Here is a 56,401-nt window from a genome sequence, read left to right on the forward strand (position 1 = left end):
GCTATGACAAAACGGGGTGTTACCTCTTTAAGTGAACAGCATTCGACCGCTCAGGCCCGATAATCCAGGCCAATGTCGAGGATCGGCGCGCTATGGGTGAGCCAGCCGATGGAGATGAGGTCGACGCCCGAGGCCGCGATTGCCGGCGCCGTCGCCGCCGTAACCCGGCCTGAGGCCTCGGTGAGCGCCCGTCCGCCGACCATGGCCACCGCCTCGCGTAATTCATCCGGGCCCATATTGTCGAGCAACACGGCATCGACGCCAACGGCCAGCGCCTCCTCGAGCTGGGCCAGCGTATCGACCTCCAGCTCGATCTTGACCATGTGGCCCGCCGCGGCCTTGGCCCGCTCGAGCGCCGGGCGGATGCCGCCGGCGATGGCGACATGGTTGTCCTTGATCAGGATGGCATCGTCGAGCCCGAAGCGGTGATTGCCGCCGCCGCCGGCCCTCACCGCATATTTCTCCAAAGCGCGCAGGCCAGGCGTGGTCTTGCGGGTGCAGACGATGGTGGCCTTGTGCCCCCTGACCGCCTCCACCACCAAGGCGGTGGCGCTGGCGATGCCGCTGAGACGGCAGAGGATGTTGAGCGCCGTGCGCTCGCCCGTCAGCAAGGCCCGGGCCGAACCGGTGACGGTGGCGATGATCGAGCCAGGCGATACGCTGGCGCCGTCGCCGCGCTCCACCGCGATCGCAGCAGAAGGATCGAGCAGGCGGAAGGCGGCGGCGGCAATATCGAGGCCTGCGACCACGCCGTCCTGGCGTGCGGCCAGCACGGTGGTCGCCCTGAGGCCGACAGGCACGATGGCATCGGTGGTAAGGTCGCCGGCACGGCCGAGATCCTCGACCAGGGCCGCGCGGACGACAGGCTCGAACAGCAGGGGGGACAGGGGAGAAAGGGACATGTCAGGCGCTTTCTGCGAAAGGAAGGGAGAGGGCGACCTCACGGGCCGTCGAGAGGGCCTGGTCGAGCGAGAGGAGAGACGGTGTCGCCTCCGGCAGGCTGCTGGGGAAATCCGTGCGGCAATGCGCGCCCCGGCTTTCCTGCCGGCATAGCGCGGAGACGGCCAGCATCAGGCCGACCAAGGCGGGCCCCGAGCCAGGGCGTGTGCTGGTGGCCAGCGGTAGGAGTTCGGCGATCGCCGCCTCTAGTCCGGCCCGGTCCCTCACCACGCCGAGCGCACGCGATAGAATCGGACGCGTTGACTCGGCATCCCCGGCGCGAAGGTCAGCAGCATTCGCGGCAATGGAAGTTCCCGCGAATCGGCGGCTGGCGGCCGGTGCGCTCCTCACGCTGTCGGCGACCCAGGCGGCGCAGACCGCAGCCTCGGCCAGAGAATTGCTGGCGAGGCGATTGGCGCCGTGCAGACCGGTGCAGGCCACTTCGCCACAAGCCCATAGACCCGGCAGGGAGCTTCGGCCCTGTCCATCCACCGCAATGCCGCCCATGTGATAGTGCTGGGCCGGACGCACCGGCAGAGGCTGCAAGGCGGGATTGAAGCCTGCGTCCCGGCAGAGCCGGTCGATACCCGGGAAGCGGCGTGCGAACCCCGCGCCGGGCCGTTGGCGGGCATCGAGGTAGACTTGGTGCCCGCCCGACAGATGCTGCCAGATGCCGCGGGCGACTTCGTCGCGCGGGGCCAGTTCGGCGCCTGGCAGATGGCGGAGAAAGCGCTCGCCGGTCTCGTCGATCAGCACGGCGCCCTCACCCCGCACGGCTTCGCTGACCAGTCCCATCGGCCGCGCCGCGGTATCGAGCGCGGTTGGATGGAACTGCACGAATTCGAGATTGGAGAGCAGCGCCCCGGCGCGAGCCGCCAGGGCGAGCCCCTGCCCCTGGCTGGTGCGAGGATTGGTGCTATCGCTGAAGAGGCCGCCGATGCCGCCGGTGGCCAGCACCACGCGTGCGGTGGGAATGGTCATCGCCTCGCTGTTCGGGCCGACGCAGACGACACCGGCGATGGTGCCGTCCTCGACGATGAGGCGCCGTGCCTCGACGCCCTCCAGCACGGTGATCGAGGGCGTCTTACGCACTGCGGCGACCAAGGCGCGCACGATCTCTCGTCCCGTGGCGTCGCCATCGGCATGTACGATGCGGCGGCGGCCATGGGCGGCTTCGAGGCCGAGTTGGAAGTCCTCGCCGTTCCTGTCGAAATTGACACCGAGAGCGGCGAGCCGACGCACCGCATCCGGAGCAGCGTCGAGGATGGAGCGAGCCGCCACCGCCGCCACCAGGCCACCGCCGGCCGCCAGCGTATCCTCAAGGTGAAGTGCAGGTGTATCATCATCAGCCAGGCTTGCGGCGAGCCCGCCCTGCGCCCAGCCGGTCGAGGTTTCCGCGCCGAGCGACGCGCGGGAGAGCAGCACCGCCGGTTCGGGGGCGAGTGAGAGCGCCGTCATCAGCCCGGCGAGGCCGGCCCCGACCACCACCGGGCGGTCGCGATAGAGTTGGGGATGATCGCTCATAGCTCGAGCATCCTCTCGACGGCCCGGCGCGCGGCAACCGCAATGGCAGAATCGATGGTGACTTCGTGCCGGTTGGTCTCCAGCGCCTGGCGGATATTGGCGAGCGTGATGCGCTTCATATGCGGACAGAGATTACAGGGGCGCACGAAATCGACGGTGGGGTGCTGCACGGCCACGTTGTCGCTCATCGAGCATTCGGTCAGCAGCACCACGCGGGCAGGCTTGTGCTCGGCGACATAGCCGGACATCAGCGCGGTCGAGCCGGAGAAATCGGCTTCCGCCACCACCTCCGGCGGGCATTCGGGATGTGCGAGGACGATCACGCCGGGATGGTCTTCCCTGAGCTGGCGCACCTCGGCCGGCGAGAAGCGCTCATGCACCTCGCAATGGCCCTTCCAGGCGATGATCTCGACATCGGTCTCGGCCGCGATGTTGCGGGCGAGATATTCGTCGGGAAGCATGATCACCCGGGGCACGCCAAGCTTTTCGACGATCCTCTTGGCATTGCCCGAGGTGCAGCAGACATCGGACTCCGCCTTCACCGCCGCCGAGGTGTTGACATATGTGACGATGGGCACGCCGGGATAGGTCTGGCGCATCAGGCGCACATCCTCCGGCTGGATCGAATCGGCCAGCGAGCAGCCGGCGCGAAGATCGGGGATCAGCACCGTCTTGTCCAGATTGAGCAGCTTGGCGGTCTCGGCCATGAAATGCACGCCCGCCAGCACGATGACATCGGCGTCGGTATCGACAGCCCTGCGGGCCAGGGCCAGGCTGTCGCCGACCACGTCGGCGACGCAGTGGAAGATTTCCGGCGTCTGGTAGTTGTGCGCCAGGATGACGGCGTTGCGCTCGCGCTTGAGCGCCAGGATGGCGTCGACGTCATCGGCGAAGACGGGCCATTCCATGGCGGGAATGACGCGCTTGACCCGCTCATAGAGCGGCGCGGTGCGGGTGAGAACGGCAGCATCGGGGCTCATATTTATACTCCCATTGAGCATATGTTGGGCATATGCTTAATCTGAGTATAAGCAATGTCAAGCGAATTATGTTCACTTGGAGCATAAGAGATTGGAGCAAAACCGAGAGAGCGAACCGCGACTCCCCTTCTCCCCTGGTGGGGATCGTCCACTCCACTTGGAGTGGACTGGGAGCCCCGAAGCGGCGGATGAGGGGTCTAGCCCCCCATCCAGAGATTACACCTTTGAGCGAGCACCAAGGCTGGCAAGGTCGCAAGACCCCTCTTCCGTCATTGCTTCGCAATGCCACCTTCTCCCGCAAGGGGGGAAGGGGACCGCGCTAGACTCAGTGAGGGGACACTCCTACCCCCGCGCCAGCGGCAGCTTGGTGCCGGCGGCTACGCGCTCGGCCAGCACGGCCTGGCGGAAGCGGAACAGCTTGGCCGGGCGGCCGATGGTCTCGGCGGCGATCTCGCCGGTCTCCTCCACCAGTTCCTGCTGCTCGATCAGGCGGCGGAAATTCTGCTTGTGCACCAGGCGCCCAGCCAGGGCCTCGACGCTGCGCTGGAGCTGCAGCAAGGTGAAGGTGGCGGGCAGCAATTCGAACACCACCGGGCGGTATTTGATCTTGGCTCTCAGACGGGCAATGCCGGTGGCGAGGATGCGGCGATGGTCGGCATGCATCGGCCTGCCCGGCACCGCTTGCGAGGCCGGCACCGCTTGCGCGCCCGCAACGCCGTTCGTGGCAGCTTCCGGTACCAGCCCGGCCTCGTAGAGCAGCTCGTAGCGCTGCAGCACGAGCTCCTCGTTCCAGGCAAAACCCTCAAGCCCGAAGGTGATATCGACCCGCTGGGACCTGATCTCGCGCATGGCCGCACTGTCGACCGCCCCGGCCCAGGCACGCAGGGGCGCGACGATTCCCGTCTGGAAGAAGGCCGGCAGGCCGGCGCGATGGTCCTCCCAGGGGAAATACTCATACCAGTCGCGCCAACCGGTTTCCTCGCCTCCACCGGCATTTTCCCGCGTCAGGCCTAGATAGGAGATCGAGATCGCCCGCTGCATGTCCTGCGCCCCGCGATCGTTGTCGGCGAAGGTATAGAGCTGCTCGACATAGCCGAGGGGATGGCCGGTCTGGCGTTCCACCCAGGCACGCAGCCCGGTCTGCAATGAGCGGTGGCCGGCCTCGAAGGGACCGGAGGGCAGGCCCCTGCCCTCGCGCACCGTCATCACCCGCGGCCGCCCTGCGGTCACCGCCACGAGGACGGCGATCAGGTCGGCGGTGACGAGGTTGCCGGTCTCTGGCGGCACGATCGATTTCTCCTGGTGACAAAGCCGATATCTGGTGCGGAGACTCGCAGTTGCACCCGGCCGGGGCAAGCAATCGGCAGCTTTTGACCAAAGGTTTCAACAGGTGAAGCGACGCAGCGCCCTCAAAAAATCACCGCCTCCGTCCCCTCCAGCAGCACGGCGGTCAGAGGGCCGCCGAAACAGGCGCCGGTATCGAGATTGATGCGGTTGGGCCTGAAGGTCGCGATATCGACCGGCGTGTGGCCATGCACAATGCGCTTGCCGAAATCGCCATCCCAGTCGAGGAACTCGTTGCGGATCCAGAGCAGGTCCTCCTCGTCCTGCCGGTCGGGCGGGCGGCCGGGGCGGACGCCGGCATGAACGAAGAAATAATCACCGCAGGCATAGCTGAGCGGCATTTTCGCCAGAAAGGCGAGGTGATGCTCCGGTATCGCGTCGAGAAAGGCGCGGCGCAGGTCGTGAAGCGTCGGGCCTGCGGCCAGGGCCCGCTCCAGATCGACGCCGTAGCTCGCCAGCGTGCGCAGGCCGCCATTGTGCAGCCAGGCCTCGGCATCCTCGCCGCCACGGATGAAGTCGAGCATCATGGCTTCGTGATTGCCCTTGAGCACCACGAGCTCGCAGCCCGGCAGTCCAGCCGCGAGGCGATCGACCACACGGGCCGAATCCGGGCCGCGATCGACGAGATCGCCGACAGAGACGACGATGTGCCGTCGCTCCGGCAAAGACGCCAGGCGCGCCTCGATCTGTTCGAGCAGGATCTCCAGCTTGTCGTAGCAGCCGTGCACGTCGCCGAAGGCGATAACGCTGACATCGTCGGGGATAGCGGGCAGATGGAATGACCCCATGATGCGCTCCCTCCATGCGACACCATAAGGGGCGTGCGGGCCGCGCGGCAAGGGGCGGCAATGCCCCGGGAGCGCGGGCCTCAGGGGCTCAGAATACCACGGCCTCGATGCCCTCGAACCGTACAGCCGTCAGGATGCCCGAGGCATAGGCCTTGGTGTCCAGATTGATGCGGTTGCGGTTGAAGTCCGGCTTGCGCACCGGTGTGTGGCCGTGGACGATCTTCTTCTCGAAGCGTTGCGTGGAATGCAGGAACTCCTCGCGAATCCAGACGAGGTCGCGATCATCCTGCTCGGCCAGCGGCACGCCGGGGCGCACGCCGGCATGGACGAAGAAATAGTCGCCGATACTGTAGGAGGTGGGCAGGCCGCGCAGGAAATCGAGATGCGCCTGCGGTATGGCTGAAAGCATGTCCTGGCGCAGGCGGTCCGGCGTCTTCTCCACCTTGTAATTCTGCCGGCTGGCAATGCCATAGCTCTGCAGGAAGGCGTCGGCGCCGAAGAAGCTGCGCCAGGCATCGCCGATCGGCTTGTCGTCGAGAAAGCCGAGCAGCGCGTCCTCGTGGTTGCCCAGGAGCACCACCAGCTCACAGCCTCGCACGCCGTTCATCAGCCGCTCGATCACGCCGGCGGAATCGGGGCCGCGGTCGATGAGATCGCCGACGCTGACCACGACATGCTTGAGGCCCGGCAGCAGCGACGCCCGCCTTTCGATGCGCGTGAGCAGGGGTTCCAGCAAATCGAGCCGCCCGTGGATATCGCCGATGGCGATGACGGAGGTCTCAGGCGGCATGCTGGGCGGTTCGGGAAAGCGCTCGATCTTCTTCTTGGTTATCGGTTTGGCTATTGGTTTCTTGGGCATGGCGGGCTCCCTCTCCCACACCGGGAGAGGGCTGGGGATTGAGATCCCTTACTTCCGCGTGCCGGCCCCAAACGTCAACAAGAGGGGGCAATTGTGACGTGGAGAACTCGGAGTGGAGATGACCTTCCCAGGATGAGGAGGGTCAGGTTTCCCCTCAGCTTCGCGGCTTGGCGTTTGCGGGGTCGTAGAGCGGCTTATAGCCGACGCCGGCCACCTCGACCGGATAGGTCTCGCCGAAATACTCGACCTGGAACTTGCGACCCTCCTGCGCATAGGCATGCGGCAGATAGGCGAGCGCGATGTTCTTGCCGATGGTCGGGCCATAGGCGATCGAATAGGTGTAGGACCGGCGACCGAGTTCGTCGACCAGCGTCTCGCCGGTCTCAGGGTCCATCACCGGCAGGATGCCGACGGGGTAGCGAGCGACGCCCTTGGCATCGACATTGTCCGTGATCACCAGCGTACACAGCATGGCCGGCTGGTGGGCGCGGGCGCGGTGCTCCAAATGCCTGGCCTTGCCGCAGAAATCGGCCTCCTTGACCTTGGGGCGCTGGAGATCGGTTTCGATCAGGTTGTACTCGGTGTTGAGCTCGGCATTCTGCAAGCGCAGGCTCTTTTCCATGCGGCGGGAATTGGCATAGGTCTCCACGCCGACCGCCATCACCCCGGTGGTGCGCAACGCGTCCCAGACGGCAAGGCCGTCCTCGTAGCGCATGTGCAGTTCCCAGCCCTGCTCGCCGACATAGGAGATGCGGAAGGCGGAGACGTCCTTGCCCCCGATGTGGATCTGCTTGATGGCGGCAAAGGCGAAGTTCTCCGGATCGAGCCCGGTCGGGTCTTCCACTACCTTCTTCAGATTGACGCGGGCATTCGGGCCCCAGATGCCGATGGTGACGTATTTCTCCGAAGTATCGGTGACGGTGACGTCGAAGCCCTTGTCCTGGGCAACGCGGCGCAGATAGTTGAGATCGCGCGGGCCGGCATCGGCGCCGTCGACCACGCGGCAGCGGTCCGCCATGCGGAACACGGTGAGGTCGGCGCGCACCATGCCGTTTTCGTCGAGGAAATGGGTGTAGATGCCCTTGCCGATATTCGCGTCGCCGCCGATCTTGGCGGCGCAGACCCATTCCATCAGCGCGACATGGTCAGGCCCCTCGACATCGATCATGGCGAAGTGCGAGAGGTTGATGATGCCGCAATCCTCGCTCATGGCGAGCTGTTCGGCATTGGAGACGCGCCAGAAATGGCGGTTGTCCCATTCGTTCGCGCGCACCGGCACGCGGTTTCCGTATTTCTCGAGCAAATGCTCGTTGGCGGCGTAGCCATGGGCGCGTTCCCAGCCGCCGAGCTCCATGAAATAGCCGCCGAGCTCCTTCTCGCGCTCATAAAAGGGCGAGCGCCTGATATTGCGGCCGGTGTCATAGGGCTCACGCGGATGCACGGCCGGATTGTAGATCTTGCGGGCCGCCTCGCCGCAACGCCCCTCGATGAAGCCTTCCTCCAGCATGTGCGGGGAGAAGCGGGCATAGTCGATCTTGTTGTGGTCGATCGGCGTGCGCCCGTCTGTCATCCAGTCGGCGATGAGCTTGCCCATGCCGGGGCCATCCTTGACCCAGATGGCGACCGCATACCACAGGCCCCGCACCTTCTGGCTTTCGCCCATGGAGGGGCCGCCATCGGTGGTGACCTGCAGAAGGCCATTGAAGGAATGGCCCTCATTGTAACCCAGCTCGCCGAGAATCGGCGTCAGCTCCATGGCGCGTTCGAGTGGGCCGATGATCTGCTCCATGTCGAGGTCGCGCTGCGAGGGCGACAGGCGCGCCTCGTGCTTTTCGAGAAGGTCACGCGGATGGCACAGGCGCGGATTGGTCTCCTCGTAATAGCCCCACTCGATCTGGCCGCCTTCGGCGGTCGTCGGATCGCCGGTGTCGCGCATATAGGCGGAGTTGCCCTGGTCGCGCATCAGCGGCCAGCCGATCTCCTTGCCGGTGCCGGCGAACTCGTTATAGGGCCCGAAGAAGGTAAGCGGATGATCGACCGGCATCACCGGCAGGTCCTCGCCGGCCATCTCGGCGATCAGGCGGCCCCACAGGCCGGCACAAACAACGACATGATCGGCCTCGATAGTGCCGCGGCTGGTGACCACGCCCTTGATGCGGCCGTTCTCGATGATGAGCGACTGAGCCGCCGTGTTGGCGAAGACCTGGAGCTTGCCGGCGGCCTCGCCCTGGTCGACGAGCTTGCCCGCCACCGTCTGCGAGCGTGGGATGACAAGGCCGGCATCGGGATCCCACAGGCCGCCCTGCACCAGATGCTCCTCGATCAGTGGGAACTTCTCCTTGATCTCGGCCGGCTCGATCAGGCGGGCACGGGTGCCGAAGGCTTTGCCGGAGGCAACCTTGCGCTTGATCTCGTCCATGCGGGCATCGTCGCCCACGCGGGCCACCTCGATGCCGCCGACGCGGGCGTAGTGACCCATCTTCTCGTAGAAATCGATGGAATAGAGCGTGGTCCAGCAGGACAGGAAATCGTGGCTGGTGGCATAGCAGAAATCGGAAGCATGGGCGGTGGAGCCGATATCGGTCGGGATGCCCGACTTGTCGATGCCGACGATGTCGTCCCAGCCCCGCTCGATCAAATGATGGGCGATCGATGCGCCGACGATCCCGCCCAACCCGACGATGACGACCTTCGCCTTTTTTGGAAACACTGCCATTTGCCTGCGACTCCGGATGCGTTGCGGGAAACCCTAGCGCCTCAGCCGCCGCGGTTGCTGCCTCAGTGCGACCTTCTCCCAAGGCCACGCGACCACAACCGCAGGATGCAGCGCCGATGCCATCCCGTTGCCGATTAGCTCTATAGAAGACGCGCTGGAACGATGTCGCATATGGGCCGGGACATGGCCAGAAAACGACGTCGACGAGAATCCTGTCGCCGAGGTTGATCGCCAGCTGAACTATTCCCTTCTCCCCCTGCGGGAGAAGGCGCCGGCAGGCGGATGAGGGGTCTCGCAACTTGTTCAGGTCGTGCTTGCGAGTGAGCATCAGAAAAGTCAGGTCGCGAGCCCCCCTCATCCGGCGCTTCGCGCCACCTTCTCCCACAGGGGGGAGAAGGAGAGAACGCCCTGTGCGCACTGTCACGGCGGTATCCCGTTGCCTGTGGCTTGGTCGGGCATCCACGCACCGGGCCCTGCCATGAACCGCTCCCTTCGTCCTCCCTTGCTCGCCGTCTGCCTCGCTTGTCTCTGGCCGGCCGCAGGCTCCGCCATGGAGCTATGCCATCTGCGCAAGACACCGGATGGTTTTGTCGCCCTGCGCGCCGGTCCCGGCCCGCAGCACCGCCTGATCGCCCGCATGAAGCCCGAGGACGAAGTGCAATATGGCCAGGGGCGCACAGGCAAATGGGTCGAGGTCACCTGGTGGCGCGGCGATTCGCGCCTTGAGGAGGATGGCTTCAGCAAGGGCATCCATGGCTGGGCCTTCTCGCCGCTGATCGCCAAGGATTGCGGGTGAGCCCCAAGCGGGGCGCCGTGCCGTTATGCTTGAGATGACGGGGCGTTTGCGCCTAAGGGTGAACGTTCCAGCCTTCTTTCAGCCTACGGACGCCCACCATGCATGAGCCCCTCCCCGTCTCCGATACCATGAACGGCGCCGAAAGCCTGGTGCGCACGCTGGTCGATAGCGGCGTCGAGGTCTGCTTTGCCAATCCCGGCACTTCGGAAATGCATTTCGTCGGCGCGCTCGACCGCATCGAGGGCATGCGGCCGGTGCTCGGCCTGTTCGAGGGCGTGGTCACCGGCGCGGCGGATGGCTATGCCCGCATGACCGGCAAGCCGGCGGCGACGCTGCTGCATCTCGGCCCGGGCCTGGCCAATGGCCTCGCCAATCTCCACAATGCCCGCAAGGTGCCGGTGCCGATGGTCAACATCATCGGCGACCATGCCTCCGCGCATCAGCGTTTCGATGCGCCGCTGACCTCCGATGTCGCCGCCTTCGCCCGCCCGGTCTCGCATTGGGTGCATTCCTCCCCCAACGCCCGCAGCGTCGCCGCCGATACCGCCCGCGCCGTGCAGGCGGCCCGCACCGCGCCCGGCCAGATCGCCAGCCTGATCCTGCCGGCCGATACCGCCTGGCTCGTTGCCGACAGGCCGGCCGCGCCGCTCCCTGTCCTCGGCCCCGCACCCGTTTCGGACACCGCCGTGACGCAATCGGTGGCAGCGCTCGACGCGGGCGGTCCGGTTGCCTTCCTCTTACGCGGCGAGGCCCTGCGCGGCCGCGGGCTGGCGGCAGCGGGCCGCATCGCGGCCAAGACCGGGGCCCGGCTGATCTGCGACACCTTCGTGCCGCGGGTCGAACGCGGCGCGGGGCGCATCAAGGTGGAAAGGCTGCCCTACCGCCCCGGTCCCGCCCTCGATTTCCTCAAGGGCACGCAGACCCTCATCCTGGTCGGCTCACAGGCACCGATCGCCTTCTTCGCCTATCCGGGACAGCCGAGCGAGCTGACGCCGTCCGGCTGCCGGCCTCTCGTGCTCGCCTTTCCGCATGAGGACGGCACCGGCGCCCTCGAAGCCCTAGCCGAGGCGATCGGCGCGACTGCGCCCGGCAAAGCCTCCGCGCACGCCCCGCCTGCCCTGCCTGCGGATGGCCGCATCACCGCGGAGGGCATCATGCGCATCGCCGGGCATTTCCTGCCCGAGAACGCCATCATTTCCGACGAGACGATCTCCTCGGGCTTTCCCTTCTACCCTCTCAACGAAACGGCGGCGCCGCATGACAGCCTCCAGCTCTCGGGCGGGGCAATCGGCGACGGCATGCCGGTGGCCACCGGCGCCGCCATCGCCTGCCCCGGCCGCAAGGTGGTGTCACTGCAGGCGGACGGCAGCGCCATGTACACGCTGCAATCGCTATGGACGCAGGCGCGTGAGCGGCTCGACGTCACCACGGTCATCTATGCCAACCGGGCCTACAAGGTGCTGATGGACGAGGTCGCGGGCGTGGGCCTCGGCAGCATCGGCCCCAGGGGGCAATCCATGTTCGATATCGGCAATCCCGATCTCGATTGGGTAAAGCTTGCCGAGGGCATGGGCGTGGAGGCGGTGCGGGCGGAGAGCCATGCCGCCCTCGCCGACGCTTTCAAGGCCGCGATGGGACAGCGCGGGCCGAGGCTGATCGAGGCGGTGCTCTGAGCGGTTCTCATCGAAAGAAAGAGCAGCGAAGAAGCCCGGCAGACGTTCGTCTTGCGGAGCTGAACGCGGAATTTGGCGTGCCGATCTCCAGATCGGCATACTTGGAAACGACGCGCTCCGGCAAGAAGATGCCGATCTCGCTCCATCACTTGATGGAGCTGAGAAGATCGGCACACGGTCTTACCCACTACACCCGCCCGCTCAGATGCCTTACCTTGCGCAGTTCGGGGAACCAGTACCACCACAGGCCGGCTACTGCGATCGTGGCGACACCCCCGAAGATCACGGCGGGCACGGCACCGATCAGCCCCGCCGAGATGCCGGCACGGAACTCGCCAAGTTCGTTGGAGGCACCGACGAAGACCTGGTTGACCGCGTTCACCCGGCCGCGCACCGCATCGGGTGTCCAGAGCTGGATCAGGGTCTCGCGCACATAGACGCTGACCATGTCGAGCCCACCGAAAAGCGCGAACGCCAGGATGGAAAGCCAGACTGCCGTCGAGGCGCCGAATAGAGCAATGGAGGCACCGACCAGCGCCACACAAACGAACATGATCACGCCGGCATGATCCCTGATCGGGTGGCGCAACAGGATCGCCGCCACCACGATGGCGCCGACGCCGGGCGCTGCCCTGAGCATGCCGAGCCCCCAGGGACCGACATCGAGGATGTCGCGGGCATAGACCGGGAGCAGCGCCGTGGCGCCGCCGAGGAGCATGGCGAAGAGATCAAGCGAGATGGCGCCGAGCACGATCTTCTCGCCCCAGATATAGCGAAAACCCGCCAGCAGCGTCTCGAAACTCGGCTTTTCCTTCGCTGTCTTCAATTGCAGCGGCGGCGCGATGGTAAAGGTCAGCAAGGCGGCGAAGCCGAGCAGCACCAGGGCCGTGCCATAGGCGGCATTGGCCGAGACGCCGTAGAGCAGACCGCCGGCGACCGGGCCGATCACCGTGGCGATCTGCCAGGACGAGGTGCTCCAGGCGATGGCGCTGGCGAGGTCCTCCTCCGGTACCAGATTGGGCATCAGCGACTGCTGGGCCGGTCCGAAAAAGGCCCTGAGCGTGCCGAATACCACCAGCGTGACGAAGATCGGCAGCGCCGTCTGGCTGCCCCATAGCCCGAACAGCATCAGCGCAAGGGCGCAGAGCGCTTCGCCGGCCAGGCAGATCGTCATGATGCGCACGCGGTTGAAACGATCCGCCACCGCACCGGTGACCAGCACCAGGAGGAAGGCCGGCAGGAACTGCACCAGCCCGACAATGCCGAGATCAAAGGGATCGCGCGTGAGGTCGTAAACCTGCCAGCCGACCGAAACGCTCATGATCTGGGCGGAGAAACTGCCGAGGAAACGCGCCAGCCAATACCGCGCAAAACCGCCGTGACGGAAGGCGCCTGCGCGCGAAAAAGAAAGATCTGGCATACCGGGAACCGAAAAAAGGAGGCCTCCTTGTAGAAAGACAGCGGGTTGGGGGCAAGATCCCGCGGACGAAACCTAGCCGAACCAGGCGCGCCCTTCCGGCCTCGCCGGTAACAAGCCGATCACCGTATGACGTTGATATCGCAGAGCAGATCCACCTTCGAATTTTCGGGATGGTTCCACGTCATCTGGCCGATCGTCTTCGCTGCGATGAAGGGAATCGAAAGCAGCGCACCGCGAGAATTGGCGACTCGCAACCCGTATCCACCGTGCTCCTGCACGACCTTGACCGTCCAATCCTCCTCGCGCAGATCCGGAAACAGCAGAAGGGTGGTGCCTGTGGTTCCTTTCAGTTTTGCGCCGCCTTTGCCATCAAGGACGAACTCCATGGCATTGTCGCCCTCGCGGCAGATCATGGTTCTCTGGGGCGGTTGATCGGCGCAGACGGATTGAGCCCAGCATGCTCCGACGATCGCCAACGGGGCGATTATCGACAAGAGCAGTCGCCGACGGCTCAGGCTGGGATATTGCAGCTTTGCCGAATGCAGGAAGGCACCTAGCCGGATAGACGCTTTCACCGTGGGATTCGCCGCCTGCATCGCCGGTCCTTGAGCACCGTACCGAAAAGTGGGCGCCAGTTTTCGGCAAAAATGCTGCGGATGTCGATCCTGGTTTCGGACGCAGCGAGCCGAAACTCTCGCCGCGTCCGTCTGTTTGCCTGCGCATCTAGGCGGCGGCCGCCTTGGCGGATTTCACCACCGCCGGATCGACCCAGCCGCCGAAACCGACGGCGATCCGGTTCCAGCCATTGATGACGTTGATCAGGAGGGTGAGTTTGACCCGCTCCTCCTCGCTGAAATGCGCCTTCAGGGCCTCATAGGCCGTTTCATGCGCATGCCCCTCGGAAAGCCGCGTCAAGGCCTCGGTCCAGCCGAGCGCGGCCCGCTCGCGATCGGTGTAGCAGGGCGCCTCGCGCCAGGCCGGCAGCAAATAGATGCGCTGCTCGGTTTCGCCGTTTTCGCGGGCGAACACCGTGTGCATGTTGAGGCAATTGGCGCAGCCATTGATCTGGGAGGCACGGATCTCCACGAGCTCGCACAGACCCGGATCGACATTGGCGGCGATGACGAACGAAACGCGCTGCCACTCCTTCATCAGGGTGGGGGCAGCGGCAAGGGGGTTGAGCTTGGCGGTCATGGTCGGTCTCCTTGTTGGTACCGAGGTCATGACGATCTGGGATTCGGCTTTGTGACATTCCGGTGGGCTTTTCTGTCACCGACGCCGGTTCCGGCAGCCTTCACACAGTGGCCTCGCCTAACCTTTCCCGCAGGAAGCGGCGGGTGAGTTTCACGCCCGTCGGCGAGATGGTGTGGCCGACGCCCCGCAATATATGGCTTTCCACCGTCATGCCGGCCTCTTGCAGCATGGACCGTGCCCGCCGGGTTTCCTCGGATGGCACAGCGCCGTCGGCGCTGCCATGCACCAGCAGCACCGGCGTGACCCGGGCTGGCGTGAACGGCTCGGGAGCCACGAAGCGGCCGGAGAGCAGCACCATGGCCCCCACGGGCCAGCGGCCGCGGGCCAGGGCGTCGAAAGCCAGGGTTGCGCCCTGCGAGAAGCCGACCAGGGCGACGCGCTCCAGCCGGTTCCCCAGGCCATGGGCGACAACGAGGGCGTCGATCAGTTCATCGAAGGCCGCCCGCGCCGCCATGATGCGCGCCAGCCGATTTTCCGGCGTGACGCCCTCCAGGCTGTACCATTGCCGGCCCGGTCCCTGCTCATAGGCAAAAGGCGCGTCCGGGGCGATCACCGCCGTCTTGGGCAGTGATCGCCGCAGCACGGCCGCCAGCGGGTCGAGATCGTAGCCGAAGGCGGCGACGCCATGCAGAAGGATGACCAGACTGTCCGGCGTCGCCTCCATTGCAGCATTCCACCCGGCAATCTCAGCGGCTTCCGCCCACCCTGCTCCGCAGCGCCATGCCCGTCATCACCGAGGCGAAGCCGTAGAACAGGAGTTCGACGCCGAGAAGAATGCCGAGCAGCGAGGAGGCCGACTGCTGGAAGTCCGAGAAGATCAGAACCGCCAGCAGAATCGAAATCAGGCCGGACAGCAAAAGCCAGGTCCAATTGGCGGAGGAGCGGATGTTGAAGGCGATGATCACTTTGGCAAGCCCGTAGATCAGGAACATCGCCCCCAGCAGGGCCGTGAGGGAGACCACGCCGGCCAGGGGATTGAGTAACAGGGAAGCCCCGAGCAGCAGTGCGAGAATACCCATGAGCGCCGTCATCAGGAAGCCACCCCAGGCCCGGATCACGGTAGCATGCACCAATTGCCCGACGCCCAGCACGATGAAGGCCCAGGCTGCCCACACCACCACCACCAGCGAGGCGAAGCCTGGATGGATCAGTGCCAGGATACCGCCGATCACCGCGATCAGGCCGAGAATGACGAACCAGGGCCAGGACCGCTGCAGAACTTCCATCGTCGTCTCCCCCTTTGCCGTTGAACAATGGACAACATAGCATTGCCGCCGCGGGATTCGAGCTTTCGACGACAATATGGTTTCAGCGGCCCTTCACCCCGCCTCGAGCCTTTGCCGGTTCACCAGCAACCGCCTCCAATATCCTGCCTCCGCCGCACACGTCGCTTTCCGGCAATTCGGCGGCGTGCTTGAGCCGCAGGCGGGCGACGCATTCCCCTATTCAAGTCTCAGGTCCAGAATTCTCGGGAGAACACCATGACGGACGCAGCCGACAACGCCACGCATACCGAAGCTCCGTCCGCCTCGCGCCGCGGGCGCGACGCCCGCCGGGCCGCCCGCGTGCAGCGCGGCGGCGTCTCGGTGCCCTATATCACCCGCAATATCCCCCTCACGGAGGTGCTCTCCGAAGAGGCGATGCAGATCATCGAGCACAATGCCGAGACGCTGCTGGAGGAAGTCGGCATCGAGTTCCGCGAATATCCGCGCGCGCTCGAACTGCTCAAGGCAGCCGGCTGCGACATCAAGGGTGAGCGGGTGCGCTTTCCGCGCGGCCTTGCCCGCAAGCTGATCCAGACGGCGCCCTCGCAATACACCCAGCATGCGCGCAATTCGGAACGCAATGTCGTCATCGGCGGCAACAACACGGTGTTCGCACCCAATTACGGCTCACCCTTCGTGCATGACCTCGACAAGGGCCGGCGCTACGGCACCATCGAGGATTTCCGCAATTTCGTGAAGCTGGCCTATGCCAATCCCTATGTGCACCATTCGGGTGGCACGGTGTGCGAGCCGGTCGACCTGCCGGTGAACAAGCGCCATCTCGAGATGATCTATGCGCATATGCGCCTCAGCGACAAGCCGTTCATGGGCTCGGTCACCGCACCCGAGCGTGCCCAGGACACGGTCGACATGGCCAAGATCCTGTTCGGTGAGGATTTCATCCAGCAGAACACGGTGTGCACCAGCCTGATCAACGCCAATTCGCCGATGGTGTGGGACAACACCATGCTGGGCGCGGCCGACGTCTACGCCCAGAACAACCAGGCCTGCATCATCACGCCCTTCATCCTCTCCGGGGCCATGAGCCCGGTGACGGTGGCTGGCACCCTCACCCAGGTGCTGGCCGAGGTCCTGGCCGGCGTCTCCTTCCTGCAATTGGTGCGCCCCGGCGCGCCGGCCATCTTCGGCACCTTCGTCTCCACGCTCTCGATGCAGTCGGGCGCGCCGACCTTCGGTACCCCGGAAGCCGCCCTCGCCATCTATGGTGCCGGCCAGCTCGCCCGCCGCATGAAGCTGCCCTTCCGCTCCGGCGGCTCGCTCTGCGCCTCCAAGGTCCCGGACGCCCAGGCCGCCTATGAAAGCGCCAATACGCTGCTGCCGGCCATGTTCGGCGGCGTGAACTTCATGCTGCATTCGGCCGGATGGCTGGAAGGCGGACTCTCGGCCTCCTATGAGAAGTTCGTGATGGATTTCGACCAGCTCGGCGCCATGCACGTGCTGGCCAAGGGCGTCGACATGTCCGAGAACGGCCAGGCCATGGATGCCTTCCACCAGGTCGAGCCGGGTGGCCACTTCCTCGGCTGTGCCCACACCCAGGCCAATTTCGAAACCGCCTTCTACCGCTCCACCATCTCCGACAACAATTCGGTGGAACAGTGGGAAGCGGAGGGCAAGCAGGATGCTGCCCAGCGCGCCAACAAGATCTGGAAGAAGACGCTGGCCGACTACGAGGCTCCCGCCATCGACCTCGGCATCGACGAGGCCCTGCGCGACTTCATCGAGCGCAAGAAGGCTGCCGTTCCCGACGCGAATTACTGAGGGTGCCTCTCTCATCCCTCTCCCGGCCGGCAGAGGGATGAGAGATCACCGATCCGACTTCGCCTCCTACCCGCCGCAGCCTCCACCACCGCAACCACCACTGCAGGAGCCGCCGTCACTGCTGCCGCCGGTATCCGCGCTGACCTCGAAAGCTATGGTGGAAGGGCTGGCAAGATAGAGGGAAAACGACGTCAAGCCGAGGCCTGCCAAGCCGGCATCGCCATGAAGGGCAACCCAATCTGTTAAGGCAGGGCTGTCGGCTGCCGGTTTGCCGCGTGTCCGGTGGGCTCGTTCGGCCTCCTTCAGCGCACGCTGGCCGGCCCAAGTCCTCATCGGCTTGCGCTTTGCCGTGTTGACGGCCAGCATCGCCGTCACGACGAGGCAACACAAGAGGAAGCCGATGGGACGCCCGACGGCTATACCGTGCCAAAGTCGGGTCAGGCCGAGCAGAAACAGCGGCCCAATCACCAGATAAGGAAGCTGCCTCGCCCTAGCCAATTCCGCCTGGCCGGGGACGAAGCCGGCAGCGATCAGATCCCGCCGGATCGGTTCGGCCTCGCGCTCGATGGCAACGGACTCGACACGCCATGGGCCGTCGGCCAACCGCTCGCCGATCAGCCGCTCCAACGCCGGCGCTTGCGGCGAAACCGGGCGCAACAATACGGCATCTCCCGACTGAATAGCGACGGTGCCGTCGACATAGAGGCGGGTCATCGCAGTTTCGAAGACCCGTCTGGTACCGCCGGCAAGAAAGGCGAGGTGATAGAGTTCGAGTACCCTGCTGGAGGTTGCCGGAGGAGAAGAGCCTTTCAATGCGTCCTGCAGGGCGCGGCTGAGCAGGATGGCACCTGCCAGGAGCACGACATAAAGCGTCAGGAAGCCCGGCCCCTGCAGGGCACCGGGGCTCGAAGAGTTGTAGATGGCGGCACAGCCCGGCACCGCCAGAAGAAGGGCCAGGAAAGCCAGGGGCTTGACGGCGCGCTTCAGGAGCCCTCGCAGTCGCGGCAGCAAGGCCTGCCGGCCCGACCGTGCCGAATCCATGGGACCCGCCGCATCCGGTTCCGGCCAGATCTCGGCCGGCGGCTCCTCGCCGAAGAAACGGCGGTAATCGGCGAGCGTCTGCCGGTAGAGACGGTCGAAGTGCAGATCCTCCGCGATACCGCCGCGGCCCGGCTCGTGATGGAAATCGCGCTGCAGCACGTCGCGGCAGAACTCCCCCCAATAGCGCCTGGTATCGATCAGATGCAGGTGCCAGGCTTCATCCACCGCCCGCGAGGGACAGGCGCCATGTCCGTTGGAAAGGGCGATGGCAACGAAGCGCTTATATTCGAAAGCGACGCGGCGGGCCTTGTCATGGCTCCAGCCGCACTCGGCCGCCAGCCTTGTCGTGAAGGGGATGGCATCGTCGGGCTTGTCGAGCGCATAAGCCTCGAGCCGTGCCCGCAGCAGGGTGAAAGCCATCTGGTCCCCGGCTTCGGGGGACTTCAAGGTCGTTTTGGTTTCACCGGCATCCGACAAGAAGCACCGCAGCGGTTCTGGGGACTTCACAGTCATTATATCATAGGGCGCGGGCATAGCTATCCCGCTCGCCGAAATGCAATTCAAAATGAAGCAGAATGGACTGATCTTCCGGTCTCAGGCCGGCATTTCCATCCTCCCAACGCAGTGATTCCATGCCGGTCTGAAGACCGGCACACCGCAAGACGCGCTTCGGCTGTTCCTCGACACTCTCATTAAGAATTGCTGCGTCGGAACTTGTTGCCCTGCGGATAGTCCAAGCCTGTTCGCAATCGCCTCCGGTCAGTTGCCAAAGTCACTGCCCAACCTATGGTGGCCCAAGCCTCTTGCGATTTGACGACGTCACCGTGAAGCGCAGGAACGCCGCGAAACAAAGAGCCTGAGCAAAGCATCGCATGGGAGAATCGTCATGATTGGCCGCAGGGCATTCCTGGCGAGTATCGCCGCCAGCCTGGTGACATCCGCCCGTGCCCAGGAAGCGGCTGCGCCGGATGCGAGCGGCACCGTGCTCGGCTCCTTCCAGGTAGAGCCCCTGTCCGGCCTGGCCGATATCCCCGCCCCCACGCTCGAAGCGCTGCAGGACCAGGTCACCGTCCTGAATTTCTGGGCCTCCTGGTGCGAGGCCTGTCGGGAGGAGCACCGCTATCTCGTCGACCTCCAACGCAAGGGCATCCGCATTGCCGGCGTTGCCGTCCAGGATCGAAACGAGGCGGTGCTGCACTATCTGGAGAAGGCAGGAAATCCCTACGGCCTCGTCGGCATCGACAACAAGCGCGAGCTCATCACCATGCTGTCCTTGCGTTCGATCCCTCAGACCTTCCTGATCGGCCGGCGTTGCGAGGTCGTCTGGCAGACGGATGAGGGTCTCGACAACGCGCTGGTGGCCGAGCTCCTCGGCAAGATCGAAGCCATCAATGGTTAGCCTTGCCGTTCTGCGGCCCTGTGGATTGCTTCGTCGCGATCAAGCCTGCGCCTTCCTCACAGAGCAGCCACCTTGCGCCGGATCTCGGTGATCTCGTCGGCATGATCGCCGCTCTCGGAGAGAAGGCCGATCAGCGCTTCATAGGCGTCGGCCTGGTTTTCGACCGTGGCCCCGCGCAGGTGTGCCAGCTTCTCCAAAAGCTCGATCTGGCGGCGGCGCGTGGCAATGGCAGGTTCGGTGCGGCCCAGGCCCTGTTCGGCCCTGGCGATCTTGTCGAAGATGCGGGCACGCCGGTTAAGGAGGCTGTTGTTCTCAGGGTCGTCGGCGAGGCTCCTGTCGCTCGCTTCGAGCGCCTTGCCGAGATGGGTCAGCGCCGCCTGGTATTTGCCGGCCTCCAGATAGGTGTCGCCGATATTGATGCTCGATACTGCCAGGAAATCCTGGTCGAACCTCTTTTCGCCGAGCTTGTCGAGATGGGCGAGATTGGTCGCCTCCGCTCGCTTGTAATGGATCAGCTTCATCATGGTGGAGCGCGCCGCATGGCCCATCGCCACCTGGATCGCCGACATCGCCTCATAGGAGCCACCCTTATCGGGGAAGCGTTCGAGCAGCGTCGCTCCAACCTCAGCCCCTTCCTGGTAGCTGGCCTGCGCGCCCTTGTCGTCACCGACATGGCGCTGCTCGTCGCCGAGGTCGCGCAGAGCCCAGACATAGTCGTCGAGTTCGTCGAAGCCCGACGGTTTCTTGTCCTTCAACTCGCGCCGGATCTCCACGCGCTTGCGGGCCTGGTCGAGTGCTTCCTTTTCCCGGTTGGCCGTATCGAAGGCGTCGGAAAGGTCGCGATAGGCTCGTGCGAGATCGTCCAGGCGGCCGGCCCGCTCGGCGGGATCGCGCACCAACGGCTCGCGCAGGGCGACCTCGCGCTCCAACAGACCGATGCGCGGCGCCTCGATGCCGGCCTCCTCCAGACGCTTGGCCGTTGAATGCAGTGCATCGGCGATCTGCAGGCGCAGGCGTGCCCTCTCCTTCTCATCCAGCCCGTCGAGCGCCCGCAAGCGAGCCTCGTCGGCATAGCCGATCAACAGGCGCGCATGGGCGTCGACATCGAAGCTGCGGGCATCCCGCCGGCCGAGGTCGAACAGGTTTCGCGCCGTCGCGAAAAAGCGCCAACTCCGCTCCCCATCGAACGGCGCGTCCGCCAGTTCGGCCAGGGATTGACGATAGCGCCGCATCGCTGCCTCGATCTCCCCCTTCGCCTGGTAGCGGGCGGCGATCATGTCGCGCAACTGTGCCCGGCGCTCGGGCTCGGCAAGAACGGCGAGCAGCTTCGTCTCGATGGCTTCGGCCGCGGCCACCTCCTGTTTGTCGATGCGCTCGCCCGCCAGCGTCACGCCAGCCAGGATGAGTTCGTCGCCACTGCCCAGGGCCGGTTCGCCCTGCGTCCTCGAACGCAGCCGCGCCAGTCCCTCGACGAGAGTGACGGCGGCGCGGACCGGCTCGGTCTTGCCCTGCGCCGTCGCCCTGACCCGGTAGCTGGCGACGAGAGCCTGGACCTGAATGGCATCGGGGCGCGGCGAACCCGGCGCCGGCTCGGCCAGGGCGGCGAGAGCCCCAGCGTCGGCGAGGGCCAAGGCTGTCTTGTCGGTGAGGTTGCGTTCGTCGGCCCGGGTCGTCAAGGCGCTCACCAGGGACCTGCGCGCCTTCGGATCGGCGGGCGCGACGATGGTCCAGCGGCGGCAGATCTCGACGAGGCGGTCATACCGGCCCTTGTCATAGTAATTGTCGCGCAGTGCCTCGACCAGGAGCGGGAAGCGAGCCGGATCACGCGGAGCCCGTTCGAGTCGGGCGGAAAAGGCTTCAATCGCCGCCCGCAACATGGCGGCCTGGGCCTTGCCGACATCACGATCGTAGTCCTCGATCGCCTCGTCGAGATCGAAGACCGCCCGGCGGGCGATCAGGCCGGCCAGCAGGTCGGCGTCATCCACCGTCAGTCCGGCCTGTCCACCACGCGTGCCACCGCTGCGCAGGCTATGGATGTCGGCGAGTGCCGCCTCGATGAGTGCCGTGATCCTGGCGTCGGCCTCCTCCCCCTCGGCATCGATGGTGGGAATGCTGAGCAGGCGTGCCAGGGCCGCGACCATCGGATCGCCCGCCTTCCCGGCCTTGGCGAGGAGATCGGCCAGGGAGGCGGCGATGGCCGCCTGCTTGCGGTCATCGCCGCCCAGCACGATCAGTTCGAGCCTGGCAAGGTCATCCGCGGGATTGGCCTCGAGAACCTTGCCCAGGCGCTCGATTCGAGCCTGCCGATCCTTTTCGTCCATGTCCTGGAGGATGGTGAGCGCCGTCTGATAGGGCAGGCCCAGCGCGGTCTTGCTCGTCGCCGCACAGGCGGCCAGGCCCCCTGGACAGGGTGCAGCGACGGCCGGCGACGCCACGAAGGTCAAGCCCAGAACCAACCAGACGCCAACTCGCCACCCGGACCGCATGCCACCCCTCCGCAACTGCAAGACGTTACGTCATCCTGGCGGCGAAAGGAAACAGGAGCGTGACCCTGGTTCAGGGGGCAGCAAGCCGTATCTCCAAGCTGTGTTTCCAGGTGTCGAATCGCACGGAAACGGCGGGGCGGCGGTGGCATTGTCATCCCATCAGAGCAAGCGCAGCCCGCGCAAGAAGAGAGATGGGAACGAGACGATGTTGAAGAAGATCCTGACCGGAACCCTGGTTGCCGCCACGCTGGCCGGTACTGCCATTGCCACCACCGGCACTGCCGAAGCCCGTTATGGTCGTGGTGGCGCCTTCGCCGCCGGCGCCGGCATCGGCCTGCTGGGCGGCCTGCTCGCCGGCTCCGCCTACAACAACAGCTATTATGGCGGCGGCTATTACGACGAATACCGCCCCGTCTACTATCGCCAGTATCGCCGCTGCACCATCCAGAAGCGCTGGGTCGAGGACTACTATGGCGGCCACTGGGCTCGCGTGAGGGTCTGCTACTGAGTTGCGTTGCGTTCGAGTTGCGTCAAGTCGCGTTGCGTCATGTTGAGTTGCGTCATGTTGAGTTGAGTTTTGGGGCCCCGCCACAGCGGGGCCTTTTGCTTGTTCGCCTCGGCATTCCCGGCCGGCGCGGCACGCTGCCCTCGCCGCCAGGCGACGGGGCTTACGCCGGTAAGGCGCAGGAATTCGCGGTTGAAATTGGACTTGCTGAGAAAGCCGGCCTCCATCATCACCTGGATGATGGAGGTGTCGGTCGAAGCGAGCAGGCGGCAGGCCTCCTCGATCCGGTATTTGTTGACGTAATGCGACACGCTCATACCGTGAATGCGGTTGACGGCCGAGGAGACCCTGCGTGCCGGCAGGTTCAGGCGCCGGGCAAGCCGCCCGAGATTGAGATCGACATCCTTGTAGAGCTGACGTCCCGCCATCAGCGTGTCGAGCGCCTGGGCCACCGCCTTGTCCTCGTCGCTGCCCGGCCGGACGAGCGGTTCGGCCGCCGGGAGCTCGGCCTCTTCGGCCGGCGCCGCCGATCCCGCCGAGGCAGCGGCCACTCCCAGCACCAGCAGCACCACGACATTGCCGCCGGACACCATGGCCTCGGAAATGGCGCCTCCCATCCAACGCATGTCGAGGCTGATGACGGTATCCATCAGCCCGGAGAGCAGGCAGGCCACGGCGGTGATCTGCAGCGCGCGATAGGACCGCAGCACGCCGTCCAGCCGGGGCGCTATCAGCACGTCGGGGCCGGCCAGCGCCAGCCGGGACAGGGCGAGGCCATAGCCGAGAAAGGCCAGGATGACTACGAGGTCGATCGACATCGATGAGATCGTAAAGAGCAGTCCGACCAGGCCAGCGGGCACGAGATGGGGCCAGACCTTGGCCCAGCGCAGTACCGGACCTTCGCCGGTGAGACCGCGGAAGGCAAGCCAGGCCAAGGCAGGCGTCAGCGCGGCCAGCATGGCCTGCAGCGGGATGAAGATCCTGATCCCATAGCCCCAGCGCAGGCCGAGCAGCACGGAGAGCACGGTGAAGCCGAGCAGGAGCAGGAAGAAGGCATTGTCGCGCCAGGGACGATCGTCCTGCCGCGCCATCTGCACCAGCAGGATGGCAAAGAGCAGCGCGCTGACGAAGGGCAGGGGCAGGAAGATCATGAGGTGCTTCCGGAATGGGAGGAATCTACACCATTTCTGTCCTCGATCACGTTCGGATTCGTCCCCGATCGCAATCGAGGTCGCCGGATGAGGCGATTTCCGGCTCCGTCTTCCTGTCGCGCCACACGGGAGACAGCCATGAAAGCACTATTAGTCGCCGCCGCCCTGTTCATTACTGCCGGCTGGATGGCCCCAGGCGGAGCGCGCACCAGCCTCGGTGAAGTGGATGCCGGCTCGGTGAGGTCGGTGGTTGTCACCGGCCCGGCGGGCCTGATCCAGCTGACCGCCAGCCGCAACGGCCCCTATCGCGCCGAGTTGCGCAGCCGACCGGATAGCTGGTTCGCCTTCTGGCGATCGAGCTGGAGTGCGGGTGGCTGCGAGAACGCCGGCTCGATCCGCCTGGTTGGCACCGAGCTGCGGGTCGACACCGGCAATCGCGCCTGGTTCGGCGCCTCCGATTGCCGTCTCGACCTTGACGCCACCCTGCCCGAGGGTGTCGCCGTCTCCATCGAGCAGAATGCCACCTCCAGCCGGCTGTCGGGCAACTTCGCCTCGCTCGACGTCGACAGCAGGGCCGGCGACATCGCGCTGGACGGCCATGCGCGCACTGTTTCGATCGAGGGCAATGCCATCCGAGCCCGCCTCTCCTATGCCCGCGTCGACCAGGACGAAAGCATAACCCTCGGCGGCAACGCCATCGATGCGGAGCTGCGCTTTGCCGGCGCGGCGGCGGTGAATTATGCGGTAAGCGGCCATAGCTCGCTGGTCGACAGCACCCTGCCGAACAGACCGGGCGTAAAGCCGGCCATCGCCATCAAGGGTGATTTCCTGCGGGTGCGCATCGCCGGAGGGTGAGTGCCGACAGGACGGGTTTTCGCCCTCTTCGGCGTCCCCGAGATGTAAGGGCGAAGCCCTCTACTTCCTTACGCCATAGGCGGCCATGAACACCCTCACGGCTGACTGTGCCACCTCACGGATGCGATCCTTGGTCGGCGGCGTGTTGTTGGCCATGAAAAACATCGGCTTCAGCAAGGGGCCGTGCGACATTTCCAGGAACTGGGCGGCGGCAAGCTCGGTATCCTCGATGGCGAGTTGGCCAGCGGCCACGCGCAGATCGAGATATTTAGCCAATTGCTTGCGCGAGTGGCCAGGCCCCGCATTGTAGAAATGGGCTCCGATATCGGGCATGCGTTCGGTGATGCCCATCACGGCGCGCATCGCCGAGATGATGCGCGGCTGGCAGATGAAGGCGGTGATCGCGGCGGAAAGCTCCAGCAGCGTGCCTTCGACGTCGGGGGAGTTGTAATCGAACTCGAAGATGCGCTCGACATGGGAGGAACGCTCCTCGTCGACGATCGCCGCGAACAGGCGCTCCTTGTTCTCGAAATAGACGTAGAGAGTGCCCTTGGAGACGCCAGCCTCCTTGGCGATGTCGTTCATGCTGGCGCCTTCGAAACCATGGGCCAGAAAGACGCGACGGGCGCCATCGACGATCTGGCGGCATTTGGCGTTGTCGGCGGCCGGTGGGTCGGTAGCCGGCTCTTTCGCGGGCACCGGGCTTTCGGCGAGCATGGCTGGAAGTCCCCAAAAAATGACTGAACCGTTCGGTTCGATTTTTATTGCGTATCGCAGCGCAACATGATAGTCAACGAAAACTGACTGAACCGTTCGGTTCGAACCTAACAGTCCCAGCCAGACGGTATTGATCTTGTCGACCGGAGCGAAACGCGTTTCCCTGGAAGCGAATTTTACTCTAAGCCTTTGTTTTAATGCATATTTGCGATCCTTGGCATAACCACCCAAATCGTAGAATGCTCCGGGGCAAGATCAACACGGTCTGGTTTTGCAGACAACTTATCCGAGTTGTCCAGGGGCGCCTCACCTTCCGGTTGGGAGATTATGATGGACGCAGCTCGCGACCACAATGCCGTGCCGGGTGGCCAGGGAGCCACCGGCTCTGCCGATGTTACCGACAACGTCGTGACCCTGGAGCGCCAGCGCACCGACGCGCCGGAAGCGCCCGAGACCAAGAAGACCGAGCCCCAGAAGACCGAGGCTCCTGCGGCTCCGGCGCAGACCAAGCCTACCGCCGCTGCCGGCAAGAAGAAATCCAAGGCCCGCACCGTCCTGCCGATCCTGCTGGTCGTCGCCCTCGCGGCGGGCGGCTGGTACGGCTATGACTGGTGGACCAATGGCCGCTTCATGGTCGAGACCGACGACGCCTATGTGCAGGCCGACGTCTCGACCCTGGGCGTCAAGGTCTCGGGCTATGTCGACAGCGTGCCGGTGCAGAATGGCGACAGCGTCAAGGCCGGCGACGTCATCGTCAAGCTCGACGACACCGACTATCGCACCGCGCTCGAATCCGCCAAGGCCAAGCGCGTCACCCAGAACGCCACCATCGCCCGCATCGACCAGCAGGTCGTGGCCCAGCAGGCGGCGATCGAAACCGCCAATGCCGGGGTCGCCTCGGCCAAGGCCGGCATCGAATCGGCGCAGGCCGGCATCGACTCGGCCAAGGCCGAGATCGTGCGCGCCAATGCCGCCTTCGAACGGGCCGACACGCTGGCCGCCCAGAATTTCGGCTCCAAGGCCACACTCGACCAGGCCACTGCCGACCGTGACAAGGCCAATGCCGGTCTTGCCAGTGCCAATGCCACGCTCACCAATGCGCAGGCGAGTCTCAACAGCGCCCAGGCCAACGTGATCGCGGCCAAGGCCAATCTCGCCGTGACGCAGGCTCAGAAGGCCGAGGCCGAGCAGGGTGCCAAGGAGCTCGACGTCGCCATCGTCAAGGCGCAGAACGATCTCGACGCCACCGTGGTTCGCGCCCCCACCGACGGCGTGGTCGGCAACCGCGCCGCCCAGCCGGGCCAATATGTCTCCCCCGGCTCGCGCCTGATCGCGCTGGTGCCACTCAAGAGCATCTACATCGCGGCCAACTTCAAGGAAACGCAGCTCGGCCCGCTGGTATCAGGCCAGAAGGTGGAAGTCTCGGTCGACTCGATGGACGGCAATACCTTCGAAGGCGTCGTCGGCAAGTTCTCGCCGGCCTCCGGCTCGATCTTCAGCCTGCTGCCGCCCGAGAACGCCACCGGCAACTTCACCAAGATCACGCAGCGCGTGCCTGTTCGCATCGAGGTGCCCGCCGACCTCGCCCTCAGCGGCAAGCTGCGCCCCGGGCTGTCGGTGGTGGTGACGGTCGACAGCCGCACCGGCCCGAAGGGGTAGTGCCACGAGAAAGCCTTCTCCACGCAGTGGGGAAGGTGGCCCGGCGAGGCCGGGTCGGATGGGGTGTGGTCCGCTCGCACGCCCTATCCGGATAAGATCAACGAACGACCCGCACCCCATCCGGCATTTCTTCGAAATGCCACCTTCCCCATTGTGTGGAGAAGGCTTTCGCGCGCTTCGTCCGGCAAGGATGCGGCGAAAAGGACCAGGAGGCCGCCATGGCCACCGCAACCGCCACTGCCATTCCGGCACCCGCCGACGACAAGATCGACAAGCGCAAGCTGATCGCCTTCCTGGCGATGGTGTTCGGCATGTTCATGGCGATCCTTGACATCCAGGTCGTCTCCGCCTCCCTGCCCCAGATCCAGGCCGGCCTCGGCGCTTCCGGCGACGAGATCCCCTGGGTGCAGACGGCCTACCTGGTCGCCGAAGTGGTGATGATCCCGCTCTCGGGCTTCCTCTCCCGCGCCTTCTCGACGCGCTGGACCTTCGCGGTGTCCTGCGCAGGCTTCACCGTCATGAGCTTCATGTGCGGTACCGCGACCAACATCAACGAGATGATCATCTACCGCGCGCTGCAGGGCTTCATCGGCGGCGGCATGATCCCGACCGTGTTCGCGGCCGCCTTCACCATCTTCCCGCGCTCCAAGCAGGCCATCGTCTCGCCGATGATCGGCCTGGTGGCGACGCTCGCCCCCACCATCGGCCCGACGGTCGGCGGCATCCTCACCGATGCGATCTCCTGGCACTGGCTGTTCTTCATCAATGTGGTGCCGGGGGTGATCGTCACGCTGATGACCTTCTCCATGGTCGATTTCGACGAGCCAGACCTGTCGCTGCTCAGCAATTTCGACTGGACGGGCCTGATCTCGATGGCGGTGTTCCTCGGCGGCCTCGAATATGCGCTGGAAGAAGGGCCGGGACATGACTGGTTCGCCGAGACGCCCGTCCTGGTGATGTCGGTGCTCGCAGCCATCGGTGCCCTGGTGTTCTTCGCCCGCGTGCTGCTGGCAAGGCAACCCATCGTCGATCTCTACGCCTTCAAGGACGGGAACTTCGCCACCGGTTCGCTGCTTTCCTTCGTGCTGGGCGTCGGCCTCTACGGCCTTACCTATCTCTTCCCCGTCTATCTTTCCGCCGTGCGCGGCTATGATTCGCGCATGATCGGCGAGACCATGTTCGTCACCGGCCTGTGCATGTTCTTCACCGCGCCGATCGCGGGCAACCTCACCCGCTTCGTCGATCCGCGCCTGATGATCGCTGGCGGCTTTATCGGCTTTGCCGCCGGCACCTGGATCATGACCGGCATCACGCATGACTGGGATTTCTACGAGATCCTGCTGCCGCAGGTCCTGCGCGGCGTCTCCTTGATGATCTGCATGGTGCCGATCTCCAACATCGCCTTAGGCACCCTGCCCCCCGCCCGCATCAAGAACGCCTCCGGCCTGTTCAACCTGATGCGCAATCTCGGCGGCGCGGTGGGGCTTGCCATCATCAACACCTCGCTCAACAAGCGCCAGGACCTGCATCTGTCGCGCCTGGGCGAGGCGGTGAACTGGAGTCGCGACAACGTCCTGCAGGCCTATGACAACATGAAGGCGGGCTTTGCCGCCTTCGGCGCGGCCGCCGACCAGATGACCGTCGCCAGGCTGGTCAGCCTGATGCGGCGCGAGGCGTTGGTGATGGCGTTTTCGGATGTGTTCCTGCTGCTGACGCTGCTGTTCGGCCTGCTCAGCCTCTCCGTCTTCATGCTGAAGAAGCCGCAGATGGCGGGCGGCGGCGGTGGGGGCGGGCATTGAGGAATTGGGAGGCTGGTCCGAAGACCGGCCCCCCAACAGCCTTGCAACGAACCCCGATCCGGCCTAACCACGTCAACCTGATCTTTCCAAACTGACAGGGTGAACCATGCCCGACGAAAACCGGGGAATGGACGACGGCAACGTCATTGCCGTCATGCGCAAAGTGGGACAGGCGGCTCGATCGGCCGCGCGGATCCTGGCGCTCGCCCCGGCCCCAGCCAAGAATGCCGCGCTCGAGGCGATGGCCAGGGCGATCCTCGCCAATGAGGCCGCCATCCTGGCCGCCAATGCGTTGGATGTCGCCGATGCGCTCGCGCGCGGCCAGATCGCTTCCTATGTCGATCGCCTCACCCTCGACGAGAAGCGCATCGCCGGCATTGCCGCGGCCATCCGTGAAGTCGCTGCCCAGCCCGATCCCGTCGGCCATGTCCTGGCGAGATGGACGCGGCCGAACGGCCTGGAATTCGAGCGTGTCTCGACGCCACTCGGCGTCGTCGGCGTGATCTTCGAGAGCCGTCCCAATGTGCTGGCCGATGCCGGCGCACTCTGCCTGAAGGCAGGCAATGCCTCGATCCTGCGCGGCGGCTCGGAGAGCTTCCGCACCTGTGCCGAGATTGCCAAGGCATTGAGAGCCGGCCTGCTGGCTGCCGGATTGCCCGAAGCCGCCATCCAGATGGTCCCCACGGCCGACCGCTCCGCCGTCGGCGCCATGCTGGCCGGGCTTGACGGCAATCTCGACGTGCTGGTACCGCGCGGCGGCAAGAGCCTGGTTTCGCGCGTGCAGGCGGAAGCCCGCGTGCCGGTGTTCGCCCACCTGGAAGGCGTCAACCACACCTATGTTCATGCCGGCGCTTCGCTCGACATGGCCATCCAGGTCGTGCTCAACGCCAAGATGCGCCGCACCGGCGTGTGCGGTGCCACCGAGACCCTGCTGGTCGACCAGGCCGTAGCCCCCGTCTTCCTCAAGCCACTGGTCAAGGCCCTGCTGGAGGCCGGCTGCGAGGTCCGCGGCGATTCGCGCACCCTCTCGGTCGATCCCCATGTGAAGCCGGCCGACGACACCGACTGGGCCACCGAATATCTCGACGCCATCATCTCGGTGAAGGTGGTTTCGGGCCTCGATGCGGCGCTCGCCCATATCGAGCGCTACGGCTCGCACCACACCGATGCCATCGTCACCGACGACGAGGCCGCCGCCCAGCGCTTCCTCACCGAGGTCGATTCGGCCATCGTGCTGCACAATGCCTCAACCCAGTTCGCCGATGGCGGCGAATTCGGTTTCGGCGGCGAGATCGGTATCGCCACCGGCCGCATGCATGCCCGCGGCCCTGTCGGCGCCGAGCAGCTCTGCTCGTTCAAATACCGTGTGCGCGGCCATGGCACTGTGAGGCCTTAGCCCGGGATCCCGGTATGCCTGCATTCCCGCGAATGCCCCATTCCCGGGAAAGCGCCCTTTCCCTTGAGAACTGGCATTGGCGCCCCGCCATTGCTACATAGGGCGGGAGAGGTTTCCATGGCACACAGCCACTCCCACGATCGCGACCATCGCGGACATAGCCATGATGGCCATGACCATGACGGCTCTACGCCCGTCTTCGCCGAGCCTGGCCATGATCACAGCCACTGCAGCTCGACCGTGCTCGCTCGCGCGGAAAGCCTCTCGGCCGAGCGCGGCGTCCGGCTGACCCAGATCCGCCGCCAGGTGCTGGAGGCGCTCGCCGCCACCCACCAGCCCATCGGTGCCTATGAGCTGATCGAGAAGCTGGAGGATGCCGAGGGCAAGCGCCCTGCCCCGATCACGATCTACCGCGCGCTCGACTTCCTGCTCGAACAGGGCTTTGCCCATCGCATCGAAAGCCGCAACGCCTTCATCGCCTGCGCCCATGACCACAAGGACGGCAGCGTGGTGATGTTCCTGATCTGCGAGAGCTGCGGCACAGTTGGCGAGGCCGAGTCGGAGGCCGTCGGCAAGGCGCTCACCGCAGCCGCCGGCGCCATCGGCTTTCAGCCGCGCGGCCAGGTCATCGAACTCGCCGGCATCTGTCGCCACTGCCGAGCGAAGGCACAGGGTTAGCCCTTTTTGGGACCGCGAACGTCCGGCCCGCTCTTGGGAGCACTGGGCTCTAGGCAGAGGAAGAGCGGACGGGACGTCCGCGCACCCGGAAAGTTTCCGGAAACGGGCCGCTTGACTCTCCACTTGGTGGAGCCCGTAGAACCGCGCCATGAGCGACAGAACCTACACCATCGGCGAACTTTCCAAGCTGAGCGGCATCGCCGTCAGGCGCATCCGCTTCTATTCCGACAAGGGCCTCCTGCCGCCCACGGCACGGGCTGAAAGCGGCTACCGCGTCTATTCGGAGGCGGACCGGGCCAGGCTCGATCTTATCCTCGCTCTGCGCGATGCCGGCGTGAAGCTCGGCGACATCGCGCGCCTGCTCGCCCGCCGCCTCGGCCTTGCCGATGTCCTGGCCCTGCGCCTGGAAGCCATCGAGGCCGAGCTGTCGGCCAAGCGCCGCATCGCTGCCGCCTTGCGCGCCACGCTGAAACTCGCCGATCCCACCCCGCAAGATTTGAGGAGACTGTGGACCGTGACCGCCCTGTCCCAGAACCAGTTCCGCACCGCAATCGAGAATTTCTACGATGAGGTCGGCGCCGGCGCCAGGATGGACCCGGCCTGGCGTGCCAGGATGATCGAGGCCTCCACCCCGGACCTGCCCGACGATCCCAGCCCCGAACAGATCGACGCCTGGACGGAACTTACCGGCATCCTCAGCGACAAGGCCTATATCAGCGAGATGCAGGCCAGCATGCGGCAATTGTGGAATGACGGCTTCGACCCTGCCGCCTATCGCCAGGTCTCGGACCAGACTTTCGACGAGGTGCGCGAGGCCATGGCCAAGGGAGTCGCGCCGAATTCGGACACCGGCCGGGCCATTGCCGAGACATGGCTGCAGAACTCGGCCCGAGCGATGAAGAAAGAGCCGGACCAAGCTTTTCTCGACTGGCAGCTCGAACAATATCGCAAGCACCATGCCCGTTCGCGGCGCTATCTGGAACTGATGGCGATCCTGCGCGGCGATCCTCCCAGCCAATTGGCGGCCAGCGAATGGGGCTGGATCGTCGAGGCCCTGTCGAGCCGGCTGTGAACCGAATGCGCCGTCATCCCGCGCGGATGGCCGCGATCAGCGCGCGCAACCCGGACGAGACGTGGCGGTGCCCAGGATAATAGAGGCAGAGGCCCGGAAAGGCCGGGCACCATTCGTCGAGAACACGTTCGAGACGCCCATCCGCCAGGGCTCCCATTACCAGATGATCGGGCACGAAGGCGATGCCGATGCCCTGGATCGCCGCCTCGACCATCAAGGGCTGGTCGGTCAACGTGAGGGGACCGGTGACGTTGATCGTCTCCGTCATGCCGTGACGCTCGAATTCCCAGCGATAGATCGCACCGCTTTCAAACCGGAAGCGGATGCAGGCGTGGCGATGCAAATCCTGCGGCACGGCCGGGCGGCCGTGGGCCGCGAAATAGTCCGGCGACGCCACCGCGGCGAAGCGTGCGGTCTCGGTGAGGCGAACCGCGATCATGTCCTGCGGCACCGCCTCGGCCAGCCTGATACCGGCATCGAAGCCATCGGCGACGACGTCGCTCAACCTGCCGTCGCTGACGATATCGAGATGGACCTGCGGATAGTCCCTGGCGAAGCGCGCCAGCACCGGCAGCAGCACGAGGCGGATCGCACCCTCGCTGGAATTGATCCGCACCGTCCCGCTGGGGATCTCGCGATAATCGTCGACCACCTGCAGCGCCTCGGCGATCGAGGATACCGCCGGCCTGAGCGTGGCGGCCAGCCGCACGCCCGCATCGGTAAGGGAGACACTGCGGGTCGTACGGTTGAACAGGCGGACGTCGAGGCGCTGTTCCAGGCTCTTGATGGAATGGCTGACGGCCGAGGGGGTCACATCGAGTTCGATCGCTGCCGCCCGGAAGCTGCGATGGGCAGCAACCGAGAGGAACACGGTGAGCGCGAGGAGATCGCCGCTCTTCAATTGATGAATATTTCTCATCTCTACATCAAGAATTGGCGAGATTGTTGCAGCAGTCAAGCTTCCATAGGGTAGGCCCCGATCTCGGTCATCGAGAACGGAGGAAAGACCATGTCAAAGAAAATCCTGATCACCGGCGCCAGTTCCGGTTTCGGTCGCGGCGCTGCGATCGAGCTCGCCCGCCAGGGGTACCAAGTCGTCGCGACCGCCGAAACCTGGCCCCAAGTACGCGGCTTGCGCGCCGACGCCGAGGCCGCCGGCGTCAAGCTCGAAGTCATCAAGCTCAACCTTCTCGACGACATCGATATCGCGCATGCAGCCAGCTACGACCCCGACATCCTCATCCTCAATGCCGGCGTGATGGAAAGCGGCTCCGTCGTCGACATCCCGATGGAACGCGTGCGAGAATCGTTCGAGATCAACGTTTTCGGCCATCTCAAGCTGGCTCAGGGCATCGTCCCGAAGATGGTGGCGCGCAAATCCGGCAAGGTGGTGTGGACCTCCTCGATGGGCGGCATCCTCGTCATTCCCTTCGTCGGCGTCTACTGCGCAACCAAGCACGCCATCGAAGCCATCGCCGGCTCGATGAGGGCCGAGCTGGCGCCCTACGGCATCAAGGTCGCGACCGTGAACCCCGGCGTGTTCGGCACCGGTTTCAACGACACCGGCGCAGAGAGCCACACCCAGTGGTATCGCGCCGATAGCGCGGTCGTGCCCATGCCCGACTTTGCCGGCGCCCTCGCAGACCAGAACGATCCCCAGGAGATGATCGACGCTATGGTCAATATCATTCCGGCCGAGGACCATCTCTATCGCACCATGCGCCCGCTCGACACGATCAAGGCGGCCAAGCAGTGGCAGGAAACCGAGTGGAGTCAGAATGCCTGAGATCACGCTCAACCACGCGCAGTCTGTTGTGTCTCAAGGTCGCGCGGCCGCAGAGAAGGCCGGCATGAAGGCGGTCTTCGCCGTGCTTGACAAGGGCGCGAACCTGGTGGCGTTCTCCCGCATGGACGGCGCCTGGCTGGCATCGAACGAACTCGCCATTGCCAAGGCCCGCACCTCGGTCATGTTTCAGGCGCCCACCGAAGCCCTGAATGCGCCGCTGCAGATCGGCCAGCCAGTCCCGCATTTCGACCACATCCACCATGGCGGCCTGCTCCTCATGGGCGGTGGGATACCCCTGTTCGACTCTGAGGGGGCCTTGATCGGTGGGCTGGGAGTGTCGGGTGGCAGCCCCGAACAGGACGCCGCTCTCGCCCGATCGGCGGTCGAGCAACAGAGCTGACCCCAGAACATCGGGCCTGTTTGCTGAATCAGGCCCTGCGTTCTATTCCCGAGCCAGATCGCTGCTGCGCTCGACCAGGTCCTTGATGTCCTGGCCGAGTTGCTCGAAACCGAAGCGCAGGGCGTAGAGGCGGCCGACCTCCTCGCTCTGGAGCTCCCGCAGCACGCCGGCCGCCCGCAACTTGTCCATGGCGGCGACATAGGCGGTAAGGCTGGTGTCGAAGCCCACGGCATCCGGCCCGAGATAGCCGCGCCGCAGGGCTTCGGCGATTCCGTGCAGCAGGCCGACGGTCGCGTCCCTCATCGCCTCCAGGGGCTCGGTCAGGGTCGGCGCTACCCGTTCCGGCAGAGCGCGCACGCAGACCCGGGCGATGATGACGAGATCATGCCGGACGCGGTAGAGCGTGCGCGCCATGGGTTCGGGATCGATGGCGGCGCTGAGATGGGCGCTGCGCTCGCGCACCGTCTCCTCCACGGCCGCATCGATCTGGCGCAGGCCGGCGCGGATGCGCTTGTTGATGCCGGCGAGCTCGGGCCGGCCCTTGCCGTCGATGAGGCTGCCCGTCAGAGCGAGCAGAAGTTCGGCATTGAGATCGGCCACGCGCGCGGCCGCGGCGGCGAGCGCCCCCTGCGCCCGAGCGGGCAGCACGAAGAGGGCGACGCCGACACCGACGATAATGCCGAGCGCGATCTCCGCGACGCGCTCGGCCGCATAGGCATAGGGCGGCAGCAGCGTACCGCCCGCCGGAATCAGCACGATCAGCGCCGTGATGGGCGCCACCCGGAAGCTCGGCCTGAGGGCGGAGGCCACCGCCATCGGCGCCACGGCCATCAGCACCGCCAGGCCGAGTGCGACATTGCCCTCATGATGCGGCATCACCACCGACACCGCCGCGCCCCATAGAGCCCCGAGCAGCGTGCCGGCCATCCGGTCCATCGCCGCCTTGACCGAGCCGCCCAGGCTGGCTTGCATGACGATGACGGAGGTGATCACCGCCCAGCTCGACTGGGAAAGATCGACCAGCTTGACCGCCACGAAAGTCAGGCCCGCCGCCACCGTGACGCGCACGGCCAGGGCCAGTTCCATACGCTTGGCCGCGAACCATTTGAACAGGCGTGCCGTGGCACCAGCGCCGATCATCATCAACCCATCACATCATTTGCAAGATGCGATGGTAGAAAGGTTCGGGCGGAGCGCAACCTCTGCGTTTTCCAAACCACGGTGTGCCGAACCTTGACGCGCCTGCCGGTGAGGTCCATGTCATCCCCAAACGAAACCAGCGGTGCCCGATGATCCCGTCCTATGCGCGCTTTGGCCTGATGTCCCGTCGCCTTACCGTTCCCGTCGATGTCGGCGGCGTCACGGTCGGTGGCGGCGCACCCATCGTCGTGCAGTCGATGACCAATACCGACACGGCCGATATCGATGGCACCGTGCGGCAGGTCGCCGCCCTGGCTCGCGCCGGATCTGAACTGGTACGCATCACGGTGGATCGCGACGAGGCCGCCGCGGCTGTACCGCGCATCAAGGAGAGGCTGATGCGCATCGGCGTGACCACGCCGATCATCGGAGATTTCCACTATATCGGCCACAAGCTGCTGGCCGACCATCCCGCTTGTGCCGAGGCGCTCGACAAATACCGCATCAACCCCGGCAATGTCGGCTTCAAGGACAAGCGCGACCGCCAGTTCGGTGCCATCATCGAGACGGCGATGCGCCATGACAAGCCGGTGCGCATTGGCGCGAACTGGGGCTCGCTCGACCAGGAACTGCTCACTCATCTGATGGACGAGAACGCCAGGAGCGAGGCGCCCGTCGATGCCCGCACCGTAACCTGGGAGGCACTGGTGCAGTCAGCCCTGCTCTCGGCCGATCGCGCGGTGGAAATGGGCCTGCCCAAGTCCCGCATCATCATCTCGGCCAAGGTCTCGGCGGTGCAGGATCTCATCGCCGTCTACAACGAGATGGCAAGCCGTTCCGACTATGCCCTGCATCTCGGCCTCACCGAGGCCGGCATGGGTTCGAAAGGCATCGTCGCCTCGGCCGCCGCCCTCTCGCCGCTGCTGCAGGCCGGCATCGGCGACACCATCCGCGTCTCGCTCACGCCGGAGCCCGGCGGCGACCGCACCCAGGAGGTCAAGGTCTCCCAGGAGATCCTGCAAGTGATGGGCATCCGCACCTTCGTGCCGCTGGTCGCCGCCTGCCCCGGCTGCGGTCGCACCACCTCGACGGTGTTCCAGGAGCTCGCCCAAAGCATCCAGGGCTTCATCGTCGATTCCATGCCCGACTGGAAGACGCGCTATCCCGGCGTCGAGACGCTGAAGGTCGCGGTGATGGGCTGCATCGTCAACGGCCCCGGTGAGAGCAAGCATGCCGATATCGGCATCTCCCTGCCCGGCACCGGCGAGACACCGACGGCGCCGGTATTCATCGACGGCCAGAAGGCCGCGACTCTGCGCGGCCCCGGCATCGCCGACGAATTCAAGCAGCTGGTGATCGACTATATCGAGAACCGCTACGGGGTTAGGCCCGCAGCGGAATAATCCCTGGGAACGCGGATGTCCTCCCCCGCCCCCTTGGAAACGTCACGACTGCAGGAAAAGAAAAGCGGGCGGGACGTCCGCGCTCCCAGGCTTAGCGATAGCGGTCCATCAGGTCGTAGGCGCTGGCGGCGGCCTCGGTCGGCCTGCCCCTCACTGGCTGGCCATCGAGCACGCCGATGTCGCGCAGCAGGTGATCCGAAAAGCCGAACAGGCCGACGAGGCGGCGCCGGACGGATGTCCGAGGAAGCCTGGCGCCCTGCCTGTCTTCCCGCGCGTTGCAATAAGATAGATCTATGTGGTGGAACTGAACGGCCGTCATGGCCAAATCTCCTGAGCGACAATTAACAATATCTGACAGGGATATTCCCATTTCCCGCGAGATGTGGCTAATTGAAGCTCGATTTGGAGCCATAAAATAGGCTTATAGCAAATGACGCTTCCGCTCCCTCCCCTCACCGCCATCCGGGTGTTCGAGGCCGTGGCCCGGCACCAGAGTTTCACGCGCGCGGCAAGTGAACTCGCCATGACCCAGGCCGCTGTCTCCTATCAGATCAAGCTGCTCGAGGAGCGCTTCGGCAGCCCGCTTTTCCTGCGCCGTCCGCGCCAGGTCGAACTGACCGAGGCCGGGCAACGCCTGGCGCCGGCCGTGAGCGAGGCCTTTTCCCTGCTCGCCCAGGCCTATGCCTCGGCGCGCGGCGATGCCGAGGGTGTGCTCACGGTCACGGCCTCGGTCACCTTCGCCACGACCTGGCTGGCCCGCCATGTCGGCGCCTTCCAGATCCGCCATCCGGCGCTTGCAGTGCGGATCGACGCCAATAATCAGCCGGTCGACTTCGCGCGCAACGATATCGATCTCGCGATCCGCCACGGCGACGGCGACTGGCCGGGCCTGTGCAGCCACCGCCTGCTTCCAGGCGAATATTCCCCCATGCTCAGCCCAAAGCTCGCCGCCACTATCGGCGGCGTGAAGCAGCCGGCCGACCTCCTGCGCCTGCCCTTGCTCGATCCTGGCGACACGTGGTGGGACGACTGGTTCGACAGGGTCAGGGTTGCCCGCCGGCCCACGAACTCGACGCACGGCCAGGCGCAAACGGCACCGGCGATCACACGCGGGCAGGACCGCTTCGGCAGCAACCATCGCGGCCCGGTGGAAATCCCCTGCATCGGTTCGCAGGCCTTCGTCGGAACCGCGGCGCTGGACGGCCAGGGTGTCGCCATCCTCTCGCGCGCACTATGGGCGAAGGACCTTGCTGAAGGGCGGCTGATCCAGCCCTTCGACGAAACGGCCGGCGAACAATCCTTCTATCTGGTCTATCCCGAAGCGCGCCGCAACCTGCCGAAGATCCGCGTCTTCCGCGACTGGATCCTGGACGAGGTCGGCAGGACCACCCATGTCGCCGGCCAGACCGAGGAGGCGATCGCCTCCTAGCGCGATCGGTGGTCCACGGTACCCGCTCAGCCGGCGACAATCGTGGCCGGTCAGCCAGTCCGCCTGCCTCTTACCTGTAACGATCGATCAGATCGCGGGCACTCGCGGCAGGCTCGCAGGGCCTGGCCTTTTCGCGGATGTCGACGGCCCCGATATCGCGCAGCAAATGGCAGGAGAGGCCAATCAAACCGCGCCTCCGCAGCCATGATCGCTGCCCCGGCCGTGATGCGGCCTGCTCCCGATCGCCAGTCTCGAAATAAGCTTGCCCTATGCGTACAACCTGCGCCATTGTCATGGCTAAATCTCCAATCCGGCCTTGATTTCGCCGTTTCACCCATGGTTCTTCCATGGAATCGCAGCGATGACGAATTGAAGCTCAAGCAAGGCCCATAAAGAGAGCTGATGCATCGTGAGCACCGCTTTGCCGCCGCTGACCGCCATCCGGGTCTTCGAGGCCGTGGCGCGGCATTTGAGCTTCACCCGCGCGGCGGGCGAGCTCGGCATGACCCAGGCTGCCGTTTCCTATCAGATCAAGCTCCTGGAGGAGCGCTTCGGCGGCCCGCTCTTTCTGCGCAAGCCACGCCAGATCGAGCTCAGCGTGGCCGGCCAGCGCCTGGCCCCGGCGATCACGGACGCCTTCGCCCTGATCGGCGAGGCCTATGCGGCGGCGCGCGGTGGCATCGAGGGCGTACTGACCGTCTGCGCCAAGGTGAGTTTTGCCACCAGTTGGCTTGCCCGCCATATCGGCGCCTTCCAGCTCGCCCATCCCGCCTTGGCGGTTCGTATCGAGGCGACCGACCGAGCCATCGATTTCACCCGCGAGGAAACCGACCTCGCCATCTTTTTCGGCGCCGGGGACTGGCCCGGACTGCAGGCACACCGCCTGCTTGCCGGTGACTACACGCCCATGCTCAGCCGCGGCCTCGTCGCTCGTCTTGGCCCGCATTACACGCCGGCCGATCTTCTGCGCCTGCCCCTTCTCGATCCCGGCGATCACTGGTGGCGCGAATGGTTCGAAGCGGCCGGCGTCAGCTATGAGATGCCCAAGCTCGTCTACAATCTCAGCAGCCAGGCGGTGATCAACGCGGCGGCCAAGGCGGGACAGGGGGTCGCCATTCTGTCCACCGCCCTCTATGACGACGATCTCGCCGAAGGGCGCCTGATCCAGCCCTTCGAGCTGGTGCTGGAGAGCGAACGCTCCTTCTACCTGGTCTATCCCGAAGCCCGCCGCAACCAACCCAAGATCCGCGCCTTCCGGGACTGGATCCTGGCGGAGCTGGCGGGTGGGCAACCTATTTCGGCCTGAGCCCGCGGCGGCGCACCGGCTCGGCCGCCGGCTGCACCAGTTCGGGCGGCGTCGGGCTTACAGGCCCCCGATAGCCGAGGGTCGCAAGGTGCTCACCCATATGGTCCGGTGGCGCCGCCTCGGCGCTGACGGCGGGTTTCTTGGGCAGGATCGGCACACTCACGCCACGGGCATGCAGATGCAGCACCGGGCCGCCCTCGCGCGGCGCGCTGCCATAGATCGGATCGCCGACGATCGGAAAGCCGGAGGCGGCGCAATGCAGGCGTAGTTGATGGGTGCGCCCGGTGCGCGGCTTGAGTTCCAGCCAGGTAAGCCCCTCGGCCCGGCCTAGCACGCGAAAATCGGTCTGGGCCGGCAGTCCATCCTCGGCCGGCTTCATCCACCAGCCGCGTTCGGGCGAACGCCGGGCGATCGGCATGTCGATCAGGCCACTTTCTTCGGAGGGGCCGCCCTCGACCACGGCCCAATAGGTCTTCTCGATACCGCCCTTGGCGAAGAGCTCGTTGAGGGTGCGCAGAGGCCGGGCATGCCGCCCGAGCACCAGGCAGCCGGACGTATCCTTGTCGAGCCGGTGCGCGAGTTCCGGATTGCGGGGCAGGCCGAAGCGCAACTGCTCCAGCATGGCGGTGAGATTGGGCCCGCCTTTCGGGCCGGCGTGCACGGGCAGACCGGCAGGCTTGTCGAGGATCAGGATCAGGGCGTCGCGGTGAACAAGCCGCGTGGTCAAATCGAGCGATATCATCGCTTAGCGCTATCGTGATCGGGCATTGTCGGCTAGAGGTTCCTTCAACATGAGACCATTTTTCGGTGGCAGGTTCGCCATCAAAGGATCCAGACCGTTTCGATGACTGAGAGCGACAAGCAAAAGCCCGGCTTCTTTTCACGGCTGTTCGGGCGAGGCGCTGCGGCGCCCGAGACCGAAACCAGGCCCGAGCAGACATCCGAGCAGGTGCTCCCGGCGCCCGTCGAAGAGCCACGCCCTGCGGAACCCGCGTCGGAACCGTTGCTCGAAGCGCTCACCGAGCCTGTTCCGCTGGCTGCGGCCGAGCTGGTCGTTCCCTCCGAACCCGAGCCTTCCGTCTCGCCTCCTCCTCCAGCACCGGAGCCGGCCCCCGCGAGCGAACCGGAGTCTGCTCCCGTTCCAGCTCCTGTTCCCGTCGAGAAAAAATCCTGGTGGCGCCGCCTGCGCGACGGCCTGTCGCGCTCGTCCAGCGCCATCTCGCGCGGCATCACCGACATCGTGCTCAAGCGCAAGCTCGATGCCACCACGATCGAGGAACTGGAGGATGTGCTGATCCAGGCCGATCTCGGCGTCGACGTCTCCACCCGCATCGCCGCCGCGATCGGCAAGGGGCGCTTCGACCGCCAGATCTCGCCGGAGGAGGTTCACCAGGTGCTGGCCAGCGAGGTCGAGGCCATCCTCACGCCGGTGGCCAAGCCCTTGGAAATCGACCGCTCCCGCAAGCCTTTCGTGCTCTTGATGGTCGGCGTCAACGGCTCGGGCAAGACAACCACCATCGGCAAGCTCGCCGCCAAGTTCAGCGCCGACGGCCTCAAGGTGACGCTGGCGGCCGGCGACACCTTCCGCGCCGCCGCCATCGAGCAGCTCAAGGTCTGGGCCGAGCGCACCCGCTCGCCCATCGTGGCCCGCGCGCAGGGTGCCGATTCCGCCGGCCTGGCCTTCGATGCCCTCAAAACAGCCCAGGAAAACGGCTCGGACGTACTGCTGATCGATACCGCCGGGCGCCTGCAGAACAAGGCGCTGCTGATGGATGAGCTCGCCAAGGTGGTGCGCGTGATCAAGAAGATCGACGAGAGCGCCCCCCATGCCGTACTGCTGGTACTCGATGCCACCGTGGGCCAGAACGCCATCTCGCAGACCGAAATCTTCGGCAAGACCGCCGGCGTCACCGGCCTCGTGATGACCAAGCTCGACGGTACGGCACGCGGTGGCATCCTGGTGGCGCTATCAGCCAAATTCGGCCTGCCGGTGCATTATATCGGCGTCGGCGAAGGCATCGACGATCTCGAACCCTTCTCTGCCCGGGACTTCTCCCGCGCCATTGCTGGGATGGAGTGAGCCATGACCATCGAAGCCACTGCCAAGCCGCGCCAGAAGGTCAACCCTCTGCTCAAGCTCGTGCTGGAAATGGGGCCGCTCGGCCTGTTCTTCCTGGCCAATGTCAGGCCGGAACTGTTCAATCCGCTGGTTGAGCACTTCATGGGACCGGCCCTGTTCGAGGGCCCGAGCGGCAACATCTTCACCGCCACCGCTGTCTTTATCCCGGCGACGCTGATCGCGCTCGTCGCCGGCTTCGTCCTTACCCGGCACATCCCTGTGATGCCGCTGGTCTCGGGCATCTTCGTGCTGGTCTTCGGCGTGTTGACGCTTTGGCTGCAGGACAAGACCTTCATCAAACTCAAGCCGACCATCGTCAACACGCTGTTCGGCCTGATCCTGCTGGGGGGCCTCGCCTTCGGCAAGCCCTTGATCCGCATCGTCCTCGACACCGCTTTCGACCTCAAGCCCGAAGGCTGGCGCAAGCTGACCTTGAACTGGGGCCTGTTCTTCCTGTTCCTGGCGGTGCTCAACGAGATCGTCTGGCGCAACTTCTCGGATAATTTCTGGACCAATTTCAAGGTCTTCGGCACCATGCCGATCACCCTGATCTTCGCGGCCACCCAGGTGCCGATCCTGATGAAATACGAAGTGAAGCCGGACAGCCAGGACGCCAACGGCCAAGGCGGCAGCCCGTGACCGGGCCGTTCGCCTATACGGTGTTTCAGGGGCGGGCCGGCGATCACAACGATCTGGCCATGCCCGGAGCCCGGGCGATCGGCGAGGCGCTGGCGCGCCGGACGGGGATTGCGCCCTTCGTGGTCGGCAGGCCGGAACCTGCGCTGAACAAGGGCTGGCGCGAAGAATTGGATGCGGCCCTGCCGGCGCTCAGACAATTGCAGGCCCGATTCGACGACGTGCTGGCAAGCGGAGCCGTCTCCATCGCCGCCACCAGCCGCTGCGCGGTCTCGCTGGCGACGCTGCCGGCGGTCGCCAGGCATCATCCCGATGCCTGTATCGTCTGGTTCGACGCCCATGGCGATCTCAACACGCCGGAGGCCTCGGCTTCGGGCTATCTCGGCGGCCTTGCCATTTCCGGTCCTGCAGGATTGTGGGATTCAGGCCTCGGGTCCGGCCTGAACCTCGATCGGCTCGTCCTCGTCGGCCAGCGCGATCTCGATCCCTTCGAGCAGGACTTGATCGACAGGCACGCCATCCCGCATGTCAAAGCGCGCGGCGACGTGGCAAGCGAACTGCGCAAGGCACTCGCCGGCCGTCCGGTCTATGTACATCTGGATTGCGACGTGTTGAATCCGGGCGTCGTTCCCACCGACTATGCCTGCGAAGACGGCCTGTCGCTCGCCGAACTCCAGGCCTGCTGCGAGGTGATCGCGGAACAGGCTTTCGTCGGCATCGAGATCGCCGAGTTCCAATATGCCTGGGAGCCGGGAGGGGAAGCCTTTTCCCCTGACCCGCTGCTCGATGCTCTGGCGCCGATCCTGGCGCGGTAAGCGCTTTCCGGCTTATCGGCTCACTTGAACCACTTGTCGTAGATCTTCTGGTAGGCCCCCGTCTCGATCGACTGGTGCAGCCACTGATCGACGAAGCCCTTGAGGCCGATGTCGCGCTGTACCCAATAGGCCTTCTCGGCGAAGTTGAACGGCTTGTCCGGATGCACGGCGCACAATACGCCCGGATGCAGCTTTTCCTGATAGAGGGTCTCGGAAGCATCGGTCATCATCAGATCGGCCCGGCCCGCCGCCACCTCGTCGAAGATCTTGGTGTTGTCGGGAAAGATCACGATCTTCGCCTGTTTCAGGCTGGCACGGGCGAATTTCTCGTTGGTGCCGCCGGGATTGGCGACGACCGTCACCTCGGGCTTGTCGATACCCTGAAGCGTCTCGAACTTGCCCTTGTCGGCGCAGCGGGCGATCGGCGTCTTGCCCTCGCGCATATAGGGACTGGAGAACAAGCCCTTCTTCTGGCGATCGAAAGTCACCGAGACGCCGCCCATGGCGACGTCGAACTTGCCGGCCTCGAAATCCGCCGAAAGGTTGGACCAGGTCGTCGGCACGATCTCAAGCTTCACCCCGAGTGTCTCGGCAAGGCTCCTGGCCTGATCGATGTCGAAGCCGGAGAACTCGCCGTTGGCGGGGTCCTTGTAGCTGAAGGGACGGTAGTCACCGGTGGACCCCACCCGGAGCACACCGGAAGCCAGCACGGCATCGAGCCCCAGGGCCGATGGTGCCTCCCGTGCGATAGCGGCGGGCGCCAGGCAAAGCAGGCCGAGACAGACGAGAAGCGGACGGAGCATGTGATTCCCCCAAAGCGGATTGTTGCACGCAGCATAAAGCCGCGAGGCAGGCATTCAACCCATCAGGATGATCCGCGCCCCTCCTCCGCCGCAGGGGCAGCGCCGCTATTCCGGCAGGAACAGGCGTGGCAGCTTGAGGCCAGGCAGGAAGGCACCGGCGCGGACCTTGCCGTCGGCGATGGTCAGGGGCACTTCGACCGCTGCCTTGCCATCGATATTGGTGGGCTTGCCCAGCACGGGCAGGCCGACGGTGAGGGTCGTCGCCACCATATCAGGCACCCGGCCCGATTGCTTGAGCGTCTGGGCGAGTTCCGGCACGCCGGCGAGGGCCACAGTCACGTCTCCGGAGGCAAAGCCGCTGGTTTCCAGGCCAACAGTGCCGGTCGCCCTGACGACGCTGGGGCCACGTTCGACCTGGGCCTGGGTGATGGTCAGCGTGCCACCGGCGGCGGCCCAGTCCCGCAGGCGCTCCGGCATCGGCATCGGCCTGAGGTCGATCTTGGTGATCACACCACGGAAAGTCCCTTTCATCGGGGAGGGAGCGCCGAGGAAGTCGTCGAGCGGCGCAATCGCCTTGGCGTCGATATCGGCGGCGAGATCATAAGCACCCGGCGCGGCATTGGTACCCTCGGCCAGGCGGATATGGACCTCGACATTGCCCTCCTCGACGAGATTGACGGCCTGATCACCACGCTTGACGTTGCCGCTGAGGCCCTTGATCACCACCGCGGCATTCTGCGGCCCGGAGGTCCAGATCGCCATGCTGGCCTCTGCGCTCTTCCAGTCGGCGGTGAGGGTCGCGCCGGCATCGTTCTTGTCGACCAGCACCATCGGACCCTTGGCTTCGAGCAGCACCTTGTTGGGCTGATAGACCTGGGCTACCGCATTCACCTCGGTAAGCGTGGCGCTGAAGGGGCGCCCGGCCCGGACGCTCTCGACCGTCGCCTGGCCGCAATGCATTTCCAGGCGGAAGGGATAGCCACCGATCGTCTGCTCGCCGCATTTGATCTGGCGGCCGAGTTCTGCCTGCTTGGTCAGGAAGCGGCCCCACTCGGCTTCGAGCCTGGTGGATGCATACCACCAGAAGCCCGACCAGGCGATCGCGACCAAAGCGAACAGGAAGGTCGGCAGGAAGATGCGGCGGGAGGAACGGCGCGGCGCAGGATTGATCAGGTCAGTCGGCACGAAAGGGTCTCGCTATAGCGTTTTGTGATTTGACGGTGTCACCAAGAACCGCAAAGACGCGCTGAAACAAGGAGTTAGAGAAAATAAGCGTTCAGTCGTGAACGCGTTTTGCTCTAGGATTGGCCGTGTTGCGGGTCAACTCATCGGCCTCTTGAAACGGCGCGATTTTAGAGCAGGAATAGTGTGATTCGAGCCAGCCTCTCCTCTATCGCGGAGAATTGGGCCGAAGTCAGGGCAGCATAAGGACCGACGACGTGTCTTCATCCATTCAAGAACTGATCGAAACCAGCCTGAAGACAGCGCTGGTGCCAGAGCGTCTTATCGTGCTCGACGAATCGGCCGCTCATGCCGGCCATGCCGGTCATCGTGAGGGTGGCGAAAGTCATTTCCGGGTGCGGATTGTCTCGCCGCATTTCAGCGGGCGCAGCCGTGTCGATCGCCACCGCCTGGTCAACGAGGCCCTCAAGCCGGCCTTTGCGCGAGGCGTTCATGCCCTGGCAATCGAAGCCAGCGCACCGGGCGAACCGGTGCGCTGGTAAGACCTGTCGTCGATCGTCAGTTGGAGGCGATCGAGCCGGTGAAGATATCCGGCATCGGCGTGAAGCTGGCGACGCGTAGCGGCTTCACCGCGGCGCCGGTAAACTTGTCGGCCCGCAGATCCTGATAGGCCGCCACACCGAAGCGCACCACCACCGTCTTGGACGGCGCCGCAATCAGCGAAGCCGTGGCACGGAGGTCAGGCTTGACCAATGTCGCCTGCTGCTTGTTGCGGGCGGCGGAGACCGGCGCCGACAGCGAAGCGAAGTTCTGCTTCTCGAAGCGCGTCGCGATCAGGGCCGGCCGCGGCGGGCGGGCTGTGTTGGTCACGGGCGCCGGATCGGCAAAGCCGAGTGCGCGCTGCGACTGGCGGTTGGCGCTACGCTTCATAAAGCCTTCGCTGCCCTGCGAAAGGTCGGCGAAGATCGGCGGCTTGGGGTCGAGCACCGGCCGCGTCACCGGCACCGGTGGCGGGGTATCCAGGGATGCGAGCTGCACGGGGGCCGCCTGGCTCTCCTCGGCCGCTGTGCCCGGACGCAGAGGCGGCAGTGGTACATTGGCAGCCATTTCGCCACCCGCCCCATTCGGCCCGGTCTGCCACATCATGCGCGGACCGGTATCGGCCGAGGCAAGCTGCGCTGCCGCGGCATCGGCCCCCTGAGCGGCATTGATGTCGTTGGGACGGCGTTCGGGCAGCGGCACGGGCGCCATGCGGCGCGGCGAAATCGCCAGTTCATCAGCCATCGCCATCTGCTGCATGGCCGGTAGTTGCGCTGCCGGAGCGGGCTGAGGTGGCACGGCCGGTATGCGGGCGCTGGCACGCGTGGTCGGCGCATAGGCTTGCGCCATCTGGGTCGGCGGTGGTGCACTGTTGCTGCGAGAACCGAACAGAGCCGCGAAGAAACCGCCGCCGCTGCTGGATCCGCCGGCATCATCCTCGCCGACGCTGCCACCGGCGGTACCGCCATTGCGGCGAATTTCGTTCATTGCCAGTTGGTAGCCGGCCATCGGTCGGCCATCGGAAGGCACCAGCACCGTCTTGCCATCGGGGAAGACGGAAGCGAGTTCGCTGCGCGACATGCGCGGCCACATGCGCACGCCGCCCGAATCCATATGGACGAAGGGCGAACCGGAAGACGGATAGAAACCGACGCCGCCGCGCTGCAGGCGCAGACCGGCCACACGCAGCTTGGACAGGGACACGCCGGGGATGAAATAGTCGACGGCCTTGCCGAGCGTGTGCTGGCTGAACTTGGCAACGCCGCGCGAACGCCGGCGCAGCATGTTGTTGGTGCCGGGCGATCGGTAGCCACCGATGACGTTGATGGGCTGGCTGGCACCGACCTGGCGATAGACCAGCCAGAGCGTGTCCATCGTTCGAGGATCCATGCGCGTAGGCTGGTTCAGGCGCCAGTCGCGAAAGAACCAGTCGAGCTGCTTCAGCGCAGCGGAATCATAGGAGCCGTTGCGCTTGAAGGTGATGTTGATGGTCTCGCCCGTATGCACATGGCGCATATAGAGCGAGCGGGTATCGCCATTGGCAATCGCGTCCTGCGTCGGCCCGACCAGAACCGTCGCCATCACGGTGGATGCGAGGGTAATGGCCAGAATGCGACCGGTACGCGAAACTTTGATCCGGGGCAAAAGGCTGATTGGATTCTGCACGATTAGCACTCTCGGCAAACAGGCGAGGGAACCAGCACGGAGCGTATTTCCACAAATGGGACGCTCAGCGCCAGGTCCGGATTGCCGGAGTCTTGCCGAGATTGGTTAAAGCACCGTTGATGCACCGTTCGACCCCTAATATCTAGCCGTTGAAACCGGCCTTGGGAGTGGCCTTTTGCTTGGGAAACGTGGCAAAAAGACGAACGCGGGCTGGCCTAAGCCAACCCTTACCAAACATGGTAAATCGTTGCATAACAGATTTCAGCCGGGAAGGCCAAGCGCCGAAATCACCTTCCGGTCATATCCGTAGATGTCATTGAGGCGCTGCAATTCACCATCACCGTCCACATAAGCAGTGAAATAAGCGATGTGGACCGGAATTTTCCTCTCCAAATCAATGCGCTGTTCGTCTCCGCCCTGCAGACCGCGGACGCGGTCCTCGGTCCAGCCATTGCCCATTACCAGCTCGGCAAATTTATAGGGGTTATCCACACGCACGCAGCCATGGCTGAAGGCCCGTTCGTCGCGCGAGAACAGGGTGCGCTGCGGCGTGTCGTGCAGATAGACCGAGAAATTGTTCGGGAACATGAACTTGATGAAGCCGAGCGCGTTGCGCTCGCCCGGCGGCTGGCGCACCTGCATCTGACCGCCGACATAGCTCACCTCATAGCCACGGCGCTCGAGATAGCCGGGGTCCTGGGCGAGCTTGGGCATATATTCCTTCTTGATGATCGACTGCGGCACGTTCCAGGACGGATTGACCACCACGAAGCTCATCGTGTCCGAGAAGACCGGCGTCGGCGTATTGGCCTTGCCAACCACCACCCGCGCCTCGTAGCTCAGCACGCCGTCCTTGGTGAACCACACCTTGTATTCGGGAACGTTCACGAAGACGTTGGTCAGGCCCATGTCGTGAGGAAGCCAGCGCCAGCGCTCCATATTGGCGATGATCTCGCTTTCCGCATTGGTGCGCGGCTGGCGCAGCGCGGCGTTGAGGGCGACCACAGTGGCCGGCCCCAGCGTACCGCTGGCCTTGAGATTGCGGGCAGCCTGGAACTCGCGCACCGCCGCCTGCAGCGCGTCGTCATAGACGTCGCTGTCGGCATCGCTGGCCGTCAGGCCAAGGCGCGTACGCAGCACCGCCACGCGCGTGTCGGTCATGCCCACCTTGAGCGTAGGACCGGCGGGCACCATCGGCAGGACGGCTTCGGCAGCAGCGGCACTGGCGGCCCTGACATCGGCCAGCTTCTGCTTCAGCGCCAGATATTGCGGCGAGACCGGGTTGTACCCTTCGAGCACTGTAACCGGATCGGAGGCGATCGCCACCGAGGCGAGCGCCGCAACCGGGTCGGGCATGTTGGGGGCCTTGGCGATGTCGCGGCTGATCTGCCTGGTGTCGACCCGGCCCGAGGAGGCCTGGCGGACATAAGTGAGGATGGCCGCGCTCAGCGCGATCTCAGCATCGGCCTGGGCATCGGCGCTCGCGCCGCTCAGGCTGTCGAGCCCGGAAACCCGGAAGGCCGCAGCGTCGAGACCGTCCTCGCTGGCGCGGTTCATGCGATCGACCAGCGCCTTGGCGGTGGGGGTGAGCACTCCATTGTCGATCCAGAGCGGCACAGCGCCGCGCAGAGCATAGAAATCGCTGATGGCCTGCGCATCGGCGCCGCGCTTGGCGGCGTAATCGGCAAGCCTGCCGGAAAGGTTGAGGGTAACCGCGGCAGGTGCGGCAGATGGCGCGGGGGCGGGCGCACTGGCCTCCGCCGGCGGCACGGGCTCGGCCTTCGGTTCGACCTTGGGCTTGGCCTGTGTCTCGGCCGGCACGGCAGCCGGGATTTCCGGCGTCGGAGCAGTTGCGGGCGCAGGCTGTCCGGCCGGTGAGGCTGTGGCCACGGACTGGGAGTCCCCCGGCGCGGCCGGGGCCGCCTCTTCCTTGGAAGGTGTTGCCGAGATCGAGGACGGCGTATCGGGAGCCACTGCCGTCTCGGCCGGTTTAGGTGCCATTTCGACAGGGGCCGGCACCGGCACCGGGCCGACCGGCGCGGGTGCAAGGGTCGCAGTGGAGGCCGGCGCACTCTCCGGCTTGACATGCTGCACGCTCATCCGCTCTTGCGGCGAAGCGGCGGCAGGCGCGGTCTGCGGCGTCGCCGGTGCGAAGGCGCTCTGCTTTTCACCGGCGCTCAGGCCGGGAACCACGGGCGTTTCGGCGGCGGACACAGGGCTATTAGGCGTATGGCTGTCTTGGGCATAGGCCGGGAGCAAAAGGGCGCTCAAGCTCAAAGCCAGAGCAACCGAACTCAACAAATTAGCGCGGTAACTCATAAGATTCCTCAATCCCGGCGCGAATTATCCGAACGCCGCCTGCAATAATGTGGATAGTGCCGAGTACCATGCCAGATTCAAGACAAATTCTGGTGTGCGAACAATCACGCGGCCTGGTGGGACTCGTTCAATTCACCGGCTCTCACGCCGATCGTGGCTTCGTCAAGCCCTAGTTCCTTGAGCTTGCGATAAAGCGTGGATCGCCCGATGCCGAGCTTGCGCGCGACCTCGGTCATCTGTCCGCGATGATGGCGGATGGCGAATTTCAGCATGTCCGTTTCCAGCGATTCCAGCGTGCGAACATCTCCCCGTGCATCGAGCATGGTCATGGTGTGGGGTTCGCGCACCGTGATGATCTCGCGCAACGGCGACCCGGTGATCATGGCCGGGCCGATATGAACCGGCTTGGGCGGCAGCAGCGGTGCAGAGGGGATGCGCACATCGAAGCCATCCACGCGGGCGGCGATCTGAGGCAGATCGGGCACGCCGATCTCGTCGCCCTCGGCGAGGATCACGGCGCGATACATCGCGTTTTCGAGCTGGCGCACATTGCCGGGCCAGTCATAGGCGGTGAGCAGCGCCACGGCCTCGGCGCTGATGCTGCGTACGGCCCTGCCCTCCTCGGCCCCGAAGCGGGCGAGAAAATGCCAGGCGAGATCGGCAACGTCCTCGCGCCTTACCCGCAGCGCCGGCAGCATGATCGGGAAGACATGGAGGCGGTAATAGAGATCTTCGCGGAACAGCCCCGCCTTGACCAGGTCGATCAGGTTGCGGCTGGTCGAGGAGATCAGCCGGAAATCCGTGCGCACCGCCCGCCGGGCCCCAAGCGGCTCGATCTCGCCGCTGCGCAGCGCGTCGAGCAGCTTGACCTGCAAAGCGGGCGACAATTCGCCGACATTGTCGAGGAAGAGTGTGCCGCCATGGGCCTCCGCCAGCTTGCCGGCCTGCTTGTCGACAGCGCCGGCTGCGTTCTTGTCCTGGCCGAACAGGATGCGCTCGGCCTCCTCCTCCGGCAGGGTACCGCAATTGACGGCCACGAAAGGCCGGCCGCGGCGCTCGCCGCCGCCATGGATCGCTTGGGCCACCATCTGCTTGCCGGTGCCGGCCTCGCCCTCGATCAGCACGGGAATGGTCGAGCCGGCCGCCTTTTCGGCAAGGCGCACCACCCGCTCCATCTCCGGGCCGCGCGCGACCAGATCCTTCAGGCCGAGCTGGCCCATGGCGCGCTTGGCGAGCACGCGCACTTCGCGTTCCAAGGCACGATGCTTGAGGGCATTGCGGATCGAGGCCTGCAGGCGCTCGGCGCCGACAGGCTTGACCACGAAATCGGCCGCACCCGCCTTCATCGCCGAGATCACGGCATCGATGGAGCCGTGGGCCGTCTGCACGATCACCGGAACCTGCAGGCCGCGGGCGCGCATGCGTCCGAGCACACCCATGCCGTCGAGATCGGGCATCACCAGATCCAGCACGAGGAGATCGATCTTGCCGCCTTCGAGTTCGCGCAACGCCGCTTCGCCGCTGTCGACAAGGCGGGCGTGATAGCCAAAACGCCTCACCATGGCCTCCAGAAGCCGGCATTGCACCGGATCATCGTCGGCGATCAGAACAGTCGAGCCCATCAATCCCCCGTCCCATTTCATTCGGTGCAGCGATCGGATGCCGATCCCTGCCGAAGCCCCGGCACCACCGCGTCAGCGCAAGGTAGCCAGTGGCCAGGCCTCGCAATTTCACCCGGGCGAAGCGCCCTGTGTGCCGTTTCGGATCATCTAGGAGCAGAAGCGTGAAGGACTGCTTAACGACGTTGGATGAAAGTTACATTCCACTGAGACGGTTGAAACCGCGGCCGCGAACGGCGATATGTGGGACCATCACGGGGCCGCGTCGCCGGCCCGGCAATGGCGTTTGGCGACTTGGCGGCAACGACAGGAATCGCAAGGACGCGTCGAACCAAAGAGCCGGGGCACGCAAGCGTTCAGGCCTGAACGCGCCTTGCCCCAGGCAGTGTTTCCCGACGAGGCCCATGGATGGACCTCGTCGGGAAACACTGCAAATATTTGATATCTTGCGGTCTCAAGGAGTTTTCATGGCCGGCAAATCTTTTTCCGCATCCTCCGGTTCCGCCTCGTCGGAGACCGCCAGGGCCGATTCGCAGGAGACCAAGGCCGACCGGAAGGGCAGCGAGCTCGGCCGGTTGCCGGAATGGAATCTCGCCGATCTCTATCCGGGCATCGATTCGCCGGAAATCACCGCCGATCTCGACAAGGGCCTCGCCGACTGCCTGGCCTTCGAAGAGGGCAACAAGGGCAGGCTCGCCGAGATCCTGGCCGGCAAGGACGGCGCCATCAACCTCTCCGCCATCATCAAGACCTATGAGGGCATCGAGGACAGGCTCGGACGCATCGCCTCCTTCGCCGGCCTCGTCTACGCCGGCGACACCACAGACCCCGCCCGCGCCAAATTCTATGGCGACGTGCAGGACAAGCTGACCACGGCCTCCTCCCACCTGCTGTTCTTCACGCTGGAGCTCAACCGCATCGACGACGGTGCCTTGGCCGAGGCGGTCAAGGACGAGGCGCTCGCCCATTGGAAGCCCTGGCTGGACGATATCCGCATCGAGAAGCCCTATCAGCTCGAGGATCGCGTCGAGCAATTGTTCCACGACAAGTCGGTGACCGGTCGCGGGGCCTGGAACCGCCTGTTCGACGAAACGATCTCGGGCTTGCGCTTCAGGGTTGAGGACAGCCAAGAGCTGACGCTGGAGCCGACCCTGAACCTGCTCCAGGACCCCTCCCCCGCCAAGCGCGAGAAGGCGGCTCACGCCCTAGCCCGCACCTTCAAGGACAATCTCAGGCTGTTCACCCTGATCACCAACACCCTGGCCAAGGACAAGGAGATCTCGGACCGCTGGCGTGGCTTCGAGGATGTCGCCGATTCGCGCCATCTGTCGAACCGGGTCGAGCGCGAAGTGGTCGATGCCCTGGTCTCGGCGGTGCAGGAAGCCTATCCGCGCCTGTCGCATCGCTATTACCGCCTCAAGGCCAAATGGTTCGGGCTCGACCAGCTCAACCACTGGGACCGCAACGCGCCGCTGCCCAAGGTCGAGAGCACCCCGATCAAGTGGGAGGACGCGCGCGGCACCGTGCTCGAGGCCTATGCCGGTTTTTCGCCGCGTATGGCCGGCATCGCCCAGCGCTTCTTCGACGAATACTGGATCGACGCACCCGTCCGCCCCGGCAAGGCACCCGGCGCCTTCGCCCACCCGACCGTGCCCTCCGCCCATCCCTATGTACTGCTCAACTATCAGGGCAAGACGCGCGACGTGATGACGCTCGCCCATGAATTGGGCCATGGCGTCCATCAGGTGCTGGCGGGCCATAACGGCGCGCTGATGGCGCCGACGCCGCTGACTCTGGCCGAAACAGCCTCGGTGTTCGGCGAGATGCTGACCTTCCGCGCCTTGCTGGCCCAGGCCGCCACGCCCGCGCAGAAGAAGGCCATGCTCGCCGCCAAGGTGGAGGACATGATCAACACGGTGGTGCGCCAGATCGCCTTTTATTCCTTCGAGCGCAAGGTGCATGTCGAGCGCCGCCAGGGCGAGTTGACCGCCGACCGCCTCGGCGAGATATGGCTGTCGGTTCAAGAGGAAAGCCTCGGATCCGCCATCAAGATCGGGCCGGGCTACGAAACCTTCTGGACCTACATCCCCCACTTCATTCATTCACCCTTCTACGTCTACGCCTACGCCTTCGGCGATTGCCTGGTGAACTCGCTCTACGCCGTCTACGAGAAGGCCCATGAGGGCTTTGCCGAACGCTATCTCGCCATGCTGGCGGCCGGCGGCACCAAGCACCATTCCGAACTGCTTGCCCCCTTCGGCCTCGATGCCCGCGATCCCGCCTTCTGGCAGATCGGGCTCAATCTGATCGAGAGCATGATCGTGGAGCTTGAAGGGATGGAATGAGGTTTTCGGCTGAGGCATGCCATTGGCATGCCTCAGCCGGCAGCAATAGCCTCCAGTTCCACCAGCCAGCCCGGCTCTAGCGTGCCGACCACGATCGCCGTGGTGGGGATGCGGCGGGCGCCCAGGGCTTTGAGCCGCGCCGCCTGATTGGCCTCGGCAAAGGCTGTGTCGGTGAGATAGCTGGTGACGCGCACGAGATTGTCGACCGTCATGCCGGCTTCGGCGAGGATGCACCGAATGTTGGACCACAGCCATTCGAGCTGTTCCTCCAGGCTGCCGGGCACCCGGCCATCTGGATCGAGGCCCATGGTTCCGCTGAAGAAAAGCAGACGCTGCATTCCCACCACTTCCATGGCGTGAACATAGTCAGGCGTTGCCTCATAGATGCCGTTACTGGGGTTTCGTACGATCATTTGCATGGTTTTTCTCCCTCGGCGAGCGCATGTTGAACAGAACGATCTTCGAGGAAAAGAGCTTTTTGCCGAATGAAATCAAAAACGAAGGATCTTCAGCCGAATGAACGGGCGGACCGTTCTCTCGATGATTTCGACCGAAAGATCTTAGGCGCCTTGAGCGTCGACGCGCGCCAGACCTATGCCGAGATCGGCCAGAGCGCCGGGCTTTCCGCACCGGCCGTGCACGAACGCGTCAAGCGCTTGCGCGAAGCCGGCGTGCTCAAGGGCTCGACGGCCGTGCTCGACGCCCAGGCCATCGGCAAGCCCTTCCTCGCCTTCGTGCATGTCGACACCGAAGGCTGGGGCAAGAGCGAGCGCATGATGACGCTGCGCCGCTTTCCCGAGGTGGAGGAAATGCATTCGGTGGCGGGCGATACCGGCGTGATCATGAAGGTGCGCACCCGAAACGCCCGGGCGATGGAGCATTTCCTCTCCCAGCTTTATGTCCTGCCTGGCGTCAGGGGGACCAAGAGCTATGTGGTGCTCTCCACCTATCTGGAACGAGCGATCCAGCCTCTGGCCACCGAGAATTGGCCCGAGATCCCGCTTCCGCCGGCCTAGGTCCGATCTCCGACGCTCCTGGGCAACGTCCGCCTGCCCGCAATGCCCGCGCAATCCGCCCTCCCTAGGTTGCGCCCGCATTCGGGAGCCGTTCGATGATCCGCAGGAAACAATGGACCGCAAGGGCAGCCGGTTACGGGCTGCATGCCTATATCAGCGGCGTGATGCGCACCACGCGCTTCGCCCCTCTGCCAAGCGAGCAGCGGCCCTGGGAGCGGACCGATGGTTCCTTCATCGCCCTGACCTGGCATGGCCAGCAGATGCTGAGCATCGCGGCCCTGCGAGGTGCGCCGCGCACCAGCGTGCTGGTCTCGCTGCATTTCGACGGTACGGTGATCGCCACGGCGCTGGCGCGCGCCGGCTATGGCACCATTCGCGGCTCCGGCACCCAGACCCGCGCCAAGATTCGGGGCAAATGTGGCATCCCGGCCTTCCTGGCGATGCGCCAGGCGCTGGAAACAGGCACCAACGTACTGATGACGGCCGACGTGCCCAAGGTCGCGCGGGTGGCCGGCAAGGGCGCGGTGCAGCTGGCCCGGGCCACCGGGCGGCCGATCTTCCTCTTCGCGGCGGTGACCAGTGCGCGGATCGACCTCGACAATTGGGATAAGGCCAGCGTGGTGCTGCCTTTCGGGCGCGGCTGCGTGCTGTGGTCGGAAGCCCTCGTCGTACCCGGTGATGCTGATGCTGAGGAAATCGATGCGATCAGCCATCGCATCACCGCAGGGCTCGACAGCTTGCACGCAGAGGCGCATCGGCGACTGCGTTCAGGGACCTGACCGCTCCCCTTTCGCGTTTTGGCTAGATATTGACGCGCTTTAGCGCAGCTGTGCGTTCCGAGGAGGCAGAGGACGAAGATAAGAGGCGTGGAATCTGGGCGGAAGTACCGTTCCTCCCATGGCCGAACGGCGGACGCGGGCATGGCAATTCTTCTCGGTCTGGCGGCTGCCCTATGTTGGGGTGGCACAGATTTTCTCGGCGGCGCGGCTGCACGCACGCTCGGGGTGCGCCGATCCCTATTCTTCAGCCAGGCTATCGGCTTTGCCGGCCTGTCCCCGCTGGTTTTGTTCCTGCCCACCATCCGCGGCCAGATGGCGTCGGCGCCACCACCTATGGCGCGATCACCACCTTGCTATCGCTGGCGACCGGTGAGGTGCTGCGCGGCGAAAGGCTGTCGCCGCTGCAATGGTTCGGCATCGCTGCCGCCCTCTTCGGCGTCGTCCTGCTCAGGATCGAGGGCTAGCCGGCGTCCCCGGTACCGCCGTCTCATTCCGGCGCAGGGGCGACCAGCCGAGCGTCATGCCCGCGGCCGCGACCAGGATGGCGCCGGCACCAACCATTTGCAGCCAGTCCAGGCGATGGCCGAAGGCGACGAAGTCGACCAGGATCGCCACCACGGGATAGATGAAGGAGAGCGCGCCGGTGAGGCTGGTCGGTAATTTCTGGATGGCACCATAGAGCAGGATATACATCAGCCCGGTATGGACGACGCCGAGCGTGCCCAAAATCGCCCAGGTCTGCTCCCCCGTGGGCGGATGGGCCAGGCTGGCGAGCGGAGCCAACATCAGGGTGCCGACGATCGCCTGGATGAGGGCTATCAGATGCGGCGGCACCCCCTTGAGTTTCTTGGCGACCAGGGCCGCGATCGCATAGAAGAAGGCGGCGCCGAGCGCCAGGCCGATGCCGACCAGGTAACCGGTCCCGGCGGCCCCGCTTTTGGCCTGCACGATGCCGAGCATGCCGGCAAAGGCGAGGCCGAGCCAGAACAGCTTGGACGCCGTCA

At 65.2% G+C, this 56,401-nt stretch carries 50 protein-coding genes (1 of these 50 running past the window's edge); 23 read left to right on the forward strand and 27 right to left on the reverse strand.

What is annotated here, in order from left to right:
* Positions 1-50: 50 nt before the first annotated feature.
* The 7 genes from nadC to ACZYTC_RS15885 all read right to left on the reverse strand — a co-directional run bounded on the left by nadC (position 51) and on the right by ACZYTC_RS15885 (position 9,150).
* Positions 51-902, reverse strand: a complete 852-nt coding sequence (nadC, locus tag ACZYTC_RS15855) for a carboxylating nicotinate-nucleotide diphosphorylase (RefSeq protein WP_488990044.1) — start codon at positions 900-902, stop codon at positions 51-53.
* Between the two features lies 1 nt (position 903).
* Positions 904-2,463, reverse strand: coding sequence for an L-aspartate oxidase (locus ACZYTC_RS15860; RefSeq protein ID WP_441773304.1), 1,560 nt, complete (start codon positions 2,461-2,463; stop codon positions 904-906).
* Positions 2,460-3,443 carry a quinolinate synthase NadA gene (gene nadA, locus ACZYTC_RS15865; RefSeq protein WP_488990045.1) on the reverse strand — a complete coding sequence of 328 codons (984 nt, stop codon included), beginning with the start codon at positions 3,441-3,443 and terminating at the stop codon, positions 2,460-2,462. The genes ACZYTC_RS15860 and nadA overlap by 4 nt, the downstream gene beginning before the upstream one ends.
* Before the next feature lie 342 nt (positions 3,444-3,785).
* Positions 3,786-4,730, reverse strand: a complete 945-nt coding sequence (locus ACZYTC_RS15870) for an NUDIX hydrolase (protein WP_441773306.1) — start codon at positions 4,728-4,730, stop codon at positions 3,786-3,788.
* 122 nt (positions 4,731-4,852) lie between these two features.
* Positions 4,853-5,575, reverse strand: a complete 723-nt coding sequence (locus tag ACZYTC_RS15875) for a metallophosphoesterase family protein (protein ID WP_441773307.1) — start codon at positions 5,573-5,575, stop codon at positions 4,853-4,855.
* An 88-nt stretch (positions 5,576-5,663) separates the two neighbouring features.
* Positions 5,664-6,434, reverse strand: coding sequence for a metallophosphoesterase family protein (locus tag ACZYTC_RS15880; RefSeq protein WP_488990046.1), 771 nt, complete (start codon positions 6,432-6,434; stop codon positions 5,664-5,666).
* A gap of 154 nt (positions 6,435-6,588) precedes the next feature.
* A complete protein-coding gene (locus ACZYTC_RS15885) occupies positions 6,589-9,150 on the reverse strand; it encodes a GcvT family protein (RefSeq protein ID WP_481273661.1) in 2,562 nt (853 codons plus the stop codon).
* Positions 9,151-9,628: 478 nt separating this feature from the next.
* On the opposite strand from ACZYTC_RS15885, the gene ACZYTC_RS15890 reads away from it, so the two are divergent.
* Together ACZYTC_RS15890 and ACZYTC_RS15895 are read left to right on the forward strand one after the other, a co-directional pair.
* Positions 9,629-9,946, forward strand: a complete 318-nt coding sequence (locus ACZYTC_RS15890) for an SH3 domain-containing protein (protein ID WP_454812395.1) — start codon at positions 9,629-9,631, stop codon at positions 9,944-9,946.
* Between the two features lie 98 nt (positions 9,947-10,044).
* Positions 10,045-11,619 (forward strand): acetolactate synthase large subunit, encoded by a 1,575-nt coding sequence (locus ACZYTC_RS15895; protein WP_488990047.1) that lies wholly within the window; start codon positions 10,045-10,047, stop codon positions 11,617-11,619.
* A gap of 187 nt (positions 11,620-11,806) precedes the next feature.
* Here ACZYTC_RS15895 and ACZYTC_RS15900 read toward each other — a convergent pair whose 3' ends face one another.
* The 5 genes from ACZYTC_RS15900 to ACZYTC_RS15920 all read right to left on the reverse strand — a co-directional run bounded on the left by ACZYTC_RS15900 (position 11,807) and on the right by ACZYTC_RS15920 (position 15,519).
* Complete coding sequence (locus ACZYTC_RS15900; protein ID WP_441773312.1) at positions 11,807-13,039, reverse strand: MFS transporter; 1,233 nt, start codon at positions 13,037-13,039, stop codon at positions 11,807-11,809.
* A 119-nt stretch (positions 13,040-13,158) separates the two neighbouring features.
* A complete protein-coding gene (locus ACZYTC_RS15905) occupies positions 13,159-13,635 on the reverse strand; it encodes a hypothetical protein (protein ID WP_441773313.1) in 477 nt (158 codons plus the stop codon).
* Positions 13,636-13,762: 127 nt separating this feature from the next.
* A complete protein-coding gene (locus ACZYTC_RS15910) occupies positions 13,763-14,233 on the reverse strand; it encodes a carboxymuconolactone decarboxylase family protein (RefSeq protein WP_441773314.1) in 471 nt (156 codons plus the stop codon).
* A gap of 100 nt (positions 14,234-14,333) precedes the next feature.
* Positions 14,334-14,957 carry an alpha/beta hydrolase gene (locus tag ACZYTC_RS15915; RefSeq protein ID WP_441773315.1) on the reverse strand — a complete coding sequence of 208 codons (624 nt, stop codon included), beginning with the start codon at positions 14,955-14,957 and terminating at the stop codon, positions 14,334-14,336.
* Positions 14,958-14,979: 22 nt separating this feature from the next.
* Complete coding sequence (locus ACZYTC_RS15920) at positions 14,980-15,519, reverse strand: HdeD family acid-resistance protein (RefSeq protein WP_434959520.1); 540 nt, start codon at positions 15,517-15,519, stop codon at positions 14,980-14,982.
* Positions 15,520-15,774: 255 nt separating this feature from the next.
* On the opposite strand from ACZYTC_RS15920, the gene ACZYTC_RS15925 reads away from it, so the two are divergent.
* A complete protein-coding gene (locus tag ACZYTC_RS15925) occupies positions 15,775-17,337 on the forward strand; it encodes a trimethylamine methyltransferase family protein (RefSeq protein WP_441773316.1) in 1,563 nt (520 codons plus the stop codon).
* A 66-nt stretch (positions 17,338-17,403) separates the two neighbouring features.
* Here the strand turns inward: ACZYTC_RS15925 and ACZYTC_RS15930 are convergent, their stop codons facing one another.
* On the reverse strand, positions 17,404-18,798 hold the full coding sequence (locus ACZYTC_RS15930) for a TIGR04222 domain-containing membrane protein (RefSeq protein WP_441773317.1): 1,395 nt from the start codon (positions 18,796-18,798) through the stop codon (positions 17,404-17,406).
* Between the two features lie 466 nt (positions 18,799-19,264).
* Here ACZYTC_RS15930 and ACZYTC_RS15935 point away from each other — a divergent pair, with 466 nt between their 5' ends.
* The gene (locus ACZYTC_RS15935) at positions 19,265-19,777 is read left to right on the forward strand and encodes a TlpA family protein disulfide reductase (protein WP_441773318.1); all 513 of its coding nucleotides are present in this window, start codon (positions 19,265-19,267) and stop codon (positions 19,775-19,777) included.
* A 56-nt stretch (positions 19,778-19,833) separates the two neighbouring features.
* Here ACZYTC_RS15935 and ACZYTC_RS15940 read toward each other — a convergent pair whose 3' ends face one another.
* Positions 19,834-22,263 (reverse strand): coiled-coil domain-containing protein, encoded by a 2,430-nt coding sequence (locus tag ACZYTC_RS15940; RefSeq protein WP_488990048.1) that lies wholly within the window; start codon positions 22,261-22,263, stop codon positions 19,834-19,836.
* A gap of 205 nt (positions 22,264-22,468) precedes the next feature.
* On the opposite strand from ACZYTC_RS15940, the gene ACZYTC_RS15945 reads away from it, so the two are divergent.
* Complete coding sequence (locus ACZYTC_RS15945) at positions 22,469-22,771, forward strand: hypothetical protein (protein ID WP_149252314.1); 303 nt, start codon at positions 22,469-22,471, stop codon at positions 22,769-22,771.
* Here ACZYTC_RS15945 and ACZYTC_RS15950 read toward each other — a convergent pair.
* Complete coding sequence (locus tag ACZYTC_RS15950; protein ID WP_488990049.1) at positions 22,765-23,919, reverse strand: helix-turn-helix domain-containing protein; 1,155 nt, start codon at positions 23,917-23,919, stop codon at positions 22,765-22,767. The two genes, ACZYTC_RS15945 and ACZYTC_RS15950, sit on opposite strands and share 7 nt — an antisense overlap.
* A 138-nt stretch (positions 23,920-24,057) precedes the next feature.
* Here ACZYTC_RS15950 and ACZYTC_RS15955 point away from each other — a divergent pair, with 138 nt between their 5' ends.
* Positions 24,058-24,774, forward strand: coding sequence for a hypothetical protein (locus ACZYTC_RS15955; RefSeq protein ID WP_441773321.1), 717 nt, complete (start codon positions 24,058-24,060; stop codon positions 24,772-24,774).
* Between the two features lie 60 nt (positions 24,775-24,834).
* On the opposite strand, the gene ACZYTC_RS15960 is transcribed toward ACZYTC_RS15955, so the two are convergent.
* The gene (locus tag ACZYTC_RS15960; RefSeq protein ID WP_434959512.1) at positions 24,835-25,491 is read right to left on the reverse strand and encodes a TetR/AcrR family transcriptional regulator; all 657 of its coding nucleotides are present in this window, start codon (positions 25,489-25,491) and stop codon (positions 24,835-24,837) included.
* Between the two features lie 327 nt (positions 25,492-25,818).
* On the opposite strand from ACZYTC_RS15960, the gene ACZYTC_RS15965 reads away from it, so the two are divergent.
* From ACZYTC_RS15965 to ACZYTC_RS15985, 5 genes are all read left to right on the forward strand, one after another.
* On the forward strand, positions 25,819-27,150 hold the full coding sequence (locus ACZYTC_RS15965; protein WP_488990050.1) for an HlyD family secretion protein: 1,332 nt from the start codon (positions 25,819-25,821) through the stop codon (positions 27,148-27,150).
* Positions 27,151-27,368: 218 nt separating this feature from the next.
* Positions 27,369-28,949 carry a DHA2 family efflux MFS transporter permease subunit gene (locus ACZYTC_RS15970; protein ID WP_434959510.1) on the forward strand — a complete coding sequence of 527 codons (1,581 nt, stop codon included), beginning with the start codon at positions 27,369-27,371 and terminating at the stop codon, positions 28,947-28,949.
* Positions 28,950-29,055: 106 nt separating this feature from the next.
* Positions 29,056-30,345, forward strand: a complete 1,290-nt coding sequence (locus ACZYTC_RS15975; RefSeq protein WP_488990051.1) for a glutamate-5-semialdehyde dehydrogenase — start codon at positions 29,056-29,058, stop codon at positions 30,343-30,345.
* A gap of 117 nt (positions 30,346-30,462) precedes the next feature.
* The gene (locus tag ACZYTC_RS15980) at positions 30,463-31,023 is read left to right on the forward strand and encodes a transcriptional repressor (RefSeq protein ID WP_488990052.1); all 561 of its coding nucleotides are present in this window, start codon (positions 30,463-30,465) and stop codon (positions 31,021-31,023) included.
* Positions 31,024-31,171: 148 nt separating this feature from the next.
* Complete coding sequence (locus ACZYTC_RS15985) at positions 31,172-32,095, forward strand: MerR family transcriptional regulator (protein WP_488990053.1); 924 nt, start codon at positions 31,172-31,174, stop codon at positions 32,093-32,095.
* A 13-nt stretch (positions 32,096-32,108) separates the two neighbouring features.
* Here the strand turns inward: ACZYTC_RS15985 and ACZYTC_RS15990 are convergent, their stop codons facing one another.
* Positions 32,109-33,014: a LysR family transcriptional regulator gene (locus tag ACZYTC_RS15990; protein ID WP_441773325.1), complete on the reverse strand. Its 906-nt coding sequence runs from the start codon at positions 33,012-33,014 to the stop codon at positions 32,109-32,111.
* Between the two features lie 90 nt (positions 33,015-33,104).
* Here ACZYTC_RS15990 and ACZYTC_RS15995 point away from each other — a divergent pair, with 90 nt between their 5' ends.
* Both ACZYTC_RS15995 and ACZYTC_RS16000 read left to right on the forward strand, forming a co-directional pair.
* Positions 33,105-33,881, forward strand: a complete 777-nt coding sequence (locus ACZYTC_RS15995; RefSeq protein ID WP_488990054.1) for an SDR family oxidoreductase — start codon at positions 33,105-33,107, stop codon at positions 33,879-33,881.
* Positions 33,874-34,281 (forward strand): GlcG/HbpS family heme-binding protein, encoded by a 408-nt coding sequence (locus tag ACZYTC_RS16000; RefSeq protein ID WP_488990055.1) that lies wholly within the window; start codon positions 33,874-33,876, stop codon positions 34,279-34,281. The genes ACZYTC_RS15995 and ACZYTC_RS16000 overlap by 8 nt, the downstream gene beginning before the upstream one ends.
* 42 nt (positions 34,282-34,323) lie before the next feature.
* On the opposite strand, the gene ACZYTC_RS16005 is transcribed toward ACZYTC_RS16000, so the two are convergent.
* The gene (locus tag ACZYTC_RS16005) at positions 34,324-35,424 is read right to left on the reverse strand and encodes an FUSC family protein (protein WP_488990056.1); all 1,101 of its coding nucleotides are present in this window, start codon (positions 35,422-35,424) and stop codon (positions 34,324-34,326) included.
* A gap of 146 nt (positions 35,425-35,570) precedes the next feature.
* On the opposite strand from ACZYTC_RS16005, the gene ispG reads away from it, so the two are divergent.
* Positions 35,571-36,824: a flavodoxin-dependent (E)-4-hydroxy-3-methylbut-2-enyl-diphosphate synthase gene (ispG, locus tag ACZYTC_RS16010; RefSeq protein WP_434959502.1), complete on the forward strand. Its 1,254-nt coding sequence runs from the start codon at positions 35,571-35,573 to the stop codon at positions 36,822-36,824.
* 91 nt (positions 36,825-36,915) lie between these two features.
* Here ispG and ACZYTC_RS16015 read toward each other — a convergent pair whose 3' ends face one another.
* Positions 36,916-37,143, reverse strand: a complete 228-nt coding sequence (locus ACZYTC_RS16015) for a hypothetical protein (RefSeq protein WP_434959501.1) — start codon at positions 37,141-37,143, stop codon at positions 36,916-36,918.
* Positions 37,144-37,254: 111 nt separating this feature from the next.
* Here ACZYTC_RS16015 and ACZYTC_RS16020 point away from each other — a divergent pair, with 111 nt between their 5' ends.
* Together ACZYTC_RS16020 and ACZYTC_RS16025 are read left to right on the forward strand one after the other, a co-directional pair.
* Positions 37,255-38,253, forward strand: coding sequence for a LysR substrate-binding domain-containing protein (locus ACZYTC_RS16020; RefSeq protein WP_434959500.1), 999 nt, complete (start codon positions 37,255-37,257; stop codon positions 38,251-38,253).
* Positions 38,254-38,662: 409 nt separating this feature from the next.
* Entirely contained in the window at positions 38,663-39,559 is an 897-nt protein-coding gene (locus ACZYTC_RS16025; RefSeq protein ID WP_488990057.1) for a LysR substrate-binding domain-containing protein, read from the forward strand.
* Here ACZYTC_RS16025 and ACZYTC_RS16030 read toward each other — a convergent pair.
* Entirely contained in the window at positions 39,546-40,301 is a 756-nt protein-coding gene (locus ACZYTC_RS16030) for an RluA family pseudouridine synthase (protein WP_488990058.1), read from the reverse strand. The genes ACZYTC_RS16025 and ACZYTC_RS16030 overlap by 14 nt on opposite strands.
* 102 nt (positions 40,302-40,403) lie before the next feature.
* On the opposite strand from ACZYTC_RS16030, the gene ftsY reads away from it, so the two are divergent.
* The 3 genes from ftsY to ACZYTC_RS16045 are packed head-to-tail and all read left to right on the forward strand — an operon-like array spanning position 40,404 to position 43,129.
* Complete coding sequence (gene ftsY, locus ACZYTC_RS16035; RefSeq protein ID WP_488990059.1) at positions 40,404-41,639, forward strand: signal recognition particle-docking protein FtsY; 1,236 nt, start codon at positions 40,404-40,406, stop codon at positions 41,637-41,639.
* A gap of 3 nt (positions 41,640-41,642) precedes the next feature.
* Positions 41,643-42,317 (forward strand): septation protein A, encoded by a 675-nt coding sequence (locus ACZYTC_RS16040; protein WP_434959496.1) that lies wholly within the window; start codon positions 41,643-41,645, stop codon positions 42,315-42,317.
* The gene (locus ACZYTC_RS16045) at positions 42,314-43,129 is read left to right on the forward strand and encodes an arginase family protein (protein ID WP_488990060.1); all 816 of its coding nucleotides are present in this window, start codon (positions 42,314-42,316) and stop codon (positions 43,127-43,129) included. The genes ACZYTC_RS16040 and ACZYTC_RS16045 overlap by 4 nt, the downstream gene beginning before the upstream one ends.
* A gap of 20 nt (positions 43,130-43,149) precedes the next feature.
* Here ACZYTC_RS16045 and ACZYTC_RS16050 read toward each other — a convergent pair whose 3' ends face one another.
* Both ACZYTC_RS16050 and ACZYTC_RS16055 read right to left on the reverse strand, forming a co-directional pair.
* Positions 43,150-43,932: a transporter substrate-binding domain-containing protein gene (locus ACZYTC_RS16050; RefSeq protein ID WP_488990061.1), complete on the reverse strand. Its 783-nt coding sequence runs from the start codon at positions 43,930-43,932 to the stop codon at positions 43,150-43,152.
* A 105-nt stretch (positions 43,933-44,037) separates the two neighbouring features.
* Entirely contained in the window at positions 44,038-45,117 is a 1,080-nt protein-coding gene (locus tag ACZYTC_RS16055) for a DUF2125 domain-containing protein (RefSeq protein WP_488990062.1), read from the reverse strand.
* A gap of 254 nt (positions 45,118-45,371) precedes the next feature.
* Between ACZYTC_RS16055 and ACZYTC_RS16060 the strand changes: the two genes are divergently transcribed.
* Complete coding sequence (locus tag ACZYTC_RS16060; protein WP_434959492.1) at positions 45,372-45,656, forward strand: BolA family protein; 285 nt, start codon at positions 45,372-45,374, stop codon at positions 45,654-45,656.
* A 16-nt stretch (positions 45,657-45,672) separates the two neighbouring features.
* Here the strand turns inward: ACZYTC_RS16060 and ACZYTC_RS16065 are convergent, their stop codons facing one another.
* The 3 genes from ACZYTC_RS16065 to ACZYTC_RS16075 all read right to left on the reverse strand — a co-directional run bounded on the left by ACZYTC_RS16065 (position 45,673) and on the right by ACZYTC_RS16075 (position 51,260).
* The gene (locus tag ACZYTC_RS16065; protein ID WP_488990063.1) at positions 45,673-47,319 is read right to left on the reverse strand and encodes a peptidoglycan L,D-endopeptidase MepK; all 1,647 of its coding nucleotides are present in this window, start codon (positions 47,317-47,319) and stop codon (positions 45,673-45,675) included.
* 261 nt (positions 47,320-47,580) lie between these two features.
* A complete protein-coding gene (locus ACZYTC_RS16070) occupies positions 47,581-49,590 on the reverse strand; it encodes a L,D-transpeptidase family protein (RefSeq protein ID WP_488990064.1) in 2,010 nt (669 codons plus the stop codon).
* A 152-nt stretch (positions 49,591-49,742) separates the two neighbouring features.
* Positions 49,743-51,260 (reverse strand): sigma-54-dependent transcriptional regulator, encoded by a 1,518-nt coding sequence (locus tag ACZYTC_RS16075; RefSeq protein WP_481273641.1) that lies wholly within the window; start codon positions 51,258-51,260, stop codon positions 49,743-49,745.
* Between the two features lie 464 nt (positions 51,261-51,724).
* On the opposite strand from ACZYTC_RS16075, the gene ACZYTC_RS16080 reads away from it, so the two are divergent.
* Entirely contained in the window at positions 51,725-53,602 is a 1,878-nt protein-coding gene (locus ACZYTC_RS16080) for a M3 family oligoendopeptidase (RefSeq protein ID WP_434959488.1), read from the forward strand.
* A gap of 32 nt (positions 53,603-53,634) precedes the next feature.
* Here ACZYTC_RS16080 and ACZYTC_RS16085 read toward each other — a convergent pair whose 3' ends face one another.
* Positions 53,635-54,021 carry a RidA family protein gene (locus ACZYTC_RS16085; protein ID WP_441773339.1) on the reverse strand — a complete coding sequence of 129 codons (387 nt, stop codon included), beginning with the start codon at positions 54,019-54,021 and terminating at the stop codon, positions 53,635-53,637.
* 66 nt (positions 54,022-54,087) lie between these two features.
* On the opposite strand from ACZYTC_RS16085, the gene ACZYTC_RS16090 reads away from it, so the two are divergent.
* Positions 54,088-54,618: an Lrp/AsnC family transcriptional regulator gene (locus ACZYTC_RS16090; protein ID WP_434959486.1), complete on the forward strand. Its 531-nt coding sequence runs from the start codon at positions 54,088-54,090 to the stop codon at positions 54,616-54,618.
* 95 nt (positions 54,619-54,713) lie between these two features.
* A complete protein-coding gene (locus tag ACZYTC_RS16095) occupies positions 54,714-55,397 on the forward strand; it encodes a lysophospholipid acyltransferase family protein (protein WP_488990065.1) in 684 nt (227 codons plus the stop codon).
* Positions 55,398-55,844: 447 nt separating this feature from the next.
* Here ACZYTC_RS16095 and ACZYTC_RS16100 read toward each other — a convergent pair whose 3' ends face one another.
* Positions 55,845-56,401 carry the 3' portion of a DMT family transporter gene (locus ACZYTC_RS16100; RefSeq protein ID WP_488990066.1) on the reverse strand. The gene runs 352 nt beyond the window's last position, so the window shows 557 of its 909 coding nt (coding positions 353-909); the start codon falls outside the window, past its right edge; the stop codon is at positions 55,845-55,847.

The sequence above is a fragment of the Labrys sp. F242 genome (assembly GCF_057813875.1).

What these genes read in the sequence shown, in the direction of transcription:
- ACZYTC_RS15955 (WP_441773321.1), top strand. Translation starts at nt 24,058, where the DNA reads ATGAAAGCACTATTAGTCGCCGCCGCCCTGTTCATTACTGCCGGCTGG.
- ACZYTC_RS16085 (WP_441773339.1), bottom strand. Translation starts at nt 54,021, where the DNA reads ATGCAAATGATCGTACGAAACCCCAGTAACGGCATCTATGAGGCAACG.
- ACZYTC_RS16075 (WP_481273641.1), bottom strand. Translation starts at nt 51,260, where the DNA reads ATGGGCTCGACTGTTCTGATCGCCGACGATGATCCGGTGCAATGCCGG.
- ACZYTC_RS15930 (WP_441773317.1), bottom strand. Translation starts at nt 18,798, where the DNA reads ATGGCTTTCACCCTGCTGCGGGCACGGCTCGAGGCTTATGCGCTCGAC.
- ACZYTC_RS15940 (WP_488990048.1), bottom strand. Translation starts at nt 22,263, where the DNA reads ATGCGGTCCGGGTGGCGAGTTGGCGTCTGGTTGGTTCTGGGCTTGACC.
- ACZYTC_RS15925 (WP_441773316.1), top strand. Translation starts at nt 15,775, where the DNA reads ATGACGGACGCAGCCGACAACGCCACGCATACCGAAGCTCCGTCCGCC.
- ACZYTC_RS15885 (WP_481273661.1), bottom strand. Translation starts at nt 9,150, where the DNA reads ATGGCAGTGTTTCCAAAAAAGGCGAAGGTCGTCATCGTCGGGTTGGGC.
- ACZYTC_RS15895 (WP_488990047.1), top strand. Translation starts at nt 10,045, where the DNA reads ATGCATGAGCCCCTCCCCGTCTCCGATACCATGAACGGCGCCGAAAGC.
- ACZYTC_RS15975 (WP_488990051.1), top strand. Translation starts at nt 29,056, where the DNA reads ATGCCCGACGAAAACCGGGGAATGGACGACGGCAACGTCATTGCCGTC.
- ACZYTC_RS16015 (WP_434959501.1), bottom strand. Translation starts at nt 37,143, where the DNA reads ATGACGGCCGTTCAGTTCCACCACATAGATCTATCTTATTGCAACGCG.
- ACZYTC_RS16020 (WP_434959500.1), top strand. Translation starts at nt 37,255, where the DNA reads ATGACGCTTCCGCTCCCTCCCCTCACCGCCATCCGGGTGTTCGAGGCC.
- ispG (WP_434959502.1), top strand. Translation starts at nt 35,571, where the DNA reads ATGATCCCGTCCTATGCGCGCTTTGGCCTGATGTCCCGTCGCCTTACC.
- ACZYTC_RS16080 (WP_434959488.1), top strand. Translation starts at nt 51,725, where the DNA reads ATGGCCGGCAAATCTTTTTCCGCATCCTCCGGTTCCGCCTCGTCGGAG.
- nadC (WP_488990044.1), bottom strand. Translation starts at nt 902, where the DNA reads ATGTCCCTTTCTCCCCTGTCCCCCCTGCTGTTCGAGCCTGTCGTCCGC.
- ACZYTC_RS16005 (WP_488990056.1), bottom strand. Translation starts at nt 35,424, where the DNA reads ATGATGATCGGCGCTGGTGCCACGGCACGCCTGTTCAAATGGTTCGCG.
- ACZYTC_RS15985 (WP_488990053.1), top strand. Translation starts at nt 31,172, where the DNA reads ATGAGCGACAGAACCTACACCATCGGCGAACTTTCCAAGCTGAGCGGC.
- ACZYTC_RS15960 (WP_434959512.1), bottom strand. Translation starts at nt 25,491, where the DNA reads ATGCTCGCCGAAAGCCCGGTGCCCGCGAAAGAGCCGGCTACCGACCCA.
- ACZYTC_RS15890 (WP_454812395.1), top strand. Translation starts at nt 9,629, where the DNA reads ATGAACCGCTCCCTTCGTCCTCCCTTGCTCGCCGTCTGCCTCGCTTGT.
- ACZYTC_RS15860 (WP_441773304.1), bottom strand. Translation starts at nt 2,463, where the DNA reads ATGAGCGATCATCCCCAACTCTATCGCGACCGCCCGGTGGTGGTCGGG.
- ACZYTC_RS15875 (WP_441773307.1), bottom strand. Translation starts at nt 5,575, where the DNA reads ATGGGGTCATTCCATCTGCCCGCTATCCCCGACGATGTCAGCGTTATC.
- ACZYTC_RS16040 (WP_434959496.1), top strand. Translation starts at nt 41,643, where the DNA reads ATGACCATCGAAGCCACTGCCAAGCCGCGCCAGAAGGTCAACCCTCTG.
- nadA (WP_488990045.1), bottom strand. Translation starts at nt 3,443, where the DNA reads ATGAGCCCCGATGCTGCCGTTCTCACCCGCACCGCGCCGCTCTATGAG.
- ACZYTC_RS16050 (WP_488990061.1), bottom strand. Translation starts at nt 43,932, where the DNA reads ATGCTCCGTCCGCTTCTCGTCTGTCTCGGCCTGCTTTGCCTGGCGCCC.
- ACZYTC_RS15970 (WP_434959510.1), top strand. Translation starts at nt 27,369, where the DNA reads ATGGCCACCGCAACCGCCACTGCCATTCCGGCACCCGCCGACGACAAG.
- ACZYTC_RS15990 (WP_441773325.1), bottom strand. Translation starts at nt 33,014, where the DNA reads ATGAGAAATATTCATCAATTGAAGAGCGGCGATCTCCTCGCGCTCACC.
- ACZYTC_RS15910 (WP_441773314.1), bottom strand. Translation starts at nt 14,233, where the DNA reads ATGACCGCCAAGCTCAACCCCCTTGCCGCTGCCCCCACCCTGATGAAG.
- ACZYTC_RS16095 (WP_488990065.1), top strand. Translation starts at nt 54,714, where the DNA reads ATGATCCGCAGGAAACAATGGACCGCAAGGGCAGCCGGTTACGGGCTG.
- ACZYTC_RS15900 (WP_441773312.1), bottom strand. Translation starts at nt 13,039, where the DNA reads ATGCCAGATCTTTCTTTTTCGCGCGCAGGCGCCTTCCGTCACGGCGGT.
- ACZYTC_RS16030 (WP_488990058.1), bottom strand. Translation starts at nt 40,301, where the DNA reads ATGATATCGCTCGATTTGACCACGCGGCTTGTTCACCGCGACGCCCTG.
- ACZYTC_RS15905 (WP_441773313.1), bottom strand. Translation starts at nt 13,635, where the DNA reads ATGCAGGCGGCGAATCCCACGGTGAAAGCGTCTATCCGGCTAGGTGCC.
- ACZYTC_RS15945 (WP_149252314.1), top strand. Translation starts at nt 22,469, where the DNA reads ATGTTGAAGAAGATCCTGACCGGAACCCTGGTTGCCGCCACGCTGGCC.
- ACZYTC_RS16090 (WP_434959486.1), top strand. Translation starts at nt 54,088, where the DNA reads ATGAAATCAAAAACGAAGGATCTTCAGCCGAATGAACGGGCGGACCGT.
- ACZYTC_RS15935 (WP_441773318.1), top strand. Translation starts at nt 19,265, where the DNA reads ATGATTGGCCGCAGGGCATTCCTGGCGAGTATCGCCGCCAGCCTGGTG.
- ACZYTC_RS16000 (WP_488990055.1), top strand. Translation starts at nt 33,874, where the DNA reads ATGCCTGAGATCACGCTCAACCACGCGCAGTCTGTTGTGTCTCAAGGT.
- ftsY (WP_488990059.1), top strand. Translation starts at nt 40,404, where the DNA reads ATGACTGAGAGCGACAAGCAAAAGCCCGGCTTCTTTTCACGGCTGTTC.
- ACZYTC_RS15965 (WP_488990050.1), top strand. Translation starts at nt 25,819, where the DNA reads ATGATGGACGCAGCTCGCGACCACAATGCCGTGCCGGGTGGCCAGGGA.
- ACZYTC_RS15880 (WP_488990046.1), bottom strand. Translation starts at nt 6,434, where the DNA reads ATGCCCAAGAAACCAATAGCCAAACCGATAACCAAGAAGAAGATCGAG.
- ACZYTC_RS15920 (WP_434959520.1), bottom strand. Translation starts at nt 15,519, where the DNA reads ATGGAAGTTCTGCAGCGGTCCTGGCCCTGGTTCGTCATTCTCGGCCTG.
- ACZYTC_RS15995 (WP_488990054.1), top strand. Translation starts at nt 33,105, where the DNA reads ATGTCAAAGAAAATCCTGATCACCGGCGCCAGTTCCGGTTTCGGTCGC.
- ACZYTC_RS15915 (WP_441773315.1), bottom strand. Translation starts at nt 14,957, where the DNA reads ATGGAGGCGACGCCGGACAGTCTGGTCATCCTTCTGCATGGCGTCGCC.
- ACZYTC_RS15980 (WP_488990052.1), top strand. Translation starts at nt 30,463, where the DNA reads ATGGCACACAGCCACTCCCACGATCGCGACCATCGCGGACATAGCCAT.
- ACZYTC_RS15950 (WP_488990049.1), bottom strand. Translation starts at nt 23,919, where the DNA reads ATGATCTTCCTGCCCCTGCCCTTCGTCAGCGCGCTGCTCTTTGCCATC.